Raw genomic sequence first — 55,870 nt, 5'->3', positions numbered from 1 at the left:
CGCGCCGTACAGGTACGGCATCAGGCGGTTCTTGAGGTGGGCGAAGTCGCGGGCCACGGCCCCGCCGACCGAGGCTCCGCCCGGGGCCGAGGCGGTGCGCAGGAGGCCGGCGACCGACTCCTGCCTCTTCCTGCTCGACCACACCGGCGCGCAGGTGCGCGTGACGGCCCCGGGCCGTGAACTGATCATCGGCCGGAACGTCGCGGATGAGGTGACCATCGAGCCGAGGTCCGTCGCGCCCTCCGCTGAGGCCGCGCCGGTGGCGCCGGACGACCTCGTCGTCTCACGTGCGGCCCGGGGCGGCCCACGCGACGTCGTCGACGGCGAGGAACGGCTCGATCGCGACGGCCGTCGGCGTCGTCCCGGCGAAGGCCATGACGTCTCGATGCAGGTGGGACTGGTCGGCGTAGCCGCTCATCACCGCCACCGCGGCGGCGGTGTGACCCGCGGCGAGGCGGTGGACCGCGTCGTCGAAGCGGATGAGCTGGGCGGCGCGCTTGGGGCTGAGGCCGATCTGGGACCGGAACCGGGACCACAGACGCTTGCGGCTCCACCCGACCTCGGTCGCCAGCCTCTCGATCCGTACCCGCCCCCGGCCGGCCACCATCTGGTCCCAGCAGAAGGCGACTTCCGGGTCGGCCTCACGGCCCGCCTCGTGACGCCGAGCCAACGCGGTCTCCACGATCGCGAACCGGTCGGCCCACGTTCCGGCGGCGCGCAGTCGCTCTTCGATCCGTACGGCGTCGCGTCCCCAGAGGTCGTCAAGGGTGATCACTGCCCCGCCCAGCTCCGAAGAGGCGCCCAGGATCGCGTGCGCGGCCACCGGCGACAACCGCACCTCGAGGCACTCGAAGCTCCCGGCCGGCCCCCGCCCTCGCGCGCCGCTGGGCGCCAGTCCGGCGACGACGCGCTCTCGATGCTGCTCACCACTGCCGTAGTCGACGACGAGTGGTACGTCGCCGAGGTTGAACATCACCATGACGGCCGGGCGGGGGACGATCCCGACCTCGACGAGGTCATCCTCTCGACCGCTGAAGCCCGCCATGGTGACCCCCGCCGGCCGGCCCGACCGCGACGGGACCGCGATGTCCCACGCAGGCACCTCGGCGGATCGCACACCGTGATTTTACGAGTCGCCTCAAGCTCCGGTCCGGCGACGACAGCGCTCTCAACCGGGCCGCTCGGCGGCCGCGGCGAATTCCAGCAGCAATCGGCCGGTCGTTCGGGGGTCTTCCATCATCGGGGTGTGTCCCACGCCCGGCAGCAGTTCGACGCGGGCGCCGGGCACGACGCGGTAGTCGGCGGCCGACGAGGAACGCCACCGCTGGTCCTCGGCGCCGAAGACGACCAGCACCGGTAGGCCCAATCCGGTGAGCCGATCGGGCAGGCTCCGCTGCCCGAGGTAGGCCAAGGGGGCACGCATCGCCCCCACGAAGTCCCGGTGTGTCATCCCCCGCACATGCTCGATCCAGGCGTCGGGGAGGTTCACGGGACGCGTGAACCCGGTGCGGGCTGCCTTCCGGATGGTCGCCTCGGTACGCAGGCGCCACAGCAGCCGCCCGGGAAACCGGGTCAGCAGCAGCCGGACGAGCAGTCGTTCAGGGACCTTGGCGTCGAGACCGGGGCCCATGTCGATGAGCGCCAGGGCGGCGACCGCGTCGGGCCGTTGCTCGGCCAGGGCCGCGGCGACCGTACAACCGGAGGAATGCCCGACCACCGTCACCCGGCCCACGCCGTGCCCGTCCAGCGCGGCGGCGACCCGACGTGCCTGAGCGGCGACGTCGTAGCCGCCGAGCGGGCTTGCTCCCCTCTCGTGACGTAGCAGGTCGACACGGATGACACGGTGCGCGTCCGCCAGCAGGGGAACCACCGGGTCCCAGCAGGCCGGCGGGGCCGCCGCGTTGGAGAGCAGAAGCAGGGCGGGCGCGCCCGGCCTGCCGTTCTCCACGACGTGCACCTCACCATCGTCAGGCTGAACGAACCGGTAACCGGCGCTCGCGGCGCCGGAAGGCTGCTCTGCCATGGGATCGTCTCCTGCCGCGCTGTCAGGTGGGGACTGCGAGCATCACAGGCGAACCGCCCTGGTGTCTTGGACGAATGTTCCGGCTCCGGATACCGAAAAAACAGGTTGGGCCGGATGGCGTTCGGTTGGTAGCGTGCGCGGCACCGTGACGTCACGCGAGGAGGTGAGACCCATGAACGCTGTATCGAAGTGGGTGCTCCCCTTCGCCGTCACGGTCGGGTGATCGACAGAGGGATCGCCGGGAGCGCCTCGATAGCAGGGCACTCCCGAAAGGCGACAACCTATGCACGAAATCGTGATCGCGCGGGTCGCGGAGCGACAATGGCACGCGGTGGAGGACGACCGGGTGGTCGGCCGCGGAGACACTTCACACCGGCCCGACGGGCGGATCTTCCTCAGTATCGACGCGTGGCACGACGCGGTCTTCGACCGGCTCGCCGATGCCATGCTGGCGGACCTGCCGAGGCCGCTGTACACGGTGGTCGACGAGCCTGACGTCGACCTGACGTCCTGCTGGCAGCGAGCCGGCTTCACGACCCGACGCCGCGAATGGGAGTACGTCCTCCCCACCGATCCGCGGGTCACGGGGCTCGGCTCGGTGCTCTCGCCGGAGGGCGTGACGACGGTGCCCGTCGGCGCGGCGCGGGAGGACCCGCTGCGCGAGGTGTACGACGCGATCCGCGCCGAAGTCGACGCCACCGTCGGCTGGGAGTCGATGCCGGTCGAAGTACCGGTCCGGCCGGACGGGACTCCGCTGCCGCTGGACCCGTCGAAGTACGCCGTCGCGGTCCAGGCCGATCGATACGTGGGACTGGTCCGGGTCACGGGACGGGTGGCCTTGCAGCCACGGATCGGGCTGCTCGCGGTCCGATCCGACCAGCGCCGCCGCGGTATCGCCCGATCGCTGCTGGCCCATGTGCTGGGCGCGCTGCACCACTCCGGGGTCGAGACGGCATCGGCCGAAGTCAATGAATCCAACGAGGCTGCCATGGCGCTGTTCGAGGGCATCGGCGCCCGGCGCGTCAACAGCAACCTGGAATTGGTGCTCCGCTGACGCCTCGCCTCCTACCTCACCGTCACCGAGAAGGGCGAGAACATGGCCAGAACGGCAAAAGGAATCGAAGTCGAGGGCACCGTCATCACGTGTCTACGCGATGCCACCTTCACGGTGGAGCTGGAGAACGGGCACGAAGTGCTCGCCCACATCAGCGGAAAGATACGGAGGAACCACATCAGGATCCTGCCGTACGACCGGGTGCTCGTGGAACTCAGCCCGTACGACCTGACCCGCGGCCGGATCCTCTTCCGGTACCGGACGTAGCCGTCGTCTGACGTGACAAGTATCGGCGGCCGGCTCTCGCACCGGCCGCCGGTACCACCGTCATGCCGCGCCTGAAGGCCGGCCGGCGGGAGTTCACCGGCGCCGCCAGAGCTCCTCGTCCACGCGTACCTCGTGGCGGCCGGCCCGGTCGGCCATACGACCCTCGATGCCGACGTTGAGGCTCATCGCGAAGTGCTGCGCGCCGCGATCAGCCATGCGCGAAGCGTACCTTTGATCACGATTCGGTAGATTTGCACCGTTTGACCCCCTACACTCCACAGGACTCGACGGTCCCAGATTCCCCATCAGAAACACGACCGTCGGCCGAATCCCTGCAGCTCAGGGAACCGGGGACCCAAGTAGTACGGGGTGAATCCGCAGCGCCCGGCGCTCGGTAGGGCATCTCCCGCCCGAACCCGACAGCTAACCCGGTAGGCGTCAGGAGAGGAGTTCGTACGTGCCATCTTCATATTCGCGGCTAACACGTTCCGGCCGCCTGGGAGGTATCACGGCGTTGATGGTGAGCGCCGCCCTCCTTCTTCCCGCGAGCGGCGCGAACGCGACCGGCGGGTCGTCAGCGGCCACCGCGAAGAAGAAACTGGACAAGCTCAACAGCCAGGTGGACGAACTCGCCAACCAGTACGACAAGGCCGAGACCCAGTTGGCCGCGGCCAAGAAGCATCTTGCCGTGATCAATAAGCAGCTGAAAACGGAAAAACCTCAGTATCAGAACCTGCGCGTACGGGTGGCGCAGATGGCCGTCGCCGCGTACAAGAACGGCACCCTCGACAGCACCACGTTCGCCGCCTCCAAGGACCCTGACGCGGCACTGCAGGACATGTCGACCTTCGCCGAGCTCTCGCGCAACCAGAACCAGGCGATGACCGCGCTCCTGGCATCCGCCCAACGCCTCCAGCGGGGCCAGGAAGAAGCCCGTTCGACGCTGCAGAGCATCACCACGACCGCGACCGCGTTGAAGAAGAAGAAAGCCGTTGTCGAGAAGGCGATCGCGAAGCAGAAAGCGCTGTTGGCCAAGACCAACAGCTCCAGCGGAAGCACGAGTGGCGGTTCGAGCGGCGGCGCCACCGCGTCCGCCTCCGGACAGGCCGGCAAAGCCGTGAATTATGCCAAAGCCCAACTCGGGAAGCCCTATGTCTTCGGCGGTACGGGCCCGAACGGCTACGACTGTTCCGGGCTGACGATGATGGCCTGGCGCGCTGCCGGCGTCAGTCTCCCCCGCGTCGTCCCCGACCAGTACAACGCCATCCGCCACGTCGCCAAGTCGAATCTGCAACCCGGTGACCTGGTCTTCTTCGACAGCCTTGGCCACGAAGGGATATACGTCGGCGGCGGTAGGTTCATCCACGCCCCGCACACCGGCACGGACGTCCAGTACGCCAGCATGTCGAACTCCTACTGGGTCTCACACTTCGTCGGCGCCGGCCGCCCGTAACGCCGCCGCGGAAGGCCGCCGGTACGGGAACCACGGGCGGCCCGTTCTCATCGGAACCAATCGTGGACGGGATTACGCCGGACGATGGGCACCAGCTGGTCAACGGGCGGTACCGCCTGGTCGAGGTGATCGGCCAGGGCGGCATGGGCACGGTCTGGCGCGGTCATGACGAGATGCTCGGCCGTGAGGTCGCCATCAAAGAGGTCACCCTGTCGCCCGACCTCGACGATGACGAACGGGCCGAGCTCAGCGCGCTCGCGCTGCAGGAGGCGCGTGCCACCGCCCGGCTGAACCATCCCGGGATCATCACGATCCACGACGTCATCGACGACGACGGCGTCCCGATCATCGTCATGGAACTCCTCCATGGTCGTCCACTCGCCGACATCCTCAAGGAGGAGGTACGGCTGCCGTACCGGCGCGTCGCCGAGATCGGGGCGGCGACGCTGGAGGCGCTGCGGGAGGCGCACGCCGCCGGTGTCGTCCACCGTGACCTCAAGCCCGCCAACATCCTGATCAGCGAACGACGGATCGTCATCACCGACTTCGGCGTCGCCCAACGGGTCGGTGAGCGCGCCGAAGAGGCCGGAGACGTCACCGGCACCCCGGCGTTCATGGCCCCCGAGCAGGCCGAGAACGCCGCCGCCAGCCCCACCGCCGACCTGTGGGCCCTCGGCGCCACGCTCTTCAACGCGACCGAGGGCAGACCACCGTACGAAGGCCCGGACTACGCCACCGTCCTGCTCACCCTGCTCACCCAGGACCCGCCGGCGCCCGTACGCGCGGGCCCCCTCGCACCACTGATCACGGCACTGCTGCGCCGGGACCCGGAACGGCGCCCGAGCGCGGAACAGGCCGCCGAACAGCTCGCGGAGATCCTGCGCGGGGAACCCGGCGGCGCGACGGACATGGCCGCCGCCGAAAGACCGGCCATCGTGCCCGCCGCCACCGAGAAGCCGGCTGCGCCGTCGCCGCCGAAGAGCAGCGTCCCGGCCCGCCCGAGCGCGGCCGACCCCGTACGGAGAGCCGCACGGCCGCTCCATCCGCCGAGCCCGGGTCCCCGGACCGCTCCGGCCCGTACCGGCCGTCCATCGCCGCCGACCGTCAAGCCCGGACGAGTCGCGGGCATCGCGGTGCTCGTGATCCTGGGCGTCACCGTGCTGTATCTCGGCACCCACGCCGGCTCGACCGGCTCGCCCGCGGCCGTTCCCTCCGCGGTGCCGTCCGACCCACTGGACGGTCTGCCATCCGACTTCCCGCAACCCACACCGAGCCAGCCGCCGGACGACGTGCCGCCCGACGAGGATTTCGCCGTGACGGCGCTCAGCCCGGACGGGGACCTCGTCGCGTTCAGCGGGGACTCCGGGGTCGTGCGGCTGTACGACACCGCCACCCACAAGCTGAGGCGCTCCTGGAAGACGCCTCGGTCCGGCGAGGGGGTCACCGCGCTGACCTTCAGCCCGGACGGCCGGACCGTCGCCGCGAGCAGTGACGAGGGCGTGGACCTCTGGACCGTCAGCACTCACAAGAAGCGCAAGTTCTCCCAGCTCAACGATGCGATCGGCGCGTTGGGGTTCAGTCCGGACGGCCGGACCCTCACCGCGCTGGGCTCGGGTGGCCGCATCGGCGTCTGGACCGTCGGTACGGGGAAGTACGCCTCCAGTGCCATCCCGCTCGGCGGCGACACCACCGTCTGTATCTCCATGGCGGTGAGTTCGAGCGGGCAAGACGTCGCCTGCGGCTACTACGACGGCAATATGGGCGGCATGCTCGTCTGGGACGTCAAGAAGCACAAGCGGCGCGCCTCATGGCCCGCCGAAACGGCTGACGAAGTGGCGTTCAGCCCCGACGGCAAGACTCTCGCGTTCCCCGACTCAGAAGACGACAGCCTGCAGTTGTGGAACATCGCCTCTCATCGGATGACCGCCGAGTTGGACGCCTCACACATGCCGTCCGGTATGGCCTTCAGCCCGGACGGCAAAAGTCTCGCCGTTCCGTCCTACGACCCGAGCACCGACGAGGACACCGTCGATATCTGGAAGCTCCCCGGCGGGAAGAAGGCCACGACGCTGCGGCGCATCGACACGCCGAAGACGCTGGCCTTCAGCCGCGACGGCGCCACACTGGTCACCGCGGACGGGGACGAGGGCGCACTGTGGAAAGTGCGATCGCACAAGCAACTCGCGTCCTGGACCAAGTGACCTCTTACCGCTGCTCGACACGACGGCTATCACTGATCCGACAATCCACCCCAGAGGGGCGAACCCACACCGCCACCAACACCGCGCATTAATTGATTGTGAACTAGATTATGTAGTTCACGTGTCGATGGACGGGTATACGCATTGCGCCGCGGTCGTGCGGCAAGGCAGGAAATCCCGATTTCGACTCATATGCAGGTGCGCAAATTGGCACGATATAAGAAACAACGGCCCGCGAACGCGCTCGCCAAGGTACTTTCGCTGGCTTTCGCGGCGACCACGGCGGTCGGCGGACTCGCAGTAGTGACGTCCTCCCTGGTGTCGACGCATGCAGAGCACAAGATGTCTGCGAACTCGCCCGCCGGGTACACGTTGAGCTCACTACCCACCTACTGCCACCGTGGGCTCTTTGGGAGTCTTCACTGCTTCGATGCCATCGATGACGATGACGACGGTGACGCAGAAGATGGAGATGACAATCTTCCCTCAGTAGCCGTAGAAGGCTTGCGAGGGCCGCAGGGCTCACAGGGCGATGAGGGCGCCACCGGGCCAACTGGCGCTACTGGCCCCACCGGCGCTACGGGACCTACCGGGCCGACAGGGCCGACAGGGCCCAGCGGCGTTACCGGTCCTACCGGCCCGACAGGGCAAACCGGTCCCACGGGCGCTGGACCCACCGGGCCGACAGGCCCAACGGGGTCCACCGGCGCTACTGGACCCACAGGCCCGACAGGCTCGACAGGTCCCACCGGAGCCACAGGCGTTGGCGCTGTCGGTCCCACGGGTCCAACTGGTCCCAATGGCGTTGACGGGGTAACCGGGGCTACCGGACCCACGGGCCCAACAGGTCCCACAGGGGTTACCGGTCCCACAGGAGTTGCCGGTCCCACAGGGGTTGCCGGTCCCACCGGCGCTACAGGATTTACCGGTCCGACAGGCCCGATCGGCCCCACCGGCGCCACAGGGGTCATCGGAGCTACCGGCCCGACCGGCCCGACCGGCGCCACCGGGGGGACGGGGCCGGTGGGACCGTCCAAGTGCGTCGGCACAGCGGCGGCCCAAGGCCAGACGAAGGCCGTCGTGGCCGTTCGTAATGGGAAGGTGTTCGGCCAAACGGTCAACGAGGCCACCACTCCGCCTACGCCCACCCCGCTCACCGACTTCACCCCAGCGTTCGGCGCCGTCACGGTGGATTGTGCGTCGGTGGCGATCCAGGGCAACGCGAACGTGTTCGTCACCGTGCGCACGAGCACCGATCAGCTCCTTGAGGTCGGGTGCACGCTGAACAACTTCCCGACCAGCTGCGGTGGAACAGTGGTCAACCTGGGGACCATCCCCATGTTGGTTCAGTCGCCTGCCCCCGTACACGCGTCCGTCGCACCGGCCAAGAGCCGGGACAGGCGGGACCCCGCGAGGGCCGGCTGAACGAGTGTTCGCTCGCGGGCATCCTCGAACACCGAGGATGCCCGCGAGCGAACGACGGCGCGGCTCTCCCCTCACTCTCACGAGCCATGAGCGGACGCCGAGTGAGATCAACCGAGAACGCTCCGCAGATTTCGCCGGCGCGGGGTACCGGCACGATCTGAGAAGAGAGCCTTCGCCAGTTGGCGGTAGCCGGGCATCGGGTCGTGGCCCGGGTCCACCAGTACCTGTACGCCGACGTGGTCGGCGCCGGCTTCCAGGTGGGCGGTGAGGCGGGCGGCGATGGTCTCCGGCGTGCCATGGATGACGAGGGCGTCGATGAGTCCGTCGCTACCGCCGTCGGCGATGTCGGCGGCGCTGAAGCCGTGGCGGAGCAGGTTGTTCACGTAATTGCGCAGGCCGAGGTACGGGTCGGCGACGAAGTCGCGGGCGATGGCGCGCGCGTGACCGGCGTCGGCGCTGACGACGACCTTGTGCTCGGGCGCGAGCAGGACGCCGGGGCCCAGGACGTCACGGGCGTGACGGGTGTGGCCGGGGACGACGAGATAGGGATGGGCGCCCGCTGCGCGGTCCCTGGCCAGGCGCAGGGACCGATCACCCAGCGCGGCGAGGATTCGCCTGTCGGCAGGGACGGCGGCGTCGAGTTCGTCCAGGTAGGACACCATCGTGTCGTACGGTGAGTGGAATCGCGTGATCGATTCCGGATGGCCGATGCCGACGCCGAGCAGGAACCGTCCGGGATGCTTGGCGTCGATGCGCTCATAGGACCTCGCGATCGACGCCGCGTCGTTGGTCCACATGTTCACGATCGCGGTCGCTACGACGATCTCGCTGGTGGCGTCGAGAGCGCGCTCGATGAGGGTGAGGCCGGGAACGGCCTTCCGCCCCAGGCCCAGCCACGCGGTACCGAATCCGAGCGACTCCGCCTCGGCCACGAAACGCACGCGGGTGTCATCGTCGTAGGACGGGTTGAACCACGCCCCGAAAGTGCCGAGCCGCAGGGACATGCCGCTACGCCTCGATGACCAGGCGGGCGATGCGCCCGTCGCGCAGAGTGAACCGGAAGTACAGGTCGACGACGCCGCCGGGGAAGTCGCCTTCGAGATGGTTGATGGCGGTGTAGTGCTCGTCATCGATCCGCTCGGAGCCGATGAGTTCGATGGTGTACGTGTACTCACCGGATGACCGCTTCAGCCAGCCGCGGATTTCGGCGGGTCCGCGGTAGGTCCTCCCGTCGTCGATCACCGCCGCGTCGTCGGTGAAGTGGGTGATGGCCGCGTCCGCGTCACGGGTGCGGTGTGCCGTGAGGTAATCCGTGATCGTTGGTGGAAGCTCGGTCAGGTCGATGGCCTGGGCGTTGTCCGTCATGAGGCCACCGTGCGGTCTCTCCTTGGGAGAGGGTCAAGTCCGGCCGGGCCGCGTTGACCCTCTCCCGGGGAGAGGGTGCAGAGTGTTGTCATGCGACCCGGTCTCACCATCGGCGAGTTCGCGCAGATCACTCGTCTGAGCGTCCGTACGCTGCGCCGATATCACGAGCGGGGCCTGCTCGAACCGGCCGTCGTCGATCCGGACAGCGGATACCGCTACTACACCAGCGAGCAGATTCCCGCCGCGCAGGTCATCCACCGGCTGCGCGAGCTGGACATGCCGTTGCGCGAGGTTCGCGAGGTGATGGACGCGACGGACCCGGATGCCCGCGCGTCCCTGGTCGCCGCGCATCTGAGCCGGCTGGAATCCGAGCTGGACCGGACCAGGATGGCCGTGACGTCGCTCCGGCGACTGCTGCGCCCGGAGCCGGGACGGCTGGACGTCGAACTGCGGTCGGCGCCGCCGATGACGGTGGCCGCCGTCGGAGAGACGGTCGACCGGGCGCGGGTGCTGGAGTGGTACGACACGGCCATGGACGAACTCGACGCCGCGCTGGCCGGACGGCGGGTGACCGGACCGCCGGGAGGCAGGTACGCGGGCGAGTTGTTCACCGACGGCCGCGGTGACGTCTTGATCTATCGTCCGATCACGGAGCCGCCGGCCGTCGGCCGTGTACGGCCGGTCATCCTGCCGGCCGTCGAACTCGCCGTCACCGTGCATCCCGGGCCGCATGACGACATCGACGTGACGTACGGACGGCTCGGCGCCTACGTCACCGACCACGCCCTCGTCGTCGACGGCCCGGTACACGAGACGTACCTCGTGGGGCCGCGCGACGACCCCGACCCGGACTCATGGCGCACCGAGGTCGGCTGGCCGATCTTCCGCGTCTCACCGGCCTAGCCGGCGCAGTCGCCGGTTGAGATAGCGCTGCTCCGGCAGGCTCGTCGTCACCTGCGCGGCCCGCCGGTAATTCTCCGCCGCGGCCTCCACTTCGCCGTTCAGCTCCAGCAGATGGGCACGCACGGCGTACAGCCGGTGATGCCGCCGCATCGCGGGCTCGGTCAGCAGGGGATCGAGCAGGGCCAGGCCGACCGTCGGGCCGTGGGCCATCGCGACGGCGACGGCATGGTTGAGCGTCACGGTCGGGGCGGGAGCGACTCGGCTCAGCATGTCGTAGAGGACGCTGATCTGCATCCAGTCGGTGGCCTGGTAGGTCGATGCCTCCGCGTGGACCGCGGCGATCGCCGCCTGGAGCTGGTAACGGCCGACGTGCCCCCGCGGCAGTGTCTCCTCCAACAGCGCGACGCCCTCGGCGATCAGACCGCGCCGCCAGCGGGAGCGGTCCTGCTCGGCCAGCGGCACCAGATCACCGGCAGAGTCGGTCCGCGCCGGCAGCCGCGCGTGCGTCAGCAGCATCAGCGCCAACGCGCCGGTCGCCTCGTCGTGGTCGGGCAGTGCGACGTGCACCTGACGGGTGAGCCGGATCGCCTCCTCGGCGAGCTCGACGTCGACCAGTGTCTCGCCGGAGGTGCGCGTGTAGCCCTCCGTGAACACCAGATGGCAGACGTCGAGCACGGCCGCGACCCGGGCCGGCAGTTCCTCATCCGACGGCATCGCGAACCGTGCGCCCGCGTCACGCAGCGTCGCACGGGCGCGGCTGAGGCGCTGGGTCATCGTGCGGACCGGCACCAGATACGCGGCCGCGATCTGCGCCACGCTCAACCCGGCCACCGCCCGCAGGCTGAGCGCCACCTGCGACGGCCTGCTCAGCGCGGGATGACAGCACAGGAAGAGCAGGCGGGTCGTGTCGTCGACCTCGGTGCCGGGGACCTCGTCCGCTCCAGGCGCCACGTCGGCGTCATCCGGCCGTCGTGCCAGGTCCAGCGCCTCGCGGCGGGCGCGGGCCGACTCGGCCCGCGTCCGGTCGATCAGGCGCCGCGACGCGACCCGGATCAGCCACGCCCTCGGATTGTCCGGAACCCCGTCGACGGGCCACTGAGAAGCAGCGGCCTCCGCGGCTTCCTGGGCCGCGTCCTCACAGTCGCCGAGGTCGCCGTACCTCCGCAGGAGCGCGCCGAGGACGTGTGGCGCCTCCCGACGCCACACGTCCGCGAGTGTCCGCTGCACCATACGATCTGCCTGAGATCGCTACTGGTCGTCGCCGCCCGGCCACATCGCCGGCCGCAGTTCCACCGTCTCTCCGGGGCCGGCGAACCTCGCGGCGACCTCTTCCGCGCGAGCCCGGCTCTCGACATCGACGAGGAAGAACCCGGCCAGGTGCTCCTTGGCCTCCGAGTACGGGCCGTCGCTCGCCAGCGGGGAGCCGTCCTGCCACCGGTACAGCCGTGCGGCCGCGGGGTCGCCGAGCGCCTCGCCGCCGATCAGTTCGCCGTTGGCCTGCAGTTCGGACATCACCTGCTCGAACTCGGCGTTCAGCCGCTTGCGCACGTCGTCGGGCAGTCCCTGGTGAGCGGCGAGGTAGTCGCTGGTGGGGTGCCCCCACGGCTGCGGATTGGAGTGGATGAGGATCACGTACTTCATGGCTGTCAGCTCTCGTCTCGTACGACGGCCGCTCCGTCGCTCGACTGGGACGTCGGTGCGGACTCGCCGATGTCGACACTATCCACCGCCCCAGCCGGCTTCGAGGAGGTCGAAGATGGCGTTCAGCGCGGCCAGGGGGTCGGGTTCCGCGCCCGCGAGTTCGGGGATCTCCAGGACGTAGCGGGCGAGCGCGCGGACGGTCATGTCGGAGGGGTCCCGGCCGCTCTCGGAGGCGATCGCCTCGGCCAGGGCTCCTTCGCCGGCTATCCAGAGCTTGCGTGAGTACTCCCGCAGGGCGGGTGTACGGACGATCAGGTCGCGCTTGTGCCGCAGTTCGGGCGACAAATCGTCGGTGAAGGGTCCCCGGGCTGCCATGCAGCGGCGCAGGGCTTCCAGTACTGACTGGCCAGAGGGCCGATCGCGGACCGCGGCGACCAGCCAGACGCGTCGTTCGGCGCCGTCGTCGAAGATCAGCGCTTCTTTGCCGTCCGGCACGTGCGCGAAGAGGGTGGCGATGGACACGTCCGCCTCGTCGGCGATCTGAGCGACGGTGACCCCGTCATACCCGTGCTCGCTGAACAGCCGCAACGCGGCCTCCGACAACGCCCGGCGGGTCTGTGCCTTCTTGCGCTCACGGCGCCCGGTCGTCGGCATCTCTCCATCGTAGCTGTACCCTAGAACGCATCTGAATCCATAGCGATTATAGTTTTGGACTCAGTTCAGGTTTCATCGGCCATCAACCCAAGGAGCCGGACGATGTCCTCCCTCCGCAGTCCAGCCCCCTGGGACGTACGGCGCCTGCCGCGCGCCGAGGGCAAGAACTTCCTCGTCACCGGCGGCAACGCGGGCATCGGATACTTCGTCGCCGAGCAGCTCGCCGCCACCGGCGCCACCGTCATCCTCGCCAGCCGGGACCCCGCCAAGGCCGAGGCCGCACAGGTGTCGATTCAGTCCCGCGTCCTCGGCGCACACGTTCGTCACGTCCGTCTGGACCTCGCCGATCTCTCCTCGCTCAAAGCCTCCGCGGACGCCCTGCGGCTGGAACGGCTGGACGCGGTCGTCTGCAACGCCGGCGTGCTGCTCGACCAGCCGCCACGTCGCGAGTCCAGGGACGGCAACGAACTGATGTTCGCCACCAACCATCTGGGCCACTTCGCGCTGATCGCGCGGCTCGCGCCCCTGCTGACGGCGACACCCGCGAGCCGCATCGTCACCACCGGCAGTTTCACGGCGAAGTCCGAGAGCCTGGACCTCGACGATCTGCAGAGCACCCACGATTACCGGCCGAAGCGCACCTACGCACGGTCCAAACTCGCGCAGATGCTGTTCGGCTTCGAACTCGATCGCCGCCTGCGCGCGGCCGGCAGCACGACGCTGAGTGTGGTCACCCACCCCGGCGGCGCACTCGACTCCCTCACCCCGTCACGCCCGCCGGTCCACGTCCGAACCACCGGCGAACGGCTGCGCGCCCTGCCCGCCGGCCTCCTCCTGCAGGGCAAGGAGGCTGCCGCCTGGCCCGCCGTCCGGGCCGCCCTCGACCCGTCTGTGCGCGGTGGCCAGCTTTGGGGACCCCGGATGTTCGGGATCCGCGGCCTGCCCGTTCTCGAACCCGTCCAAGGTCACCTGGCCGACGCCGCACTCGCGGCGCGCCTGTGGACCGCCACCGTCGACCTGACCGGCCTCGACCCGAGCGCGGACCTCACGTGAGCCGACGCCGGAATTGACATGATCATCCGCTAGGACCGGGAAGCTGCAGATCCTCTCCGGCCTCGGCGGTGACCTGGTGATCTCCTGGGCCGGCATCTGCGCAGCGGCGACGGACGCAATCTTCACAGAATCCCCACAGATCGTCCGCGTGGTCTCCGCGACGGGCTTCTAGTCTCGCGGTCATGCAACGGATCCTTGTGGTCGAGGACGAGCCCACGATCGCCCAGGCGGTCGCCGCCCGCCTGGGTGCCGAAGGCTTCGAGGTGCGGGTGGTGGCCGACGGCCCGGCCGCGGTCGAAGAGTTTCGGGCGTACGGCCCCGATCTGGTGCTCCTCGACCTCATGCTGCCCGGCCTGGACGGGCTGGAGGTCTGCCGTCGCATCCAGGCCGAACGGCCGGTCCCGGTCCTGATGCTGACCGCGCGGGACGATGAGACCGATCTGCTCGTCGGGCTGGCGGTGGGAGCCGACGACTATCTGACCAAGCCCTTCAGCATGCGCGAGTTGACGGCTCGGGTCCGGACGCTGCTGCGCCGGGTGGAACACGCCGCCGCGCTGGCGGCAGCGGCCCCCGTCCGGGACGTCGTACGGCTCGGTCCGCTGGAGATCGACCGGGCCGCCCGCAAGGTCGCGGTGGACGGGGTCCCCGTGCACCTCACGCCCACCGAGTACGCACTGCTCGACATCCTGGCCCGTACACCGGGGACCGTGCTGACCCGGGCGGTCCTGCTCGAACAGGTGTGGGACTGGGCCGACGGCTCCGGAACCCGGGTGGTCGACAGCCACATCAAGGCGCTGCGCCGAAAGCTCGGCGCGGACCTCATCCGTACCGTCCACAGCGTCGGCTACGCCTTGGAGACCACACCATGAATCTCCTCCGGCGGTTGTGGACGGCGTTGCCCCGGCCCCTGGACCCGATGCGGTCCATCAAGATCAAGCTCGGTCTCCTGGCCGTCTGCAACGCCTGCGTCGGTGGGCTGATGATGGTGTGGGGGTACGGCCTGGGGTTCCGGGGCCGGATCACGCTGCCCGTCGCGCTGCTGATCTCCGTCCTGGTGACCCAGATCCTGGCGCACGGTATGACCTCGCCGTTGCGCGAGATGACGGCCGCGGCCCGGGCGATGGCGCGTGGCGACTACCGCCGCCGGGTGCGGGCGACCTCTCGGGACGAGGTCGGCGAGCTGGGCCGGGCCTTCAACCGGATGGCCGCCGACCTCGCCGAGGTGGAACAACACCGCCGGGAATTCGTCGCGAACGTGTCCCATGAGCTTCGCACTCCCATCACCGCCCTGCGTGCGGTCCTGGAGAACGTCGCGGACGGCATCACCCCCGCCACCTCGGAGGTGATCGAAGGAGCCCTGGCGCAGACCGAACGCCTCGGCCGCCTGGTCACCCAGCTACTGGACCTGTCCCGTGTCGAGGCCGGCGCGGTCTCTCTGGACCTGGCGTGCTTCGAGATCGGCCCGTTCCTCGAGGCCGCCGTCGCGGACGCCAAGGCCGCCCATCCCGATCCGGTCTTCACGGTACGGGCCGACGCCGGTCTCACCGTCCGCGCGGACCGCGACCGTCTGCACCAGGTCGTCGCCAACCTGCTCGACAACGCGGCCCGGCACAGCCCGCCCGGCGGCGCGGTCACGGTGACCGCCAGGCCGCAGGCCGACGCGCTTCTCCTGCAGGTACGGGACGAGGGCCCCGGTATCCCGGCCGAAGAACGGGGACGGGTCTTCGAACGCTTCTCCCGAGGCTCCGCCTCGCAGGTCGGTTCCCCTGGGGGCGGAACCGGCCTCGGACTCGCCATCGCCCGCTGGGCGGTGGACCTGCACGGCGGACAGATCGCCGTGGCCGACTCCCCGACCGGCTGCTTCATCCGCGTCGTACTTCCGCAACCTCCCGGAGGATCGTCATGACCGATCTCCCGCCACCCCCTGGGCCACATTCCTCATCCGCGCCGCCCCCGTGGAAACAGCCCGACCAGGCCCATGCCGGCCCGGTTCCGCCCATGCCGTCCAGGGTGGCCTGGTCCGAGCCGGCCGTCCGGCCACCGATCCGGCCGCTGCTGGTGGAGTGGCCCAAGGCACCACGGCCGGTCTCTGCGGCGACGGCGGCCGGGGCGGCGGTGGCGGGAACGCTGGCCGCGATGTGTTTCCCCGGACGACCGGGCCTGAACGTGCTGATCGTGGGGGTGGCCATGCTGGCCACGCTGTTCCCGGTGGCTCGCCGTAGCCGTACGTCGCTGGCGTTCGGCGCGCTCGCGGTCGCGCTGCTGGCGCTGCCCGCTCTGGTGGACGTCGGCTGGGTGACCGCCCTGGCGATCACGCTGGCCGTCCCGCTCGGCTCGTACGCCCTTACCGGCGGTCGCTCCTGGATCGATCTGCTCGGCGGGGGGTTCGCGCTCCTGCTGGCCGCCCCGCACTCGGTGCCCTGGGCGGGTCGCGGCCTGGCCGGGCTCGCGGGAGCCGGGAGGCGGCCGACCCGGCGAATGGTCGGCTCCCTCCTCATCGCCGGCACGCTGCTCGGGGTGTTCGGCGCGCTGTTCGCCACTGCGGACGTCGCGTTCAGCCGGGCCATCAGCGGGCTGATTCCCGATCTTTCGGTGGGGCCGCTGCTCCTACGCGTCCTCATCTTCGGCTGTATCACCGCCACCGTCCTGACCGGAGCATTCCTCGCCGTCGCCCCGCCACGGTTCAACCGGCTGCCCGCGGCCTCCCACGTCGGCCGTGCTCCCTGGGTCGTCCCGATCGCAGCGCTCGACCTGCTGTTTCTCGGCTTCGTCGCGGTCCAGGCCGACGTGCTGCTGACCTCCGACAAGGACCGCCTGCTGCGGTCCACCGGCCTGTCGTACGCGGAGTACGCCAGGCAGGGCTTCTGGCAGCTTCTGATCGTCACCGGCCTGGTCCTGATGGTCGTGGCCGTCGCCGTCAGATACGCCCCGATGAAGAACCGGACGGACCGCACCACCGTCCGCACACTCCTCGGCCTGCTGTGCACGCTGACCCTGGTGATCGTCGCGGTGGCACTGCGCCGGCTGTACCTCTACGAGGAGGCGTACGGCTGGACCAGGCTGCGACTGTGGGTGCATGCCTTCGAGCTCTGGATGGGTCTGGTCATCGTGCTCATCGCCATCGCCGGCATCAACCTCAGGGCGACCTGGCTGCCCCGCGCGATCGCCACGAGCGGAGCGATCGGCCTGCTGGCTTTGGGCCTGCTCAACCCGGACGGTTTCATCGCCGCCCGTGACGTACACCATTTCCGACACACCGGCAAAGCCGACCTCGCCTACCTGTCCGGCCTGTCCGCCGACGCGGCCCCCGCCCTCGACCGCCTGCCCGAGCCACAGCGCTCCTGCGCCTTGCACCACCTCGCCGACGCCCTCCAGCACGGCGACTCATGGACCGGCCTCAACCTGTCCCGTGCACAGGCCCGCGCCCTGCTCCGGCGCCACCCGATCCAGCGGTCGCTCACGTGCTGAGCAGGCGCTGGGGGCCATCTCCCGTGAGTGCTTTGCTCCGGAAGCTTCCGGAATTGGCAAAATGATCCCGATTTAAGGGCTATTCGGGGCTGACAACGTTGTCATAACATCCGCGCATGTCGCACTCCGATCAGAGTCAAGGAACCTCCCGACGCGCGTTCCTGTCCGCGAACGGAACGATCGCAGCGGCCACCGTACTGCGCCCCCAGAGTCACGCCGCCGCGGCCGAATCACCCCCCACCGGCCGGGAACGCAGGGTGGAGTTCAGCATGCCCGCGCTGTCCTTCCGCGACGCCGGTCGGCAGAACTCGCTGGGCAGGCTCTACGATGCGGCGCTGACGGGGCTGATCGGCATCAACACCGTCTACGCGACCCCAGGCCGACCAGGTGGGCCGGTCCGGCGAGGCCCGTGGGTACCGGAACGACGCGCAGGCGCTGCGGCAGGCGATCAACCGTCACCTCTGGCGTGAGGATCCCGGCAGCTACGGTTATCTCATCCATGGCGGCGACACCCGCGCCGGCGAACTCGATCCGTCCCAGGAAGGCGCCGGCCTCGCCTTCGCGGTGCTGTACGGCGTCGCCGACGCGCGACGGACCAGGTGAGCATCTCCCCGACCCTGCCTTCAGCCTGGGGCGACGTCAGCCTGTACGGCGTGCCCTATCGCGACGCGACGCTCGACATCACCCTGACCGGCACCGGCAACCGGGTGCGCTCGTGCACCGTCGACGGCCGCTCGATCCGACCGGCGATCCCCGCAGCCGCAACCGGCCATCACACCGTGCACATCGTGCTGGAGACCTGAGAACCCGCGCAGGCACCGGTAAAAACGTGGATTTGGAGCCGTCCGCGATGACGAACACCTCCCAGTACACCGACTACCTCGAACACGAACGATCAGCTCACGGTGCCGCTCTCTTCTTCGGGAGCGGCGGTACCACCGCGCCATCGGCGTTCGCGACGTCGCGGTCCCTGAGCGGCGAACGCAGAGCGACGTCGGTGTATCGCGTGGTGAAGGGGCCGAACGCGCCGTAGGCGTCGTGCCTCTTCGCGCATTCGACGCCGGCCTCGTAGACGATGACCGTAACCCGCGAGGAGGACTCGTTCACCTGCATGTGGTCGAGTCGGCAGTTGAGACGCTCGGCCCATGATCGCCAAACTACGCGCAGCCCCTTGCCGTGGCGGGCATACATGTCAGGAGCGATCGCGACGAAAGGGGCGGCCCCGGGTGTGCGGTCACCTTCTCCGTGGAGTCGGTGCCGGGAAGGCGCGGCCGCGCCGTGGCGTGCGCACGCTGCAACCAGACGACCGTGCTGATACCGACGATCAACAGTCCCGTGACGGCGCGCAGCACCCCGGCGGCGTCCCACCCCCGCGTGTACTGGTCATCCGGGTGATCTCGCGCCCATGCGAGAGCCGGTCGGCTCCACAGCCTCTGCGGCTTTACCAACATGACGAGGGACATCGGCACGATGATGAGCCATATCAGGATCAACCACCACGGCGGCATCTCACGCCCTCCTAGGATCGGCGCGCGGCGGTACCTGAAACGGTGCCCCCAAACGTCGGCGCGGTGATTATAGAGGGCCATCCCACATACGCCCGGACCCACATTCATATCGTTTTGCGACCACTGCCAGCAGAAACGGGCCAGCGCGAGTGGACCTGACTGTCGCTTACTCGGACACAGGCCAGAAGGTCACGGCGCTACGAGCGACGCTCGACTCGCTCGTTGAAGACCCCCAGGCGGCAATGCCCTCTTCTGAGAGTAGGTTCTAGGAGTGGTAGAGGATCATCCGTCGGGGCCCGGCCGGATACAGCAGATCAGCTTTGCAAGTGCCATCGGTGGTCTGGCCGGTGCGGCGTTGGCCGGTCACCGGGGTGTGAAGGCGGCCCTCGTAGGCGCGACGGTCGGCGCCATCGGTCTGGGGGCCGCGGAGGCAGTGGCCCGGGCACGGCAACGTCCTGGCCAGATCCCAGCGCTTTGGGCGCGCATCGCCGCCAGCGGTGCACTGGCCGCTCCGCTCGGCTGGGCGGCCGGACGCCTCACCGGCGCTGGACCGGTCGCTGTGGGAACGGTGACCGGCACCGCCGTCGGCGCGATGGGACTGCGGCCGCAGAAGGTGGGGTTGGGGCCGCTGGTCGGCGCCGCGGTCGGCTTGGGGTTCTCGGCTCGGCAGCGGTCCGCGCCGGCGCCGGTGGTGGCGAGCACCACGGCGGTCGCCTTCCGGGTGTTGTCGTCGTTGCTGTTCCGGGACCCGCAGGTGAGCCTGCTGGCCGAGCGGGTCCGCCCAGAAGAGCTCCCCTTCGTCGTGCCGCTGGAAGCTCGGACCAGGTACGTCGGCACCGGCTATGTCCGCGAGTTGGCCAGGGTGCTGGGCGGCACATACGTCGAAGACGCAACCGACGTCGGTATCGTCGCCTCCCTCGATCAGCTGCGCGGCCCGGACTTTGATCCAGCGCGGGTTGATCCGCGTGTCCGGGAGTTCTACGAGCACACGACACGGTTCACGCTCGACATCGTCCCGCAGTGGCGGCTGTGGGTGCGTCCGGGGTACCTGGTGTACCGGACGCTGATCGCCCGCCCTCTCGGTCAGGCCAGCGTGCCGATGAACCAGCGAGAGGCACTACGCGGTGTCCGGGGCCGTATCGACACCATTACTCCCGAGCAGGACGACGACGTGGCGATCCGTGGCTGGATCCGGTCCTTCGCCGACAATGACGAGCCGATCTATGTGGGCATCTACACCACTTACCGCCACGAGGGTCGCGGGTATGTCAGTGTCGGCTTCCCGATCCCCCAGGCCAGTTTCACCGCGACCCTTCTGCCGCGCGCTCGCCCCGGTGGCGGCCTGGTTCTGACCAGCCGCAGCGACCTCGACCAGCCCGGTCACTACCTGACCTACGTCGACCCGGACACCAGAGACCTCACCGCCATGGCGGTCCACGGCTTCGCGGAGCAGCTCGACGTCTATGTGAGAGATGACGAATTGCGGGCCGAGCACTCCTTCTGGGTCTTCGGGATCCCGTTCCTCGTGCTCCACTACCGCATGCACCGAAAGCCCGCCCCCTCGGCACTCTGATCCGAGTAAGTCCTTCCCTCATTGCGTGGTCGTGGCCGGACGTGGCTCGATGAACGCCGAACCGAAGACCCATGACGTGGTCTGGGTGATGAAGTCGCTCGGGAATCCGAGCGTGAAGTCGGTGGCCTGCTCCAGGCGGGTGATGCTTTCGGGTGGGAGGGTGAGGTCGATGGCGGCGAGATTGTCGCGGAGTTGGTCGAGGTGGCGTGCGCCGATGATCGGGCGGATGGCGCGGGAGCGGCTCATCGTCCAGGCGATCGCCACCTGTGAAGCCGTGGCACCGAGGTCGTCGGCGACCTCCTGGACGACTCGGGCGACGGCATGGTCGTGAGCCGCGACGGACTCTGCGGCCAGCCGGCCACCGGCCGTGGGCCCGTCCGGGCGGGTGTACTTGCCGGACAGCACCCCGCCGGCCAGCGGGCTCCACGCGGTGACGCCCAGTCCGAGGGACTCGGCCATCGGCAGCAGTTCACGCTCGATGTCGCGCTTCAGCAGGCTGTAGGGAACCTGCAGGCCGATGAACGGGCTCCAGCCGTGCCACTGCGCCAGCGTGTTGGCGCGGGCCACGATCCACGCGGGGGCGTCGGAGATCCCCACATACAGCACCTTGCCCGCCTGCACCGCGTCATCCAGCGCGCGCATCGTCTCCTCGATCGGCGTGGCACGGTCCCACATGTGCACCCAGTACAGGTCCACGTAGTCCGTGCGCAGCCGCCGCAGGCTCGTCTCCAGCGACGCCCGCAGGTTCTTACGGTGATTTCCAGCGGCGTTGGGGTCGGCGCGGTCGCGGGACACGGTGTACTTCGTGCCGAGCACGAACGACTCTCGCCGACCTTTCAACAACTCGCCGAGGAACTCCTCGCTGGCCCCGGCACGGTAGTTGATCGCGGTGTCGATCACGTTACCGCCGACCTCGGCGTACAGGTCCAGCATTCGCCGGCACTCCGGAAGCGGCGCGCCGACCCCACCCTGTTCGCCGAAAGTCATCGCGCCCAGGATCAGGTCAGAGACTCGCAGCCCGCTCGTGCCCAAGGTGCGGTACCTCATGCCGTCGCCGATCCGCTGAACAGCTCTGCGGCCCGGGAGACGATCTCATCGTGCGAGACGTCTCGTACATGCTCGTCCAGCGCCCAGCGATGCCCGAACGGATCCAGTAGCTGACCGGTGCGGTCACCCCAGAAGGCATCGTGCACCGGCTCGAATACCGTGGCTCCCGCCTGCAGCGCCCGCGCCCAGGCCGCGTCCGCGTCCGGGACCCGCAGGTGCAGGGCGGCGGAGGTGCCACCGAGGCCGGCGGGCGCACGCATGCCCCGGGCGGGCATTTCACCGGCTACCGCCAGGACCGTGTCGCCGAGCCGGAGGTCCACGGTCAGCGTACGGCCGTCGGGAAGCGTGATGCGGTTCGTCTCTTGTGCACCCAAAGCCTCGGCGTACCAGGTGGCGGCTCGGTCCGGGTCGGTGACGATCAAATGGATCTCTATCTGCGTCATGATCGGACCATACACGTTGTATGGACAGACAGTCCATACAACATGTCCGTACAGACGGTCGTATCCTGGTTCGCATGCCTTCCAAGCGCACCGCGCGCTCCGCCCGTCGATCCGGCGCGGCACCGGGTTCCGCCGAACTACGGGAGCGGATCTTGTCCGCGACGCGCGAGTTGCTGCGGCAGCGCCGCTTCGACACCCTCAGCGTGGCCGACATTCTGACCGCCGCCGAGGTCTCCAGGGCCAGCTTCTACTTCTACTTCCCGAGCAAACAGGCCGTGTTGGGCGACCTTGTGCGCGAGGCCGTGTCGCAGGGCCAACAGGCGGCGCAACCCTGGATCGACGGGAAACAGGACCCGGTCACCGCGCTTCGGGCAGGCGTGCAGGACGGCGCCCGTCTGTGGCAGGCCAACGCAGGCGTTCTCATGGCGATCGTGGAGAACTGGGGCTCGGACGAGGACCTACGAGCCCTGTGGCTCGAACAGATGAACCTCTTCACCGACGCCGCCACGGCACGCATCCGATCGGACCCCCATGCCTGCCAACGACTCTGCGATGTGGACATACACGCCGTGGCCGCCTCGCTGACCTGGATGGGAGAACGGCTCTACTACCTCGCCGCAGCCAAAGTCCCTCCCTTCGACAACGAAGAGGTCCTCGTCGACATCCTCACCAATGCGTGGACTTCAACCCTCTACGGCCACCCCGTCACCCAGCCACCGACCCCGCCACGCCCAACGACCAAACCGCAGAAGACCGCGTAAGGCTTGGCGGCAACCGGTCGCCGCTGCACGACAAGGCCGCGCGGACCTCTACGCGACGTCGCGACGCACGTGTTCAGCCACGGTGAATATCGGCTATTCGGCATGAGCCTGCCAAGGAGGTCACGGTGACGGTGTCAGCAGAGCTCGCCGAGATCCACCAATGGTGGGCACGACGATCCGGCCTCACGACAGCCTTCCGGATCGCCGACAGCGCCTACGACCAGGTCACCCCCTTCGGTGTGGACAACCCGTACTGGGAAATCGTCCGGCAGCTACCGTCGGTGCACGTAGCCGGAGAGAGTATCTGTCCTGATGGTTTCGCCCGCGGACTCCCCGTCGGGCATCACCTGCTGACCAAGCGCTACTCATGGGCGATCCCCTCACCGGGCGACATCGTCTGGCTCACCCAGGTCCTGGCCGGTCGTGGCCTGGTCGAGATCGGTGCGGGCTCGGGCTACTGGGCGTGGCAAGCAGAACAAGCCGGTATCGACGCCATCGCCTACGAGCCCGTCAGCTCTTCCACCAACACATTCACCGACGGCACCGAATACTCCGTCATCCGGCGAGACGGTCCCACCGCCGCCCGGCACCATCCCGACCGGGCGCTGCTGCTGTGCTGGCCATCTCACGGCGACCCGTGGGCGAACAACGCCCTCCGCGCCTACACAGGCGACCTACTGATCTACATCGGGCAAGTCGCGGGCGGCCGCTGTGCCGATGACGGCTTCTTCCGGCTTCTCACCCGAGAATGGACGCCGATCGGTTCCAGCATCCACCACATCACCTGGCGGCACACGCACAGCACGATGACCGCCTACCGCCGCAGAACCGAAACGCCGCCACGATGATCGCGGCCCAGATACCGGGTACGCGTCAGATCGACGGCGGCTGCTCAAAGCCACGCTTTTGCCGACCCGATCTGCACGAACCTCAGGGTCAGTCGTGGTTGATCGAGAATCCCAGGATGACCGCGGCGGATACCACGACATGGCCAGGGGCCAGATCCTGAGGAGACGCCTCGCCGCTCGAGCCGTGCCCGCGATAGCGTTCGAACCCGACCTGCTCAGGGTCGACGTCGTCAATGTGCAAAACGGCCCCCAGCCGCACCCCGGCGGCCTCGGCGTACAGCTCGGCCTTGCGCCGCGCCGCGCCGACCGCCTGCCGGCGGGCCTCCGCTCGCAACTCCCCCTTGCCCGTCACGTCGAAGTCGACCGCCTCGATCTCGTTGGCGCCGGCGGCGACCAGATCGACGAGCAAAGGCTGGACATCATCGAGATCACCGGACTCGACGGCGAACGACGCCTGACACTGGTACCCGATGAACTTACGTTCCGACCCGCCGTAACTCCACGAACTCTTCAGGTCAAGCCGTGACCGCTCAACGGCCGCGTCCGATACCTCGTGCCGCCGCAGCGTCTGCCGCACCGCGTGCACCGCGTCGCTGGCCGCCGCGAACGCCTCAGACGGCGTCTGCTCCACCCGGATCACCTTGAACCTGGCCCGCACCAGGTCGGGCATCGCCTTCACGCTCGCCGCGCCGTAGGCGGCCACACCCCACGGCCGTTCCACCATCTGCATACCGATGATCCAATCAGTGCGCGCCCCCGCACGTCGGGCTACGGACGGAAAATCCGCCCATCAAAGGGCGACGGCGTCGTAGGCGGTCCACGCCCGGCGATCACGCGGCGCTCAGGGACGTCGCGGGTACCTCTGGCACGGTCGCCGGGTTCTCGCGCTACTTCCGTGGCACCTGCTTGCAGCTCCGCAGGAAGAAGTCCTCACCGTTCGGGTACGTGTTGCCCAGCACTTTGCCGCCCCTGAGGATATCTTCGCAGGTCAGCTTGGCGGGCATCGCGCCGATGATCGTGGGGAAGGTCTTCATCGTCACGTCGTTGCCCGCGAGCGCGTCGTGATAGACGACCTTCTCGTCGGCGGACGGACCGGTCGCGGCGCTCGTCCGGGGTGCGGTCGTGGTCGGAGGCGTGTTCTCAGCAGCCTTCTCCCCGCCGTCACCTCCACAGGCGGAGGCGCCCAACACGACGAAAAGGGCCAGGCCGAAGCCGAACATCGCTGTTCTCACCTGGATAAGACGGCTGGCCGATATAAGAGGTTGTCGACGCCGCATCACCCTCGCGACTACCAGCAGAAACAAAACGACGGCGCTGTTCCCCACCGCTCTCACGAACCGTGGACGAACAACGCCGTCGAACGAATGTGGCCCTCCTCCGACCGGGGGGCGGAGCCCCTCACATCGGGGGTTCCGGGGGTCGTCCCCCGGTCCGGCACGAGTGGACCTGACATCTACGGATCGCCATCGAGCCGGACGCCGGAGACCGCTCCGGGATCAGTCCGCCGACCCACCAGCGCAGCCGGCGGATCAGACGATCAGTCCGGCGGTTCCGTGGACGCCGATCTCGGTGGTGCCCCTGTTGAAGGCCAGATAGTAGGCGGGGAAGCTTGGGGGGTCGCGCCGCACGCCTGTCAGGTACGTGGGAGTGTCGCGACCTGGTACGGTCCCGGCGTCGACGAGTTCGGCGCCGAAGCTGTGCCAGCCCTGATCGCGCATCCGGGTAAGGTCACGCAGCCGCCTGTACTCGTTGACCCAGCTGGCGGGGTCGGTCCCGAGGTGGGCCCGGTTTCGTGGGAGTGCGGCCTGCAGATTGGCCAGCAGCTGGTTGCGGGCGGCCTCCTCGGTCCCGGCGGTGACCGGGGCGAGCGAGACCAAGGCGGCGTCAAGCACGAGGAGGGTCTGTTCGTAGGCGTAGATCAGGTCCTGGCAGTGTTCTACCTCAGCACGCCGGTTACGCTCCGCCATATCGGCGGACATGTAGAGATAGACCCGGTTGGTCCGGTCGCTTGCGAAGTCCGTGAGGTAGCTGCCGATAGAGGCGACGTCGCCCTCCGCGCGGTCGTCCGCCAACATCTTGGTCGAGAGAGCGTAGTTGGTCTCGAAGACCCCGGCTCGTAGGTAGATCGAGGTGTTGTCACCCTCGGCGGCACGTCGTTCCATCACTATCTTCGCCGTGTGCTGACCGCTCGCCTGGGTGGACTCCACACGGTAGGCCGGGGCGACGAAGTTGTCAGGATGGCCGGTGTCTCCAACGTCGAGCATGAAGCCGGTGGCTGGATCGAGTCCCTGCGAACTCAGCAACCTGGCATGGTCAACTGGATCCGAGTTGCGCTTTAACGGCATACTGGCCCCCTGTTACCCAGGATGGTGTGATGAGTGCGTTTAGTAGAGCACACGATCTTTCGGTGAAGTTAGCGTCAGCAGGCTGACTGAACCGCCAGGGAAAAGTGCCGCCGCTGCGATTGTGCGACCGGCACAAAGTGGGATGGATGGCGGTCAGGCAGTCGGAATCCGAGGCTTTGCCTGGCGATAACGCCACTATGCCGAAAATAACGGTTGTCGCTCAGACCAAAACACAAGATCCCCGAACGCCTCCGCAAGACCCGCGACGAACGCGCCCGGCTGGAACACAAGCTCGCGCAAGCGCATCGCAACCGCTACCTGCGACGACGCCAGATCAAGCACTCCATCCCCGAACCGAAGAACCAGCGGACCAACCGCCAACGAAGGGGCAGCAAAGGCGGTCGACCCGCCGGCTTCGACAAGACGATCTACAGGCGAAGGAACGAAGTGAGCGGACGATCAACGCGTTGAAGAACGCCCAAGCTCTGGCCACAAGGTTCGACAAGCGTGGCTACATCTTTCACGGCGCCGTCACCGTCGCCTCGATCCGACTCTGGCTCCGCCCGTGATCTCCGCCAGATCTAGTCACCGGTCGTGCCGTCGAGCATCTCGCGCAGGATGTCCAGATGGCCGTTGTGGCGGGCCGTCTCCTCGGTGAGGTGGAGGAGGATCCAGCGCAAGTCGACGTGGAGGCCGTTGCGGATGGCTCGCTGCGCCTGCTCGTCCAGGCCGTTCCCGGCGACCAGTTCGCGGTAGCGGGCGCTCTGATCGGCGTATTCGTCGAGCAACTGCGTGAGCGGGAAGTCGACGGCGATACGCATCTCGCGGTCGGGGTCCTCCTCGGTCCAGGGGCCCCGGTCTTCCTCGCCGAGGAAGACCACCTGGAACCAGTAGTACTCGACCCAGCGGAGGTGGTTGATCACTCCGCTCATGGTCATCAGCGGTGAGCCCGGCAGGAGCGCCTTGCGTGCGTTCTCCGCAGAGACGCCTTCACATTTGGCGCGGGCGGTGTCACGCGCGTAGTCGAGAAACGTGGTGAGCTGGGTGCGCTCGTCCCACGCAGACGGTGTGTCATCGATTCTTGTCATCCCGTGAAGCGTCCCCGATCACCGCGGCCCATGTCGAGGGATTTATCGACGGCCTCAACCTGCTTCACCCAGCTCCTTGCCCGGCGGGTCGATACAGCGATTCAGCCCGGTGGGCCGACCAGCATGATCCGCCGGACAGACCCTGGGACTCAGGTACGTCGCGGGTACCTCTGGCACGGCCGCCGGGTACCGGCGCTACTTCCGCGGCACCTGCTTGCAGCTCCGCAGGAAGAAGTCCTCACCGTCACGTCGTTGCCGACGACCGCGTCGTGATAGACGACCTTCTCGTCGGCGGACGGACCGGTCGCGGCGCTCGTCCGGGGTGCGATCGTGGTCGGAGGCGTGTTCTCAGCAGCCTTCTCCCCACCGTCACCTCCGCAGGCGGAGGCGCCCAACACGACGAAAAAGACCAGGCCGAAGCCGAACATCGATGTTCTCACCCGGAAAAGACGTCCGGCCGAAATAAGAGATTGTCGACATCTTGTGGAAGGGCTCAGCCGTCTCCCGACCCACGTCCATGAGGGCCTCCCGAATTCCGGTTGCCTACCCGAACACCTGCTCCCGCAGCCGGCGCAGGAACGGCTGCGGGATAATGGTTCTCGGCTGGCTGGTCGGTACCGCCCTGCTCGCTCAGTCGGTGACAGCCGGCCCAAACGGACGGCTGGGCCGAGCGCGCGGTCTTGGGAAGATGAGCGCGTTCGCGCGGGACGACGGTGTAGTCATGTGTCGAATGGCTCGGATGGCGTAGCGGCGGGAGGGCCACCATGCGGACCGTCCTTCAGGTCGCCGTGATGATCGCCTTGTGCTCCGGAGCCGCGTGTACGGGGAAGGTGAACCCCACGGTATCGCCCAGCGGGCGCGCAGCGGCCGCGTCGGGCAGCGGCGCCGCGCCACCGGGGCAGGTCAATCTCGACTGCTCTGGTCCGATCGACATGGTGTCGTCACCGACCGGACCGCAGCGTGGCATTCTCGACGTGGTAGGCCTGGACATCACGTCGACACTGCAGGTCGGCAGGACAGATGGCATTGGCCCCCATCGCCTCTTCGCCAAGACCGCACTTCTCATCCATGCGGGACGTGAGGGCGACCTGACCGTGCCGACGAGCTGGGCCACCCGCCTCTCCATCGCCTGGGGCAATCACGCCCCTGAGTGGAGCACCGATTTGCATATCCCGGCCTGCCCGGCACCGCCCGCGGCTTCCGGTCGGTGGCTGGTCTTTCCTGGCGGATTCTCCCTGGACGAGGCCGCCTGTGTGCCCTTGCAGATTCGCGCGGGGAAAGAGACGGCCACCGTCCACGTATCAGTGGGCGCTCGCTGCCAAGGTTGAAGCTCGCTCGACCGGCTTGAGCATCCGCTTCTCGGCAGTCCCACGCTTTCGCTATCTGCGGAACGACTCGACCGACGCCGCCGTGATATGCAGCGTGAGCAACAGCAGGACGGCAGCCGTGGGGATCAAGGCGAGCGGTAGTTTGGTGATCGCCTGTGAGGAAGGTGTCACGTTGAGGACGTGAGAACCGGTGAGGATCGCCAGGGGTCAGCGCCGCTGTCGACCCGCCTCAAAGAACTCGAGGGCGCCGGGCTGATCACTCGCGAGGACGCACCGCCGCCGGTCGCAACCGTCCTCTACAAGCTGAGCGAGACCGGTCTGGCGCTGGAGCCGGTATTGAAGGCGCTCGGGTTGTGGGGGCTGCGGTTCATGGCCGACGAACGGCCGGACGACGCGTTCCAAGCTCAATGGCTGGCCTACGCCCCGGCGTGGTTCACCACCGACGCCGATCCCGATGCTCCGCCTGCAGTCATACAACTCATCGCGTCCGACGAGTTGGCCGTCATCGAACTGCGAGGCGGTCGGATCCACACCCGGCTCGGCCGCGCCACCGACCCCGACCTCGTCCTGGAAGGACCGCCCCGTGCCGTCCTTGGGCTGCTCACCGGCGTGATCGATATCGAAATCGCCAGCCAACTCGGTCTGTCCACCAGCGGTCGACGCGACCTGCTCGCCCGTCTCCGCCCAGTCGCGCAGAGCCGGGCACGCGCCGATGCAGAGCAGGCCGCCGCGGACGGACGAGGGAGGGCCGACAACGCGGCCCGCTCATCGGAAGTCCCCTGACGCGCCGGGAAGGCTCACGTCCGAATGCCGCGCTGGTACTGCTCGTCGGTGATCGGCTCGCGCCACTGGGTATCCGAGGGGACCGGCATGCTCAACGTCCTGCGCAGCGAATGGGCGCCGCAGACGCGGACTGGCTGGCATCGATCCTCGGCAGCGACACCGCGAGCACGGTGGACGCCGCGGAAGAGCCTCGGAGGCGGCGTTGTGGAGCGCGCAACCGCCTCGCGGCGACCTGACCCCGAACGCATGAACGGCGCTGCTCCCCACCGCTCATAGAACCGTGGACGAACAACGCCGTTTGAAAGAATGGCCCTCCTCCGACAGCCACCTGTGGGGAGGCGGAGCCGCTCACATCCGGGGTTCCAGGGGGTCACCCCTGGGCCAACATGAAGCGACGACCCGGCCGAAAGGGCACAGGTCGCTGGAGTCGCGTGGACCTAACTACCGCTTACTCGAACAAAAACGGCCAGGTCACAGAGCTGCCAGCGAAGCTCGACGCTCCTCTACGACCACGGCGGCTGTGACGCGACCCGGTGGGCACAACGGCTTTGCTCAACACTCGGGTCGACCATCGGACAGGCAGGGGCGCTGTGCCCCCGCCTGCGCCGTTGGTGGGTATGCCGGGTCGTGGTCGCCAGGCGGAACTCCCTTGGCCTGACCGTGCGTTGGTCGGGTGTGAAGATCAATCCGGGAGCTGGTCAGCATACGAGGACGTGGGGTTATGCCTCGTGTGCCTGGTGTGCACTGTTCGCGGTGGTGCACATTTACTGGGCGGTCGGCGGAGACGTCGGATTGGCATCGTCGGCCGGACCCGACCTCGCAGCCCGCAGGCCAGATGCGTTCGTCCTGATCGGATTGTGGGGTGTGGCCCTGGTACTCCTGGCTGGAGTGGCGTTCAGCGTCGGGCTTGCTCGTTGGCGGCCCTCCGGCGGGCTGCGCCGCGGGATGGTGGTTCTCGGCTGGCTGGTCGGTACCGTCCTGCTCGCTCGCGCGCTGCTGCTCGAACTCGTCCTCCTCACCGGGGCCGGCGGAATCGCGTCCTCGGTCGGCCCACTGGAAACACACTGGAGCCTCATCCTGTGGAATCCCTGGTTCGCACTGGGAGGGCTCACCCTGATCGCGGCAACCCGCCAGTTTCAACGCGTTTGACCGTCTGCGAACGAGCACACGGGCGCGGCCACGGCCGTGCCCGGCAGAAATAAAACAACGGCGCTGCTCCCACCGCTCTCACAAGCCGTGGCCGAACAACGCCGTCGAACGAATGTGACCCTCCTCCGACAACAACCCGCGGGGGGCTGTGGGGGGCGGAGCCCCTCACATCGGGGGTTCCAGGGGGTCGCCCCCTGGGCAGAAATGACGAAGGACCGGATGGAAGGCGACAAAGTCGCCGACCACACCGATCCCAGGTCCGCGTGGACCTGACGACCGCTTACTCGAACACGAACGACCCGGCCAGGGGTCTTCGAGCACATATTGAGAGACTTCCTCCGCATTCCGCATGAGGTCTCACCTATAACCGCGAAGCGATCAAGATCGGCAATGCCCGCGCCCCGAAGGCCGCACCCATTCAGCAAATCAAGATCAACATGACGCGATAGCGACCGTCCAGCCGCCGAGCCGCCCGAATATCGGGTTTTGTGCCCGCAAGCCCAAAGCCTCTGGATCATGGAGGTATTTGGCGCCACAAACGGATGTTCCCGTCGAAGCTGCTGACGGCCAGAGTTCGCCCGTCCGGACTGAACGCCACCGCCCACACCCCCTTGGTGTGGCCCATGAGAGGGTTGCCGATCAGTTGACCGGTTGCCGGATTCCACAACCGGACGGTCCCGTCATGGCTGCCGGTGGCGAGGAGGCGCCCGTCCGGACTGAACGCCACCGCCCGCACGGGCTTAGCGTGCCCCGTGAGGGGATTGCCGATCGGTTCGCCGGTCGCCGGATTCCACAACCGGGCGGTCTCGTCGCGGCTGCCGGTGGCGAGGAGGCGCCCATCTTCGGGATCCCAGCGATTTCGGTGACGACGCCGCGGTCTCCGGCGATGCTGACGGGCCGTGGCTCACGCGGATGCGGCCGCAGTTCGCCTTGGCGTTAGCCGGCGTTTCCGGCGAGCGGTTGGCCGAGGATGAGCTTATGAACGGGCAGGTAGCCCTCTGGCGTGTCCAGGTACGGGACCTGGCAAGGGCGGCAAGGGCGAACGGTCGGGATATCTACTACTGCTCTTCGCTGTCGCCGACGAGCATCCAGAAGATCTGATCTCGGACGTCGGGTGGCAGCCGCCGATCGACCCAATTCCGAGACACCACGGCGTGCCCGTTGTTGTACGCGATCGCCCAGTCGGCCTGGAACCGCAGAGACCGTGCCGCCTTAGTCTTGACCTCGCCGTCCGGCCAATCCGCCATCGCGGCCAGCGCGCCCTTTACACGCTGATCAACGCGATCCAAGACGGCGTAGTCGGGTAGGCCGGGAAATCTCTGGGCATGCAGGTCGATGTGTCTGAACCCAACATCGATCAGGTCCGCGCCCGTGAAGTCGTTACCGGTAAAGGCGTTGCGGTCTCGGCCGAGCGCCGCAGTGTGTTTTGTGGGTCTACCCCAGAAGTTCGCGTCTTGGATCTTGCCGCGGAACCTGCACTCGACGAACTGCGCCGTATGTGTATGGATCAAGTCGCGCAGGCGGGCGCCGTCGAATACGCAACGCTCGAACCGGGCGTTGCCAAAAAAGGCCTGCGGAGGTATCCGTGTGCGAGCGAAGACGCACTCCCGGTACAACGTCGCCGGCCAGGTGCCTCGGTCCCACCGCCCATCAGCGGCAGTGGCGCCGAAACTGACGTTGTCGAACGCGGCCTGGGAAAAGTCACAGCGCTCGAACACGGAGTCGTGCGCCGCAAAGCGGAAAAGCCTCAGCCCGGAAAAGTCGACATCGACCATCCGGGCACGAGCAAAGCTGACATCGAGGTCACTGTCCGGCACCTCGAAACGCCCACCGTTCAACGCGCCCCGGGCCAGCCAGTACCGGCGCAGCCCCATCTGGGCCGCGTCCATTCGGAACGCTCCGCTCACGCCACGCCGCCCCCCCAAAACCGTCTGCCGGTCAGCACCGTACCGCGATCGCGGCGCGTGGCTTGTGGGCCAGCGCTTTCGCTAGCTCTTCCAGTGCGCAGGAGCCGAACCACACGACAACGGCGCTGCTCCCCACCGCCCTCACGAGCAGTGGACAACAACGCCGTCGAACGAATGTGACCCTCCTCCGACAACAACCCGCGGGGCGCTGTGGGGGGCGGAGCCCCTCACATCGGGGTTCCAGGGGGTCGCCCCCTGGGCAGAAATGACGAAGGACCGGAGGGAAGGCGACAAAGTCGCCGACCACACCGATCCCAGGTCCGCGTGGACCTAACCACCGCTTACTCGAACACAGACGACCAGCTCATAGCGCTGCTCTCAGGTCTCGATAGACGATTCACCCCGTAGAGCTGGTGGCGGCCAGCCCAAACCGGCGGCTGGACCGAGCGCACGGTCTGCGGCAGAAGAGGACGTTCACGGCTACGCCATAGCGAGCTGGCCAGTCGAGATCCTCAGCCGCGTAAAGAGCCCGGCCCTTAGCGGTGAGTGGCCGAGCCGACGTCGAATTGCGGCATGGGGGCGCACCCGATCAGGGGCGATTGGTGGGGTGGCTGCCTGCGCGGTCTGGTTCCAGTCCTTCGCTGGCTTCGAGCAGGTGACGTGGTCGGTCGCCGTCGGTGTCGGCTCACGGCTCAGCGCAAGACGACCTCGACATGGTGCGCCGCGAGCATGCCCAGCAGATATTCCAAGGTGATCGCCGGGGCCAGCCGGCGCCGGTCGTAGCCGGCGACGAGGTGCCTGCGGGCGATGGCCGAGTCGTGCCAGACCAGCCGAAACGGTGCCCGCGCACCGAACCTCCCGCGGAGACAGTCGTCGAGGGCGTCGAGGTTCCAGCCGAAATATCCGCCTGGACCGTTGATCGCCTCGCCGATTGCGCAGTAGAACCCTTCGATGTCGGTCACGAACCGGCCGTCGAGATCGTAGGTGGTGCCGGCCGGCCGGTCCGGCATATTGGATCGGTGGGCGAGCGCCACTCCGGCCCAGTGGTGGCGCAGCTCCCGGTCGTAGCCGGCCCACAGACTCTTCTCAGCGGGCCGTCCGGCATTCCAGTGCTCCAGGATGCCGAGGATCCCGCTCGGCAGCGGTTCCCGTGGGTCGCTGTCGACGGTCACGTCAATAAGCCCGGTACCGAGCCGGGACGGCTCGCCTGCCTCGACCGTTCCGGAAACCACGGCGTCGATCACGCGGCCGGCCGAACCATCGACGGCGACCCGGTACACCTCGGCGCGGATCCGACGGCGCCGCAGGCCGGCCTCGGTCGCCTGTCCGACCGCATCGAGCGCGGTCAGCATAGGGGTTTCTGGCCGGCAGCCGAGAAGCCGGACCTGCGGCACCGGCGATGCGGCCTGCTCGCGGAACACGCCGGTGACATCGCTGCAGGTGCCGTAGGGCATCTCGTCCCGGCTCAGAAGGACGAATTCGGTGACGTCGCCGGGACGTTTCACAGCGTCCGTGCGGTCGTAGATGTGGACGAACCCGTCGAGATCGATGTCCACGGTTTCCGGCATCGTGGGGTTTGGCCGTTGCGCGAGGACGATAACGTCGCTGAGATCCTCGCCCCACCAGGATGGCGGCGTTCCTGGCGGTGGTGGAGGCCCCGTTATACAGATGTCCCCCAGCCAGGCCCGCTCGGTGCCGAGGGCCTCGACCGGCAGTCGGTCGAGTAGGTCGGCCAGCGCACCGCCGGGGGTGCAGCCGACGAGCGTAAACCGCTCCCGTTGCCGGGGGGGCAGGTCAACGAACAGTCCTTCGATCTCCGTGCACAGTGCCAGCGGGATGTCGTCCTCGCAGGAGCCTTCGAAGCCGACATCGCCAAGGAGCAGCCAGTGCGGGCCGTCCGGATGCTCCCACGTCCATCGCCGTTGATCCTGCGGACGGTCAGTTCCGGGACCGGCACTCGTGGTCACCCCGCGACACTACCGGCTGGAGACGGCAGGAGGGGGCGCGTTCGTAGACAGCGGAGCATCGGCACCCGCAACCTCAACGCACCCGCTCATCGGCAGAAGAGGATGTTGCCGAGCCTCCGGCTCTGGTATCGCCGAACTCAACACATAACCGGACACAAGCAAAAGCTCGGCCATAACTCCAGTTACGGCCGAGCCTTAATTGTGCAGTGGAGGTGGCGGGAATCGAACCCGCGTCCTTCGGTACCAAGACAGGGCTTCTCCGGGCGCAGCCTGCTTGGCGTTTTCTCAGCCCCGGCGCTCACGCAGGCGTGTCGCCGACAGGCTCAGCCGCTGTTTGGTTTCCCTGTTGTTCCCGCGGCCGGGACTACAGGTTGAGTCTCCTTACGATGCCAGGTCCCGAGTCGGAGACGCTCTCGGGCTGACAAGTTCGCTACCTAGCCTCAGGCGGCGAGGGCGAACTGAGTGCGCTTAGAGTTGGCACTTGTTGTTTTGCGGTTACAGGATTTACGAGGTCACAACCGCAACCCTCGGCCCGCTTCCCCATGTCTCGACATACCGAAGTCGAAACCGATCACCCCCATGTTCAGTTGTCAACGGGCACCCGCAGGCACCCACCAGACCGACCGTACACGTACAACGCACCCCACGCCAACGTGATTCCCGGCCGTGGACACCGAACACAGAGAGAGAAGATGAGAACCCCCGTGGGCGTGGACTAGGCACACCCACGGGGGTGACCGGCAGGGTCGGGCCGGTCCGGACGGCAGAGCCTCCCCCGAGACGAGGCTCTGGTCTCATCACGGCGACTGAGTCCGCAACCCCCCAAGCGGTGTCTCAGTCATCTGTTAAGACGTCGGTGACCCCGGCGAAGGTTGTGCCCGTTGGGTCAAGAGATGACAAAGTCGCGAACGCCCTGCCCGTACGGCGGATCAGCCCGGTACGTTCCGCAGGAACCTCGCCGCGACCGCCGCCGCGTTGACCTTTCCCTCGACGGCCAGGGCGAAGGCCACGTTGCCGCGGAAGCCCACGAACCACGAGACCGTCTTGCCTGAGCCGTACGGCACCTGGGCGACCACGCCGCTGACCTTGTTGCCCGCCAGGTTGGCCGAGCGGGCCGCGCCGGAGGTGACCGATTCGCGCAGCAGCGGCTGCAGCGTCGAGATCGAGTCCGAGTCGAGCGACCGCGGCTGGATCGCCTGGGGCGGCGCCGGGTCCTTGATCAGGCTCGGCGGCTTCCAGGTGCCGCTCTCCACCGTCGCGGCGGCGAGCGCCATCGCCAGGGGGCTCACCTCGATGCGACCCTGACCGACCATCGACGCGGCACGCTCGGCGTCGTTCGACGGCGGCGGCACGGTGCCGGAGAACGACGGCAGCGGCAGGGTCCACGGCAGGCCGATCCCGAAGCGGGCCGCGCTCGTACGGATGTCCTGGTACGCCAGCGACCGGTACATCGACGCGAACGCCGTCGGGCACGAGCGGACGAAGTTGCTCTGGAACGTCTTGCCGCGCGAGGAGGAGCTGTGGAACACCTGGTCGCCGACCTTGTACGTCGGCGGGCACGACAGGGCGGCGTTCATCTTCTGGTCATAGCCCAGGAGCGCCTGGGTGGTGATCATGCCGAAGGTCATCCCCGGCGGGTAGCGGCCCTCGAACGCCTGGTTCTTGCCGTCGGTCTGGTGGTCGGCGGCGGCCAGGACCTCACCGGTCGCCTGGTGCACGGCGGCCAGCGACGCGGGCGCGTGCAGCCCCTTCAGGGCGTTCTCCGCCGCCTCCTGCACCCGCCGGTCCACCGTCGTCCGTACCGGCCGGCTCAGCGCGCCCGGCAGTTCGTACAGCACCTGGCTGGACGCGCCCGAGGGGTTCTGGGCGACCACCTTCACCGTCGGGGTGCCGGCGAGGCGGCGCTGGTCGAGCACCTGCAGGCCGGAGACGCCGATCGTGTCACCCGGCTGGTACGGCGCGCCGACCTGCTGGAGGAGCTCGGCCGTGGCCGGGCCCAGCTGGCCGACGACGTCGGCGGCGGTCGCGGGTGCGAGCGGCAGGTACCGCGTGCGGGCCTGCACGCCGGGCACCTGCAGGAGCTGGGCGGCCACCGTGGCCTGGGCCGGCAGCTGGAGCGTCACCAGCGGCAGGAACTCCTGCGGCGGCGCGGAGCGTACGCGCCCGAGGACGCGATCCTTGTCCAGATTGGTGATCTTGGAGAGCTTGTCGAGCGTGGCGTCCGGCTTGGTCAGCTGGCCCGGCAGGACGCCGAAGATCTCCACCTTGGTCTGCCTGGTCAGGGCGCGGCCCTTGGAGTCCTGGACGTACGCCCGCTGCGGCGTCTCGGTGACGACGGCGAGCCGCTCACCCTGGCCGAGCTTCGGGTGGATGATCGACGGGCTCCACACGACCTTCCACTGGCCTCCGGACCGGTGCAGACGCATCTGGCTGCCGTAGTCCCAGGGCGGGCCGTTGTCGCCGAGGTCGATCCTGACCTCGAACTGGGCCGTCGCGTCGTCGTCGTCCTTGCGCACGTGGCCGAGCGCGAGGTGGAGGGAGGCGAGGTCGAGCTGGCCCGGCAGCGCCTGGAGCGCGCCGGCGACCGCCTTGCGGTCGCCGTTGGTCTGCTTCGCGGCACCGGAGTAGTTGCCGTTCTGCCAGGCCACCAGGAAGTTTCGCACCGTGGGCAGCGGCGAGGGCTCCGCGAACATCCTGCAGCCGGAGACGGCCAGCAGCGCCCCCGTGATGGCCGCCACTCCGCGGACCCGTCGCATGACCACCCTCAGCGCCTTCTCAGCTGTGCCGCCCGAGCGCGCTGCATCTCGCGTTCGGCATCCCGTTTGGCGATGGCCTGCCGCTTGTCGTACGCGCGTTTGCCTCGCGCCACCGCGATCTCGACCTTGGCCTTTCCGTCCTTGAAGTACAAGGACAACGGGACGATGGTGCGCCCGGACTCGGTCGTCGCGCCGCTCAGCTTGCCGATCTCGCGCCGGTGCAGCAGCAGCTTACGGGGCCGCCGGGCGGCGTGGTTGGTCCACGTTCCCATCGTGTACTCGGGAATGTGGACGCCCTCGAGCCAGACCTCGCCGTCGCGGATGTGCGCGAATCCATCGGTCAGGTTGGCCCGGCCGGCCCGCAGTGACTTCACCTCGGTGCCGGTGAGTACGAGGCCCGCCTCGTAGGTGTCCTCTATGTGGTAGTCGTGGCGCGCGCGCTTGTTCTGCGCGATGAGCTTGCGCCCCTCTTCGCGTGGCACTGGAACTCAGCCTCGGTCCTTCTCCCCGTACGGACGGTCGCGGTCGGCCGCGACATCGGGACCGGCCACGATCACCGCCGATCCCGGCGGGCCCGGCACCGGTCCCCTACCGAAGGTACGCGATCCGACGATCACCGCGCGATCGTGCCTCAGATCTTCAGGTAGCGGCGGAGGGTGAGGAAGGACGCCAGCGCACAGAGCACCACGCCGAAGCACACCGCGAACACGATGACCTCCGCGACCGCGAACCAGTCGAGTGGGGTGGCGAACTGCAGGTTCTTCGTCAGGCGCCCCAGGAGGAACACCTTGGAGAAGCCCAGCAGGATGGCCGCGAACACACCGCCGATCAGGCCCGCGATGGCGCCTTCGAGGACGAACGGCAGCTGGATATAGAGGTTGGAGGCCCCCACCAGCCGCATGATGCCCGTCTCTCGGCGGCGGTTGAAGGCCGAGAGGCGGATGGTGTTGGCGACCAGCAGCACGGCCGCGATGACCTGGATCGCGGCGATGATCAGTGCCGCCCACTGGAGACCGCCGAGGATCTTGAAGAACTTCTCCAGGATCGCCCGTTCGTTGATCACCTGGTCGACGCCCGGACGGTTCGTCATCTGGGCGACGACCGCGGCGTACTGCTTGGGGTCCTTCAGCTTCACCCGGAAGGAGTCGGGGATGTCACCGAGCTGGATGGTGTCGGAGAACCCCGGAGTGTTGGCGAAGCGTTCCTTGGCCCGCTGGTACGCCTCCTGCTGAGTCTCCGGAGTGACCTTGGCCACCTGCGGCATCGACTGGAGCTGCGACTTGATCTGGTTCTTCTCGTCGGTCGTCGGCTCGGTCTTGTGGCAGGCGGGGTTGGCGCTCAGCTTGTTGCAGAGGTAGACCGAGACCTCGACCTTGTCCGACCAGTAGTTGTTCGACTTGTCGACCTGCATCTTGAGCAGCACGCCGGTGCCGAACAGCGCCATGGCGATCGCGACGGTGACGACGAGCGCGATGGTCATCGTGAGGTTCCTGCGGAGACCGATCCAGATCTCCTGAAGAACGAACTGTGCGCGCATGCCTCGCTGTCCTTGGTCGTCCGTTATGGGCCGATATGGGGAGCCTCGATCTCCCGCGGAGGCTAGAGGCTACACGCCTCCGTACGCCTGGCCGTACACTCCGCGGGACTGGTCACGGACCACTCGCCCGTCCTCAAGCTCCACCACTCGCTTGCGGAACGCGTCGACGATGGCCGCGTCGTGGGTGGCCATCACCACGGTGGTGCCGGTCCGGTTGATCCGGTCGAGCACCTTCATGATGCCGATGCTGGTCGCCGGGTCGATGTTGCCCGTGGGCTCGTCGGCGAGCAGGATCATCGGCCGGTTGACGAACGCCCGCGCGATCGCGACGCGCTGCTGCTCACCGCCCGAGAGCTCGTCCGGCATGCGGTGCGCCTTGCCTTCGAGGCCGACGAGGTCGATCACCTCGGGGACGACCTTGCGGATGAAGCGCCGGGGCTTGCCGATGACCTCCAGCGCGAAGGCGACGTTCTCATAGACATTCTTGTTCGGCAGCAGCCGGAAGTCCTGGAACACACAGCCGATGCGACGGCGCAGGTGGGGGACCTTCCAGTTGGTGAGCTTGCTCAGCTCCTTGCCGGCGACGTGAATGCCGCCCTGCGTCGGCCGCTCCTCCTTGAGGATCAGGCGCAGGAACGTCGACTTGCCGGACCCGGAGGGACCCACGAGAAAGACGAACTCACCCTTCTCGACGGCCACGTTGACACCCTGCAGGGCCGGCCGGCTCTGGTGCGAGTAGACCTTGGTGACGTTATCAAAGTGGATCACGGCTGCATCACGACGTGTCAGTCTAGGGGGTGGGGGACGGGGGCGGCTGAACTTTCGTGGGACAGGCGCCCCGCAACGGCTTCGCGGCTCAGGGGCCGATTGGCCAAGGAGCAGTCTAAGGGGGAGACTGGCATGAAACGTCCAACTTGGGTACACCCATAGGTGCAACCGAGCATCACAAGCCCCGATCAACATGGAGAGGAGCCAGATGAGCTGCGAACACCTGATCTGTGCTCGGTGTGCGGGACCGGTCGTCGAGGGCCGCTGCCCCACCTGCAGGGCCGCCCGGGCGGAGGTCCACTACCCGGGGACGTTCGGCATCTCTCCGGTGCTGATCGGCGCCCTGATCCTGGCGCTGACCCTTCTGATCGCGCTGAAGTTCGGCCTGAGCTAGTTGTTCTGCCCGTCGCCGGCCTCCTGGCGGCGCATCCAGCGGATCTCGGCCTCGATGAACTCGTCGATGTCGCCGTCGAGTACGGCCGTGGGGTTGCCCGCCTCCACACCGGTGCGCAGATCCTTGACGATCTGGTACGGGTGCAGCACGTAGTTGCGGATCTGGGTGCCCCACGAGCTGGTCGACTCTCCGCGCAGCTCGTTCATCCGCTCGGCCTCCTCCTGACGCTTGCGCTCGAGGAGCTTGGCCTGGAGCACCGTCATGGCGGTCGCGCGGTTCTGCAGCTGGCTGCGTTCGTTCTGGCAGGACACCACGATGCCGGTGGGCAGGTGGGTGATGCGCACCGCGCTGTCGGTGGTGTTGACGCCCTGGCCGCCCGGCCCGCTGGAGCGGTAGACGTCGACCCTGATGTCGTCTTCGGGGATGTCGACGTGGTCGGTCTGCTCCACCACCGGGACGACGTCCACGCCGGTGAACGAGGTCTGCCGGCGGCCCTGGTTGTCGTAGGGCGAGATGCGCACCATGCGGTGGGTGCCGTGCTCGCCGCGCAGCGTGCCGTACGCGTAGGGGGCCTTGACCGTGAACGTGGTCGACTTGATGCCGGCCTCTTCGGCGTAGGAGGTCTCATAGACCTCGGTCGGGTAGCCGTGCCGCTCGGCCCAGCGGAGGTACATCCGCTGCACCATCTGGGCGAAGTCGGCCGCGTCGACGCCGCCGGCCTGGGAGTTGATCGTGACGAGCGCCTCCCGCGCGTCGTACTCCCCCGACATCAGGGTGCGGACCTCGAGCTGCTCGATCTCCTTGCGGAGGGCTCCCAGCTCGCGCTCCGCCTCGCCGCGGGTGTCGTCGTCGCCCTCTTCGGCGGCCAGCTCCAGCAGCACGCCGGCGTCGTCCAGCCGGCCCCTCAGGCCCTCGACCTTGCCCAGCTCGGCCTCGAGGTAGGACAGCCGCCGGGTCACCTCCTGGGCCCGCTCCTGGTCGCTCCACAGGTCGGGGTCGGCAGCCTGCTCACGGAGCTCGCCGATATCACGGCGCATGCCGTCGAGGTCGAGCACGGCCTCGACGCCGCCGAGCATCGCGCCGAGCTCCTTCATCTCTTCTGACGGATCGATGGCTGCCACGATCGAAAGCCTACCTGGGGCACGGTCCGCGAGGTACGCGAGCCGCCACCTGATCGGCCTCGCGTTCGGGCACTCCGGCGCGCCTGGCATACTCTGCCCCACATCGATGACACATGATCGGCCGGGGAGCATGAGGACAGCGGTTGCGTCGGCTCTGGCGACGGCAGTGGCCCTCGCCGCGCTGACGGGATGCTCGGGAGGCTCTCACGAGCAGGCCCGCACCAAGCCCGTGGCGGCGGAGTCCAGCCCCGACACCTCTCCTCCTCCCGTGCCGCTGACGCTCGATGTGGCCCGCAAGGCGTTCCAGTCGTTCGTCACCAACGACGACGTGGCGAGGGCCAGCGGCGACGAGAGGCTGGCCCTGTGGTGGACCAGCGAAGGACAGTCGCAGCTGACCGCGGCGGCGTTCCGCCGGGCGATGACGGCCGGCGACCCGGTGCCCCGCTACCGGTACGGCACCCCGACGCTTTACGTCCCGAAGCTGAAACCCGAGGGACAGCAGTGGTTCGTGGCGAGCGTGCGGCGCAGCCTGGCCGACGGTAAGGACCCGCACACCGTGCTGATGGGGTTCGTCAAGAGCAAGCCGACCATGCGGTGGCGCCTCAGCCTGGCCTCGCTGCTGGACAAGAAGCAGAAGCCGCCCAAGATCCTCGTCGATGACCAGGGATACGCCAAGCCGCTCGCGACGTTCGACACCGGCCTGCTGATCCCCCCGCGGGACGTGCCCTCCATCCAGGCCACGCTCGCCGAGGAGGGCCCGGGGAACGTCGCCGCCAAGGTCATGGCGGCCGGCAAGCACACCACCGGCTACTACACCTCCGACCAGAAGGCGACCAAGCCGAAGAAGGGCTCCGGGCTGCGGGTCGACACGGTGTACGCCACGACGTCGTTCCCGATCTTCCCGCTGGCCACGACCGACGGCGGCGGCATCGTCCTGTACGCGCTGAGCCGCGACGCCGTGTCGACCAAGAGCAAGAAGAAGCCCGGTCACGTGCCGGTGCCCGAGGACGCGGCGCCGTTCGTCGAGTCGCACCTCGTGCGTAACGAGCTGGACGTGAACCAGACGCTGCAGTTCGCCACGGTGGTGCCGCCCGCGCCCAAGAAGGGCGCGACCAGCCAGGAGAAGGCCGTGATCATCGCCGCCGACGGCGGCACGATCAAGGCGAACGTCCCCGCCAAGTGAGCGCGGGGGCGACCCCCGGCCGTACGAGAGACCGCCCCCGCGGGGTGTCGTGGTCCGCATGGAGCCCGGCATCGGCTATGACGTCGTGGCCTGCACGGCCTTGCGGTAGGTGCCGATCACCTGGGTGTCGCCGTGATCGGGCACGACCGCGAGGTACTGGATGAGCGCGACGGAGCTGAGGTGGTGGCCCACCCTCCCCGTGACCAGCCCGGCGAGGTCGCCGTTGGTGTTGACCGTGCCGGGGTCGACCATGTCGTAGCGCTCGCTCTGCCGGACGACGTACCAGACCAGGGCGCCGCCGCCCGTGGTCCGCAGGGCGTACGTGCGCTGCTGGTCGGGCGCGAAGTCGGAGGTCAGGGTCACGCCGCGCTGCCGCAGCTCGGCCTGGACCTTGGTCAGCGCGTCGCGGGACTCGGAGGTGTACGGCCCGGGCGCCATGCCGCCGGCCCCGGTGGACAGCGTCGCCGCGTGCGTGCTCGCCACCTTGCGGGGCTGGAGCGCGGCGTTGGTGTCGGCCGGGTTCACGGCCGTGGCGAAGCCGTCCTTGTCGAGGGCGATGCCGCTGAGCGGCGATGAGGGGAACGGGTCGGCGGCCAGCAGCCAGGGGCCGCCCGCGCGCTCCTGCGTGAACAGCAGGGCGTGGCGGGTCTGCCCGGAGACCGCCTCGACCGCGAACCACTTGGGGTAGCGGTCCTGGCGCGGAATGTAGAACGCCGGGTGGGAGTAGGTGAACGGGGTGTACTTGTCCTTCTTGGCCTGCCGCAGGCGGTAGCCGGCCCGGTCCATCTCGAGCTGGTCACCGGTCTCCACGGTCGCCAGGAGGTCGCCGTCGAGGCCGGCGTTGGCCCGGTTGTTGACGGTCTGGTAGTTGGCCAGGACCTGCTGGGCCTGGCTCTTGGTGATGGCCGGATGCGCGGCCCCGAGGGAACCGCACGCGGAAACTGGGAGGATGGCGGCCGTCAGCGCGGCCAGTCGTCGTCGCATGCCGACAGATTCGCACAGTGACTGATCCACTACTGTGCGAATTCACAATCAGAAAGGACACCGTCGTGCCACTCCCCCAGGCGGCTCGCAGTGGACTGCTCGTGGCGGCTCTGGTCCGCAACGGCACGGACGTGCTGATGGTGCGCGAGCGGCTCGGCGACGATCCGGAGCCCGGCTGGGTCCTTCCCGGGGGCCAGGTGGAGCCCGGAGAGCTGGTGGACGAGGCCGCCGTGCGCGAGCTGTGGGAGGAGACCGGCCTGCGGGCCGCGCCGGGCCGGCTCGCCTTCCTCTGCCAGTACACGGTCACCGACGACCCCGGCTGGGCCGGGGTCTGGACGGTCTTCACGTTCGAGTTCGCCACGTCGGTGCGGGACCTGGCGCCCGCCGACCCGGACGGGTCGGTCCTGGAGGCGGCGTGGGTGCCGGCGGCGGAGGCGCGCCGACGGCTGGCCCGGCTGGCCTTCCGTCCCCGTCGCGAGGCGGTGCTGCACCACCTGCGGGAGGACGGCGATCCGGGCGAGGCGCACCTGTGGCTGTGGCCCGGCGGCACCGACGACGACCCGGTCGTCCTGCCGGGGCCGCGCCGGGCGGTCGAGCCTCGCTGACCGGCCGGCCCGTACGCGGGCCGGCCGGTCTCCGCCGGGTCAGGCGGGGAGGGTCGAGGCGGTCACCAGCGTGCGGATCGCGCGCAGGGCCACCGACAACGTGGCGACGCCCAGGTTGTCGCTCTCCCAGATCTCGCTCAGCGTCTGCGCCGCGCGGGCGACGGCGGCGCTGTTCTTCTCCGTCCAGATGGCCAGCCGCTGCTCCGGCGCGACCCCCGGCTCGCTGATGACGAGCACGTCGCGGGCCAGGGCGGCGTGCGCGGCGTACAGGTCGTCGCGGAGGGCCGACCGGGCCATGGAGTTCCAGCGGTCGTCGCGCGGGAGCTGGATGATGCGCTCGCGCAGGCGGGACAGTTGGAGGCGTTCGGCCAGGTCGAAGTAGACCTCGGCGACCTCCTCCGGCGGCCGTCCGGCACTGTGGGCGATCTCCACCAGGTCGAACGTGGAGAACGCCGGGACCATCATCGCGACCTGCTCGGCGAGCTGGTCGGGCACGCCGGCCTCGGCGAACCGGTCGCGGCGCTCCTCGAAGCCGTCCAGGTCGAGGCCGACCAGCAGCTTGGGCATGTGCGCCGCCAGTGCCGCCGCTCCGGCGGCGAAGAAGTCGACGGTGTCGCGGATGTCGAACGGCATGCGGCGGTTGTGCAGCAGCCAGCGGGCGCCGCGCTCGGTCAGCTTGCGGGCCTCCAGCCGCATCCGGATCTGCGTCGCGGTGTCGACCTGGTAGTCCAGCTCGTCCACCGATCGCCAGAAGGCCTCCATGCCGAACACCTCGCGTGCCACGAGGTAGGCACGGGTGATGTCGGAGGCGGACGCGCCGGTCTCCTCGCCCATGCGGAACGCGAAGGTGATGCCGCTGTCGTTGACCATGCTGTTCACCACGGAGGTGGCGATGATCTCGCGGCGCAGCGGGTGCCGGTCCATGTAGTCGCGGAACCGCTCGCGCAGCGGCGTCGGGAAGTACTCGACGAGGCGGCTGGCCAGGTCGGGGTCGTCCGGCAGGTCCGAGTCGCGGATCTCCTCCTCGAGCGTGAGCTTGGTGTAGGCGAGCAGCGTGGCGAACTCCGGGCCGGTGAGGCCGCTCCCGGACTGCCGGCGCTCGGCGAGCACCTTGTCGTTCGGCAGGAACTCCAGGCGCCGCTTCAGCTTGCCGTCGCGCTCCAGCTTGCGCAGGTAGCGGCCGTGGACGTGCAGCATGGACGACGCCTGGCTGCGCGAGGCGGCGAGCGCGACGTTCTGCGCGATGTTGTCGCGCAGGACCAGGCCGGCGACCTCGTCGGTCATCTCCATGAAGAGCGTGTCGCGCTGCTTGTCGGTCAGTTCGCCGTCGCGGACGACCTGGTCCAGCAGGATCTTGATGTTCACCTCGTGGTCGGAGGTGTCCACGCCCGCGGAGTTGTCGATGAAGTCGGTGTTGACCAGGCCCCCGCCGAGGGCGAACTCGATGCGGGCCCGCTGGGTCAGGCCGAGGTTGCCGCCCTCGCCGATGACCTTGCAGCGCAGCTCGGTCGCGTCGGCCCGCAGCACGTCGTTGGCCTTGTCGCCGACCTCGGCGTGCGTCTCGCCGGAGGCCTTGACGTACGTGCCGATGCCGCCGTTCCACATCAGGTCGACCGGCGCGGTGAGGATCGTGTGGATCAGCTCGTGCGGGGTCAGCGCGTTGACGCCGCCCGGGATGCCGAGCGCCTCGCGCACCTGCGGGGTCAGCGGGATCTTCTTGGCGGAGCGCGGGTGCACCCCGCCGCCCTTGGAGATCAGCGAGGTGTCGTAGTCGGCCCACGAGCTGCGCGGCAGATCGAACAGCCGCTTGCGCTCACGGAACGAGGAGGCCGGGTCCGGGTCGGGATCGAGGAAGATGTGCCGGTGGTCGAAGGCGGCGATGAGCCGGATGTGCTCCGACAGCAGCATGCCGTTGCCGAACACGTCGCCGGACATGTCGCCGACGCCGACGACGGTGAAGTCCTCCTTCTGCACGTCGACGCCGAGCGAGCGGAAGTGGTACTTCACCGACTCCCAGGCGCCGCGCGCGGTGATGCCCATGCCCTTGTGGTCATAGCCCACCGAGCCGCCGGAGGCGAAGGCGTCGCCGAGCCAGAAGCCGTACGAGGCGGCCACCTCGTTGGCGATGTCGGAGAAGGTCGCGGTGCCCTTGTCGGCGGCCACGACCAGGTAGGTGTCGTCGCCATCGTGCCGCACGACGTTCGGCGCGGGCACCACGCGCATTCCACCGACCCCCTTACGGGGGCCCGCCCCCTCCTCGCCGCCGACGAGGTTGTCGGTGATGTCGAGCAGGCCGCTGATGAACTGCTTGTACGACGCGACGCCCTCGGCGAGGAACGCCTCCCGGTCGCTCGGGTCGGGCAGCCGCTTGCACACGAAGCCGCCCTTGGCGCCGGCGGGCACGATCACGGTGTTCTTCACCGCTTGCGCCTTGACCAGGCCGAGGATCTCCGTACGGAAGTCCTCACGCCGGTCGGACCAGCGCAGGCCGCCGCGCGCGACCGGCCCGAACCGCAGGTGCACGCCCTCCATCCGCGGGGAGTACACGAAGATTTCGAACTGCGGGCGGGGCTGCGGCAGGTCCGGGATCGCCTCGGGGTCCAGCTTCAGCGCCAGGTACGGCTTGGGCGTGCCGCCCCCGGTCCGCTGGTAGTAGTTCGTGCGCAGCGTGGCGCGGATCATCGACAGGAAGCTGCGGAGGATGCGGTCCTCGTCCAGGCTGGTGACCGCGTCGAGCGCACCTTCGATCTCCTCGGCGATGGCCGAGCCGAGCTCCTCGTGCGCGTCGGGCGCCGCGTCCGAGCGCGCGCTCAGCGCCGGGTCGAACCGCGACTCGAACAGCCGCACCAGCAGCCGCGCGATGCGCGGGTTGTCGACCAGCACCTGCTCGATGTACCGCTCGCTGAAGGTCGTGCCGGTCTGCCGCAGGTAGCGGGCGTACGCCCGGAGCACCATGACCGGCCGCCAGGCGAGCCCGGCCCGCAGCACGAGGGTGTTGAACGGATCGCTCTCCACCTGTTCGCGCCACAGCGCGGTGAAGGCGTCCTGGAACAGGTCCTTGACGTCGGCCTCGTCCACGTCGGGCGACGGGACGTACCGCAGGCCCAGGTCGTAGATCCAGGAGCGGCGGCCGCCCTCGGGGTCGATGCCGTACGGCCGCTCGTCGACCACCTCGACGCCCATGTCGTGCAGCAGCGGCAGCACGTGGGACAGCGAGATCGGCGGCCCGAGCCGGTACACCTTGAGCCGGCGCTCGCCGGGCTCGCCGCCGTACGGCTCGTACAGGTTGATGGAGATCTGACCCGGCTCGGTCAGCGCCTCCAGGCGCTTGAGGTCGGCGCAGGCCGTACGGGCGGGGAAGTCGGCCTTGTAGCCCTCGGGGAAGGCGTTGGTGTAGCGGCGGGTCAGCGCCCCGGAGCGTTCTTCGCCGCACTGCTCGACGATCGCCTCGACCAGGTCGTCGGCCCACGAGCGGGTGGCGGCGACGAGCCGGGCCTCGACCTCGGCCAGGTCGACGTCGTCGGGCAGCGGGCGGCCGCGCTCGCCGCGGACGACGACGTGCAGGCGCGCGAGCGCGGAGTCGCCGACCATCGCGCTGTAGTCGACGCTCGTGCCGTCGAAGGCGCTGCGCAGGATCTCCTGGATGCGCAGCCGGATCTGCGTGGTGTACCGGTCGCGGGGCAGGAAGACCAGGCACGACATGTAGCGGCCGTAGGCGTCCTTGCGGACGAACAGCCGCAGCTGTTTGCGCTCGCGCAGCCGCAGCACGCTCGTCGCGATCGGGAACAGCTCGTCGGCCGAGATCTGGAACAGATCCTCGCGCGGGTAGGTCTCCAGGATCTCGATGAGGTCCTTGCCGTCGTAGCTGTCCGGGGCGAGCCCGGCGCGCTCCAGGACCGTCCGGAGCTTGCGGTCGAGCACCGGGATGTGCTCGATGCTCTCGCTGTACGCGGCGTGGGTGAACAGGCCGAGGAAGCGGCGCTCGCCGACCACCTTGCCGTCGTCGCCGAACCGCTTGACGCCGACGTAGTCGAGGTAGGCGGGGCGGTGCACGGTGGCGCGGGAGTTGGCCTTGGTCAGCACGAGCAGCCGCGGCTCGTGCGCCTTGGCGCGCACCTCCGGCGGCAGCGAGGCGAAGCTGGTGGACTCCGGCTGGTCGGAGCGCAGGATGCCCAGGCCGGTGCCCGGCACGGCCCGCAGCCGCTCGCCGTCCTCGCCGGACTCCAGGGTGTACTCCCGGTAGCCGAGGAAGGTGAAGTGGTCGTCGGCCAGCCAGTCGAGCAGCGCGACGCCGTCGCCGATCTCCTCCTCCGGCAGCGGCGGCCGCTTCTCCCGCAGCCCGGTCGCGATCGTACGGGACAGGGACCGCATCTTGTCCTCGTCCTCGACGGCGGCGCGCACGTCGTCGAGGATCCGGCGGATGTCCTTCTCCAGATCCTGCAGCAGCGTGCGGTCGGTCTGCCGGTCGATCTCCAGGTGGATCCAGGACTCCTCGAGCACCAGGCCGTCGCCGTCGTCGGTGCCCCGCAGGTGGCCGGCCACGTCCCGGCGGACGTTCAGCTGCGGGTGGACGATCAGGTGGGTGGACAGCTGGTGCCGGTTGAGCTCCATCGTCACCGAGTCGACCAGGAACGGCATGTCGTCGGTGACCACCTGCACGACGCTGTGCCCGGGGTCCCAGCCCTGGTCGTCAACGGTGGGCGTGAACGCGCGCACGTTGGCCCGGCCCTGCGGGCGGTCCTCTGCGAGCTGGCGGTGGGACATCGCCGGGCCCCAGATGTCGGCCGGGTCGCGGGAGTCGAGGTCCTCCACCGCGACATGCCGATAGTAGAGCCGGAGGAAGCCGAGAATGTCGTCGGTCTCCTGTCGGGCGCCGTACGTGTGGTGGGCACAGGCCTCCGCCGCATGGCGCAGGAGATCGTCCTTGGCCCGCTCCGCTTCGTCGTCCGGCCGGCCGGTCGGTTCGCCGCTCATCTACAAATCTCCCTCAGTGCCTTCTCAGAGCAGGGTTCGCAATTCCCACAGCAACGGGTAATACCGCAGGTCAAGCCTGCTTCGGAGGTAAGGCGCGCCGGTGGAGCCACCGGTGCCCGACTTGGTGCCGATCTGCCGCTCGACCATCTGGACGTGGCGCTGGCGCCAGAGCGCCGCCATCTCGTCATGGGTCAGCAGATCCTCGGACAGCTGCCAGAGATCGTCGTAACGCTCCCGGTCGTGGGCCACGGTGACCAGCGACTCCCGGATCTCGTCATCGTCGCCGGCCGCGAGCCCGCGGCCGCGCAGCAGCGTGACGAAGGCGTCCCAGAGCGTCGGCTCGGCGAGCCGGCGGTCGAGGCGCTCCCGCTCGTCGTCGGTGAGGCCGCGGAACCGTTTGACGAAGCCGGGGTCCTTGTGGCCGGAGAGGAACTCCATCTCGCGGAACTGCACGGACTGGAAGCCGCTGGCGGGCGCCAGCTTCTCCCGGAACGCCATGAAGTCCTGCGGGGTCATCGTCTCCAGCACCGGGATCTGGTCGACCAGCACCCGCTCGACGGCGTGTACGCGCCGGAACAGATGCCGGGCCAGCCAGACCTCGTCGTCGATCATGGCCCGGCGGATCTCGCCCAGTTCGTGCAGCAGCAGCTTGAACCAGAGCTCATAGACCTGGTGGATCGTGATGAAGAGCAGTTCGTCGCGGGCGGGGGGCTCGGACTCGGGGACCTGCTGGTCGAGCAGGGTCGGCAGCCTGAGGTAGGCGCCGTAGGTGAGGCGCCCCCCTTCTTCACCGAAGTTACGCCCCGGTGCGCCATATCCGTTTCCGGGCATACCGGACACGGAAGCGGCCGCACCACGCCGTTGTGGTGTTGCGCTCACGGGCGCCACATTAACTCGAAAACCGGGTTTCGCCGACTCGTGGACGGACGGCTCGCCGTGGCACTAGTGTCCTGACGTGGGCATGAAGTGCGTCAGCACCTCGGGATTCGCCATGGCGTCGGGGTTGGCGGCCTTCTCCACGGGGGTGCCGAGCAGGATCTTGCGCACCGGCACTTCCAGCTTCTTGCCCGACAGCGTGCGCGGGATGCCCGGCACCGCGCGGATCTCGTCCGGCACATGCCGCGGCGACAGCGTCGACCGCAGCGCCGCCCGGATCCGCCCGGTCACCTCCTCCGACAGCTCGACGCCGTCGGCGAGCTGCACGTACAGCAGCAGCCGCCCCTCCTGCCCCAGCTGCCCCGTGTCGACCACCAGCGAGTCGGCGATCTCGTCGAACGCCTCCACGACGCGGTAGAAGTCGGCGGTGCCCATGCGCACCCCGCCCCGGTTGAGCGTCGAGTCCGAACGGCCGTAGATCACGTTGCCCCCGTCGGGCAGGATCTTGATCCAGTCGCCGTGCCGCCACACGCCCGGGTACATGGCGAAGTAGGACTCCCGGTAGCGTTCGCCGCTCTCGTCGTTCCAGAAGTAGATCGGCATCGAGGGCATCGGCTCGGTCAGCACCAGCTCGCCCACCTCGTCGACGACCGGCTCACCCGCGTCGCCGTACGCCTCGACCTTGGCCCCGAGCTCCCGGCACTGGATCACGCCCGCGCGCAGCGGCAGCAGCGGGCACGGCCCGACGAACCCCGTGGCGACGTCGGTGCCGCCGGAGAACGAGCCGACCAGCGGGTCCCGGCCGACGTGCTCGTACAGCCAGGCGAAGCCCTCGGGCGGCAACGGTGAGCCGGTCGAGCCGATCCCGCGGATCCGCGACAGGTCGAAGGTCTTGCCCGGGTCGAGGCCGGCCTTCATCGACGCCAGGATGTACGGCGCGCCGACGCCGAAGTAGGTCACCCCGGTCTCGGCGGCCAGCCGCCAGAGCGTGTCGCCGTTCGGCGCGCCGTCGTACATGACGATGGTCGCGCCGGCGAGGAGGCCGCCGACCAGGTAGTTCCACATCATCCAGCCGGTCGTGGTGAACCAGAAGAAGACGTCGCCGGGGCCGAGGTCCTGGTGGAAGCCGAGGGACTTGAGGTGCTCCAGGACGATGCCCCCGTGGCCGTGCACGATCGGCTTGGGCAGCCCGGTGGTGCCGGAGGAGTACAGGATCCACAGGGGGTGCTCGAACGGCACGTCGTCGAAACCGGGCTCGGCGCCGGGCCGGCGCAGGTCGTCGTAGCCGATCGTGCCCTCGTGGCCGTCGGTGCCCAGGTACGGGATCAGCACGGTGGCGCTCAGCGTGGGCAGCGCCGCCTGGATGTCGCGTACGACGTCGCGCCGGTCGTAGCGCTTGCCGTTGTAGGGGTAGCCGTCCACCGCGACGAGCACCTTCGGCTCGATCTGGGTGAACCGGTCGATCACGCTCGGCGCCCCGAAGTCGGGCGAGCAGGAGGACCAGATCGCCCCCAGCGAGGCCGTCGCGAGGAAGAGCACCAGCGCCTCGGGGATGTTCGGCACGTACGCGGCCACCCGGTCGCCCCTGGTCACGCCGAGCTCGCGGAGCCCCTGGCGCACCTCGGCGACCTGCGTGGCCAGCTCGCCGTACGTCAGGGTGCGCTGGTCACCGGTCTCCGACCGGAAGATCACCGCCGTGGCGTCCTGGTCGCGGTCGGCCCGCAGGGCGTTGCGCGCGTAGTTGATCGTGGCACCGGGGAACCAGCGCACGCCGGGCATCCCGGCGCCCTCGCGCACCGGACCGTCGCCCCGCTCGCCGAGCACGCCGAAGTACGACCACACCGTGTCCCAGAAGGCGTCGACCTCGGTGACCGACCAGCGCCACAGCTCGTCGTAGGAACCGAGGCCTCGCTCGTCCATGAGCCTGCCGACGCGGGCCCGCCGCCGCGCGTCCTCGGACGGCTCCCACAGCAGGTCACCCTCGGTCACCGACACGTCATGGCCTCCAAGCACTAGTGATGGCCATCCCAGCTTCAGCACGGCGGCCACGCTGTGCAACATAGAACACCACCACGAAACGCCTGGGAACCATGTGACCGGGCGATACCGTGGGGACTCGTCAGGGCCGAGTGTCTCTCCGGATCTCGCGGATGACGTGGCGGGCGTTGGCGGAGATGACCGGGTTGGTGTTCCGGTAGTACGGCAGCTGGCCGAGCGCCATGGACAGGGCCCAGCCGCGGCCCCGCGCCCAGGTCGCCTCGTCGACGTCCACGGCGTCCCGGAACGTCTCTCTGGCCGCGGCCGGCAGCAGGTTCCAGGCGACGATCAGGTCGCAGGCGGGGTCGCCGACCCCGGCGGTCGCGAAGTCGATGACGCCGGTGAGCCGCCCGCCGCTGGTGAGCAGGTTGCTCGGCATGAGGTCGGAGTGCACCCAGCACGGCGCGCCGGTCCACGGCGGTGCGGCGAGCGATCGCTCCCAGGCGTCCGTGGCCGCCGCGGCGTCGAAGGGCTCGTCGGTGTGGCGGAGCTCCTCGATCGCGGCACGCGTGGACGCGTCGACGCTCGCCAGCGGAACCCCACGGTACGCGGCGGGCCCGCCGTCGGCGTCGAACTTCCGCAACGCGGTGACGAACGCCGCCAGGTTACGCGCCAGGAGGTCGGGCTCGGCCACCCGGCCCTCGACCGGGCACTCGCCGTCGATCCAGCGGTGCACCGACCAGGCCCACGGGTATCCCTCGGCGGGCTCGCCACGCCCGACGACGGCCGGGATGGTCACGGGCAGCGCCGGCGCGAGCCTGGGCAGCCACCGTTCCTCCCACTCCAGGTCCGCGACGCCGCCCGCGGTGAGGGGAAGCCGGACGGTCAGCGCCTCGCCGAGCCGGTAGACGGCGTTGACGGTGCCCCCGGAGGCGAGCCGCTCGACCGGCAGGTCCGCCCACTGCGGGAACCGCCCCCGGACCAGGCGCCGGACGAGATCCGGGTCGGTGTCGGCCTCGTCGGCGTGCATCTTGACCATCCGCCCAAGGTAATCGGCGCTCAGGGTGACCAGGGCAGGACCTGACCATGGCGGACGAGCCGGCCGTAGTGGTCGGGGTCGACGGGGTCGAGGGCGAGATCCAGGAGGGCGAGGGCCGCCTCGGCCGGGCTGGGGGCGCCGCTGACGTCCCACCACATGCCGGAGGTCGGCGTGTTCATCATCCCGGGGCAGACGGCGGCGAGGAGGATGCCGCGGGCGAGATCCGGCTCGCGGCGCTGGTGCGCGAGCGCGCGGACGGCGGCGACCTGGCCGATCTTGGAGGGGATGTTGACGAAGCCGGGCCAGGCTCCGCCGCGGGCGCTGCCGTCCTTGACCGCGTCACGCCAGGCCGCGACCTGCTCGTCCACCTCGTCCAGGGACGTCGGTCCGTCGAAGCGGTCGTGGAGTACGGGCGCCAGGTGGTGCAGGGTGCCCAGCGAGCTGGCCACGACGATCAGCCGCCCGTCGTCCCGCAGCAGCGGGGCGAAGGCGCGCAGCACCCGGGTGGTGCCGAAGTTGTTGACCTCGGTGTAGGCGTCGACGATCTCGCGTGGGTCGTCGTCGGGGCCCACCCGCATGACGGCGTTGTCGAACACGATGTCGACGCCCTGGTGCCGCTCTTTCAGGCGCGCGGCGAGCCGGCCGGCGGCCTCGGGGTCGGCCACGTCGAGGAGTTCGCCGCGAACCCGGGCTCCGCCACCGGGCATGGCGTCGACGGCCTGGGTGACGCGGTCGACGTCGCGGCCGGTGAGGTAGACGGTGTCCTGCGGGGCCATGCGACCGGCGAGTCCCTCGACCAGGGCCAGGCCCAGGCCCTGGGTGGCGCCGGTGACCAGGGCGACCTTCGGTGTGGTGTTCATGCCGCTCCTTCGGTGGCGGCGAGGGACAGGTCCCACAGGCGCTCGGCGCCCGCCGGGTCGAGGGCGTAGCGGGCGACGCCGTGCAGGCGCGGCGCCTCACCGCGGCGGTCGACGGTCTCGGTCTCCTGGCAGTCGACGAAGTAGCGGCCGCCCACGCCCGCCAGCAGGGGCGAGGTGGCGAGCAGGACCGAGGTGGCGGCGCCCTGCGCGGGCGTCTTGATCAGCTCGGGCGGGACCGTGCCGCTGCCGCGGCCGCCGGTGTGGCGCTGCAGGTTGGTGTGGATCGCGCCGGGCATGAGCGCGTTCGCGGTGATCCCGTCACCGGCCCAGCGCCGGGTCGCCTCGACCGCGAAGAGCACGTTCGCGGTCTTGGACTGGCCGTAGGCGAGCCAGGGGTCGTACGGGCGGAAGGCGAAGTTCACGTCATCGAAGACCACCGGCGAGAGCTGGTGCCCGCTGGAGCTGACCACCACGATCCGCGCCGTACCGTCGGCGGCCAGCGCCGCGTGGAGCCCGGCGGCCAGGGCGAAGTGGCCGAGGTGGTTGGTGGCGAACTGCCACTCCCAGCCCTGCGGGGTGTACCGCTCGGGGCAGGCCATCACGCCCGCGTTGTTCACCAGGATGTGCAGCGGCCCGCGCCAGGAGGCGGTGAACGCGGTGATCGAGGCCGGGTCGGTCAGGTCCAGCGGTGCGACGTGCGGCGCCGTACGGCCCGTGCTGTCCGCGATGTCCTTGGCGGCGCGCTCCCCCGCGGCGATGTCGCGGACCGCCAGGGTGACCTCGGCGCCCGTGGCGGCGAGGGCACGGGCCGTCTCCACGCCGAGGCCGGAGGAGGCGCCGGTCACGACGGCGCGCCGGCCGGTCAGGTCGATACCCGCCGCGACCTCGGCCGCGGTGTCGGCGAAACCGAACGGTGTCCGGATGAGGTTCATGCCGACCACGCTAGGAATCGGCAACCCATTCCACCAGCGAAAGTTCCTCAGGTGGGATATGCGTAAGTGTCATGGCCTTCACCGATGCCTCGCTCACCGCGCTGCGGGTATTCCGCGAAGTGGCCGAGCGCGGCACGCTCACCGCCGCGGCCACCGCGCTCGGCTACACCCAGTCCGCCGTCTCCCGCCAGATCGCCTCGCTGGAACGCGCGGCGGGCACGCCGCTGCTGGAACGGCGCCACGACGGCGTGCGGCTGACACCCGCCGGCCACGTCGTCGTGCGCCGCGCCGCCACAGTGGTCGACCAGGTCGACGCCACCGCGCGGGAGCTGGCCGGTCTGCCCGACGAGCGCGGCACCGTCCGGCTGGGCTGGTTCGCCAGCGCGGGGGCCGGGCTGCTCCCACGGGCGCTGGCCGCGCTGCGCCGCACGCATCCGTGCATCACCGTGATCAGCCGCGAGGGCGGCACCCCGGCCCTGGTGCGCGCGCTGCGCGCCGGCACTCTCGACCTCGCGCTGGTCGCGTCGGCGCCGCCGTTCCGCCCGCTCGACACCGAGACGCCGAGCCTGGAGCTGCGCACGCTCACCGAACGAAGCCTGCGCCTGGCGGTGCCCGCCGCCCATCCGCTCGCGCGGGGCGACTTCGTGGACGTCGCCGACCTGCACGGCCAGCGCTGGATCGCCGGGTCGGGCGGGGACCGGGTGATGGGCGTCTGGCCCGGCCTGGACGAGCGGCCCGAGATCGTCCACACCGCCCGCGACTGGCTGGCCAAGCTGCATCTCGTCGCCGCCGGCTGCGGCATCACCACCGTCCCGGCCGCGCTCGCGGCCACCGTTCCCACCGGGGTCCGGGTGCTGCCGGTCCGCGGCGGGCCGAGCGAACAGCGGCGCATCCTGCTGGCCCACCTCCCCCGGCCGCTGCCCGAACCCGCCGCCCGCCTCGCCGCCGCGCTCCGCGCCGCCGTGATCGACACGGACACGCCGCTGTAGGCCGGTGCGGGCTCAGCGGCTGGTGAAGTAGGCGCCCGGGGGCACGCCGGTGGCCTTGCGGAACACGGCGACGAAGGCGCTCGGGGTCGTGTAGCCGACGCGTCGGGCCGCGGTGGCGACCGGCAGCCCCTCAGCGAGCAGCGGCAGCGCCGCTCGCAGGCGTACCTGGGTGCGCCAGCGGCCGAAGGGCATGCCCGTCTCGGCCGTGAACAGGCGGGCGAGAGTGCGGGTGCTCGTGCCGGTGCGCCGGGCCCAGATGTCCAGCGTCGCGTCGTCGGCAGGGTTCTCGATCACGGCGCGGGCCACGTCGAGGGCGCGCGGGTCGCGGGGCATCGGCACCGCGATGGTGGTAACCGGCACCGGCGCGAGCTGGTCGAACAGGACACTCTCGGCCCGGCGGCGGGCGGCCGTGGGCGGCTCGGTGGCGGCCAGGTGGAGGATCAGCTCCCGCGCCAGGGGGCTGATCGCGACCACCGTCGGGGCGGTCCAGCCCGGCCCCCGCTCGGCGGCGAAGTAGGGGCAGCAGACGGTCGTGTGACGGTCGGCGTCCATGGCGTGCTCGACGCCCGCCGGGATCCACAGGGCACGGGCCGGCGGCAGCACCCACGTGCCGCCGGTCGA

General features: G+C 69.2%; 54 protein-coding genes, 1 other RNA gene, 2 pseudogenes and 1 riboswitch (2 of these 58 only partly in view). Of the genes and pseudogenes, 23 read left to right on the top strand and 34 right to left on the bottom strand.

Going from position 1 to position 55,870, the window contains the following annotated elements; all coding sequences use genetic code 11:
- The 3 genes from QSK37_RS26630 to QSK37_RS26620 all read right to left on the bottom strand — a co-directional run.
- Positions 1-189: the 5' portion of a TIM-barrel domain-containing protein gene (locus QSK37_RS26630; protein WP_285626148.1), read on the bottom strand. The gene continues 219 nt to the left of window position 1, outside the view; 189 of the gene's 408 nt are visible here — the first part of the coding sequence; its start codon is at positions 187-189; its stop codon lies beyond the left edge, outside the window.
- Between the two features lie 94 nt (positions 190-283).
- Entirely contained in the window at positions 284-1,117 is an 834-nt protein-coding gene (locus tag QSK37_RS26625) for an AraC family transcriptional regulator (RefSeq protein ID WP_285626143.1), read from the bottom strand.
- A 51-nt stretch (positions 1,118-1,168) separates the two neighbouring features.
- A complete protein-coding gene (locus QSK37_RS26620) occupies positions 1,169-2,023 on the bottom strand; it encodes an alpha/beta fold hydrolase (protein WP_285626141.1) in 855 nt (284 codons plus the stop codon).
- Positions 2,024-2,306: 283 nt separating this feature from the next.
- Here QSK37_RS26620 and QSK37_RS26615 point away from each other — a divergent pair, with 283 nt between their 5' ends.
- Both QSK37_RS26615 and infA read left to right on the top strand, forming a co-directional pair.
- A complete protein-coding gene (locus tag QSK37_RS26615; protein WP_285626138.1) occupies positions 2,307-3,077 on the top strand; it encodes a GNAT family N-acetyltransferase in 771 nt (256 codons plus the stop codon).
- A gap of 42 nt (positions 3,078-3,119) precedes the next feature.
- On the top strand, positions 3,120-3,344 hold the full coding sequence (gene infA, locus QSK37_RS26610) for a translation initiation factor IF-1 (protein WP_285578925.1): 225 nt from the start codon (positions 3,120-3,122) through the stop codon (positions 3,342-3,344).
- A gap of 93 nt (positions 3,345-3,437) precedes the next feature.
- Here the strand turns inward: infA and QSK37_RS26605 are convergent, their stop codons facing one another.
- Positions 3,438-3,560 carry a hypothetical protein gene (locus QSK37_RS26605; RefSeq protein ID WP_285626136.1) on the bottom strand — a complete coding sequence of 41 codons (123 nt, stop codon included), beginning with the start codon at positions 3,558-3,560 and terminating at the stop codon, positions 3,438-3,440.
- 96 nt (positions 3,561-3,656) lie between these two features.
- A riboswitch (cyclic di-AMP (ydaO/yuaA leader) is annotated at positions 3,657-3,796 on the top strand.
- A 68-nt stretch (positions 3,797-3,864) separates the two neighbouring features.
- On the opposite strand from QSK37_RS26605, the gene QSK37_RS26600 reads away from it, so the two are divergent.
- From QSK37_RS26600 to QSK37_RS26590, 3 genes are all read left to right on the top strand, one after another.
- Positions 3,865-4,797, top strand: a complete 933-nt coding sequence (locus QSK37_RS26600; RefSeq protein WP_285626133.1) for a C40 family peptidase — start codon at positions 3,865-3,867, stop codon at positions 4,795-4,797.
- A gap of 62 nt (positions 4,798-4,859) precedes the next feature.
- The gene (locus QSK37_RS26595; protein ID WP_285626128.1) at positions 4,860-6,998 is read left to right on the top strand and encodes a WD40 repeat domain-containing serine/threonine protein kinase; all 2,139 of its coding nucleotides are present in this window, start codon (positions 4,860-4,862) and stop codon (positions 6,996-6,998) included.
- A gap of 1,023 nt (positions 6,999-8,021) precedes the next feature.
- Complete coding sequence (locus tag QSK37_RS26590) at positions 8,022-8,423, top strand: hypothetical protein (RefSeq protein ID WP_285626125.1); 402 nt, start codon at positions 8,022-8,024, stop codon at positions 8,421-8,423.
- Between the two features lie 107 nt (positions 8,424-8,530).
- Here the strand turns inward: QSK37_RS26590 and QSK37_RS26585 are convergent, their stop codons facing one another.
- Both QSK37_RS26585 and QSK37_RS26580 read right to left on the bottom strand, forming a co-directional pair.
- On the bottom strand, positions 8,531-9,427 hold the full coding sequence (locus QSK37_RS26585; protein WP_285626123.1) for an LLM class F420-dependent oxidoreductase: 897 nt from the start codon (positions 9,425-9,427) through the stop codon (positions 8,531-8,533).
- 4 nt (positions 9,428-9,431) lie between these two features.
- Positions 9,432-9,788: a nuclear transport factor 2 family protein gene (locus QSK37_RS26580; RefSeq protein WP_285626121.1), complete on the bottom strand. Its 357-nt coding sequence runs from the start codon at positions 9,786-9,788 to the stop codon at positions 9,432-9,434.
- A gap of 90 nt (positions 9,789-9,878) precedes the next feature.
- Between QSK37_RS26580 and QSK37_RS26575 the strand changes: the two genes are divergently transcribed.
- Entirely contained in the window at positions 9,879-10,691 is an 813-nt protein-coding gene (locus QSK37_RS26575) for a MerR family transcriptional regulator (RefSeq protein ID WP_285626119.1), read from the top strand.
- Here QSK37_RS26575 and QSK37_RS26570 read toward each other — a convergent pair.
- The 3 genes from QSK37_RS26570 to QSK37_RS26560 all read right to left on the bottom strand — a co-directional run bounded on the left by QSK37_RS26570 (position 10,680) and on the right by QSK37_RS26560 (position 12,986).
- Positions 10,680-11,921 carry an RNA polymerase sigma factor gene (locus QSK37_RS26570; protein WP_285626116.1) on the bottom strand — a complete coding sequence of 414 codons (1,242 nt, stop codon included), beginning with the start codon at positions 11,919-11,921 and terminating at the stop codon, positions 10,680-10,682. The two genes, QSK37_RS26575 and QSK37_RS26570, sit on opposite strands and share 12 nt — an antisense overlap.
- An 18-nt stretch (positions 11,922-11,939) precedes the next feature.
- The gene (locus tag QSK37_RS26565) at positions 11,940-12,332 is read right to left on the bottom strand and encodes a YciI family protein (protein ID WP_285626111.1); all 393 of its coding nucleotides are present in this window, start codon (positions 12,330-12,332) and stop codon (positions 11,940-11,942) included.
- A gap of 78 nt (positions 12,333-12,410) precedes the next feature.
- On the bottom strand, positions 12,411-12,986 hold the full coding sequence (locus QSK37_RS26560) for a TetR/AcrR family transcriptional regulator (protein WP_285626109.1): 576 nt from the start codon (positions 12,984-12,986) through the stop codon (positions 12,411-12,413).
- Between the two features lie 102 nt (positions 12,987-13,088).
- Between QSK37_RS26560 and QSK37_RS26555 the strand changes: the two genes are divergently transcribed.
- The 6 genes from QSK37_RS26555 to QSK37_RS26530 all read left to right on the top strand — a co-directional run bounded on the left by QSK37_RS26555 (position 13,089) and on the right by QSK37_RS26530 (position 18,310).
- Positions 13,089-14,039 carry an SDR family NAD(P)-dependent oxidoreductase gene (locus tag QSK37_RS26555; RefSeq protein WP_285626107.1) on the top strand — a complete coding sequence of 317 codons (951 nt, stop codon included), beginning with the start codon at positions 13,089-13,091 and terminating at the stop codon, positions 14,037-14,039.
- A gap of 182 nt (positions 14,040-14,221) precedes the next feature.
- A complete protein-coding gene (locus tag QSK37_RS26550; RefSeq protein WP_285626105.1) occupies positions 14,222-14,908 on the top strand; it encodes a response regulator transcription factor in 687 nt (228 codons plus the stop codon).
- On the top strand, positions 14,905-15,945 hold the full coding sequence (locus tag QSK37_RS26545; RefSeq protein ID WP_285626103.1) for a sensor histidine kinase: 1,041 nt from the start codon (positions 14,905-14,907) through the stop codon (positions 15,943-15,945). Before QSK37_RS26550 ends, QSK37_RS26545 begins: the two co-directional genes overlap by 4 nt.
- A gap of 92 nt (positions 15,946-16,037) precedes the next feature.
- Positions 16,038-17,507, top strand: a complete 1,470-nt coding sequence (locus QSK37_RS26540) for a DUF4153 domain-containing protein (protein ID WP_285626100.1) — start codon at positions 16,038-16,040, stop codon at positions 17,505-17,507.
- Between the two features lie 387 nt (positions 17,508-17,894).
- Positions 17,895-18,110, top strand: a complete 216-nt coding sequence (locus QSK37_RS26535) for a hypothetical protein (protein WP_285626097.1) — start codon at positions 17,895-17,897, stop codon at positions 18,108-18,110.
- Complete coding sequence (locus QSK37_RS26530; RefSeq protein ID WP_285626095.1) at positions 18,107-18,310, top strand: glycosyl hydrolase family 65 domain-containing protein; 204 nt, start codon at positions 18,107-18,109, stop codon at positions 18,308-18,310. The genes QSK37_RS26535 and QSK37_RS26530 overlap by 4 nt, the downstream gene beginning before the upstream one ends.
- Before the next feature lie 97 nt (positions 18,311-18,407).
- Here the strand turns inward: QSK37_RS26530 and QSK37_RS26525 are convergent, their stop codons facing one another.
- Positions 18,408-18,620 (bottom strand): hypothetical protein, encoded by a 213-nt coding sequence (locus QSK37_RS26525; protein ID WP_285626093.1) that lies wholly within the window; start codon positions 18,618-18,620, stop codon positions 18,408-18,410.
- Positions 18,621-19,388: 768 nt separating this feature from the next.
- Between QSK37_RS26525 and QSK37_RS26520 the strand changes: the two genes are divergently transcribed.
- Positions 19,389-20,588, top strand: coding sequence for a hypothetical protein (locus tag QSK37_RS26520; protein WP_285626091.1), 1,200 nt, complete (start codon positions 19,389-19,391; stop codon positions 20,586-20,588).
- Between the two features lie 18 nt (positions 20,589-20,606).
- Here the strand turns inward: QSK37_RS26520 and QSK37_RS26515 are convergent, their stop codons facing one another.
- A complete protein-coding gene (locus tag QSK37_RS26515) occupies positions 20,607-21,635 on the bottom strand; it encodes an aldo/keto reductase (RefSeq protein WP_285626088.1) in 1,029 nt (342 codons plus the stop codon).
- The gene (locus QSK37_RS26510; protein ID WP_285626086.1) at positions 21,632-22,078 is read right to left on the bottom strand and encodes a VOC family protein; all 447 of its coding nucleotides are present in this window, start codon (positions 22,076-22,078) and stop codon (positions 21,632-21,634) included. The genes QSK37_RS26515 and QSK37_RS26510 overlap by 4 nt, the downstream gene beginning before the upstream one ends.
- 74 nt (positions 22,079-22,152) lie before the next feature.
- Between QSK37_RS26510 and QSK37_RS26505 the strand changes: the two genes are divergently transcribed.
- Positions 22,153-22,839, top strand: a complete 687-nt coding sequence (locus QSK37_RS26505) for a TetR/AcrR family transcriptional regulator (protein WP_285626084.1) — start codon at positions 22,153-22,155, stop codon at positions 22,837-22,839.
- A 125-nt stretch (positions 22,840-22,964) separates the two neighbouring features.
- Positions 22,965-23,687 carry a hypothetical protein gene (locus tag QSK37_RS26500; RefSeq protein ID WP_285626081.1) on the top strand — a complete coding sequence of 241 codons (723 nt, stop codon included), beginning with the start codon at positions 22,965-22,967 and terminating at the stop codon, positions 23,685-23,687.
- 88 nt (positions 23,688-23,775) lie between these two features.
- Here the strand turns inward: QSK37_RS26500 and QSK37_RS26495 are convergent, their stop codons facing one another.
- The 3 genes from QSK37_RS26495 to QSK37_RS26485 form a co-directional block, all read right to left on the bottom strand.
- On the bottom strand, positions 23,776-24,417 hold the full coding sequence (locus QSK37_RS26495; RefSeq protein ID WP_285626079.1) for an SIMPL domain-containing protein: 642 nt from the start codon (positions 24,415-24,417) through the stop codon (positions 23,776-23,778).
- A gap of 157 nt (positions 24,418-24,574) precedes the next feature.
- Positions 24,575-24,919, bottom strand: coding sequence for a hypothetical protein (locus QSK37_RS26490; protein ID WP_285626076.1), 345 nt, complete (start codon positions 24,917-24,919; stop codon positions 24,575-24,577).
- 297 nt (positions 24,920-25,216) lie between these two features.
- Positions 25,217-25,990: a hypothetical protein gene (locus QSK37_RS26485; protein ID WP_285626073.1), complete on the bottom strand. Its 774-nt coding sequence runs from the start codon at positions 25,988-25,990 to the stop codon at positions 25,217-25,219.
- 351 nt (positions 25,991-26,341) lie between these two features.
- Here QSK37_RS26485 and QSK37_RS26480 point away from each other — a divergent pair.
- Positions 26,342-26,601 (top strand): annotated as a pseudogene (locus QSK37_RS26480) (IS5/IS1182 family transposase); the annotation flags it as partial.
- A 12-nt stretch (positions 26,602-26,613) separates the two neighbouring features.
- Here the strand turns inward: QSK37_RS26480 and QSK37_RS26475 are convergent.
- Positions 26,614-27,120, bottom strand: a complete 507-nt coding sequence (locus tag QSK37_RS26475; protein ID WP_285626070.1) for a DinB family protein — start codon at positions 27,118-27,120, stop codon at positions 26,614-26,616.
- A gap of 764 nt (positions 27,121-27,884) precedes the next feature.
- On the opposite strand from QSK37_RS26475, the gene QSK37_RS26470 reads away from it, so the two are divergent.
- The 3 genes from QSK37_RS26470 to QSK37_RS26460 all read left to right on the top strand — a co-directional run bounded on the left by QSK37_RS26470 (position 27,885) and on the right by QSK37_RS26460 (position 30,380).
- On the top strand, positions 27,885-28,448 hold the full coding sequence (locus QSK37_RS26470; protein ID WP_285626068.1) for a hypothetical protein: 564 nt from the start codon (positions 27,885-27,887) through the stop codon (positions 28,446-28,448).
- Between the two features lie 180 nt (positions 28,449-28,628).
- Positions 28,629-29,231 (top strand): winged helix-turn-helix transcriptional regulator, encoded by a 603-nt coding sequence (locus tag QSK37_RS26465; protein ID WP_285626066.1) that lies wholly within the window; start codon positions 28,629-28,631, stop codon positions 29,229-29,231.
- Between the two features lie 753 nt (positions 29,232-29,984).
- A complete protein-coding gene (locus QSK37_RS26460) occupies positions 29,985-30,380 on the top strand; it encodes a DUF3995 domain-containing protein (RefSeq protein ID WP_285626064.1) in 396 nt (131 codons plus the stop codon).
- A 514-nt stretch (positions 30,381-30,894) separates the two neighbouring features.
- Here QSK37_RS26460 and QSK37_RS51815 read toward each other — a convergent pair.
- From QSK37_RS51815 to ftsE, 9 genes and pseudogenes are all read right to left on the bottom strand, one after another.
- Positions 30,895-31,176: a WD40 repeat domain-containing protein gene (locus QSK37_RS51815; RefSeq protein ID WP_432705606.1), complete on the bottom strand. Its 282-nt coding sequence runs from the start codon at positions 31,174-31,176 to the stop codon at positions 30,895-30,897.
- Positions 31,168-31,224: pseudogene (locus QSK37_RS51810) on the bottom strand (WD40 repeat domain-containing protein); the annotation flags it as partial. The gene QSK37_RS51815 and the pseudogene QSK37_RS51810, both read right to left, overlap by 9 nt.
- Before the next feature lie 214 nt (positions 31,225-31,438).
- Positions 31,439-32,269, bottom strand: coding sequence for a pentapeptide repeat-containing protein (locus QSK37_RS26455; RefSeq protein ID WP_285626061.1), 831 nt, complete (start codon positions 32,267-32,269; stop codon positions 31,439-31,441).
- A 710-nt stretch (positions 32,270-32,979) separates the two neighbouring features.
- Complete coding sequence (locus QSK37_RS26450) at positions 32,980-34,254, bottom strand: barstar family protein (RefSeq protein ID WP_285626058.1); 1,275 nt, start codon at positions 34,252-34,254, stop codon at positions 32,980-32,982.
- A 204-nt stretch (positions 34,255-34,458) separates the two neighbouring features.
- Positions 34,459-34,833: a transfer-messenger RNA gene (ssrA, locus tag QSK37_RS26445) on the bottom strand.
- A gap of 350 nt (positions 34,834-35,183) precedes the next feature.
- A complete protein-coding gene (locus QSK37_RS26440) occupies positions 35,184-37,010 on the bottom strand; it encodes a penicillin-binding transpeptidase domain-containing protein (RefSeq protein WP_285626054.1) in 1,827 nt (608 codons plus the stop codon).
- An 8-nt stretch (positions 37,011-37,018) separates the two neighbouring features.
- The gene (gene smpB, locus QSK37_RS26435) at positions 37,019-37,492 is read right to left on the bottom strand and encodes an SsrA-binding protein SmpB (protein WP_285626051.1); all 474 of its coding nucleotides are present in this window, start codon (positions 37,490-37,492) and stop codon (positions 37,019-37,021) included.
- Positions 37,493-37,641: 149 nt separating this feature from the next.
- Positions 37,642-38,547, bottom strand: a complete 906-nt coding sequence (ftsX, locus tag QSK37_RS26430; protein WP_285626049.1) for a permease-like cell division protein FtsX — start codon at positions 38,545-38,547, stop codon at positions 37,642-37,644.
- A gap of 69 nt (positions 38,548-38,616) precedes the next feature.
- Positions 38,617-39,315, bottom strand: coding sequence for a cell division ATP-binding protein FtsE (ftsE, locus tag QSK37_RS26425; RefSeq protein WP_285578975.1), 699 nt, complete (start codon positions 39,313-39,315; stop codon positions 38,617-38,619).
- A gap of 208 nt (positions 39,316-39,523) precedes the next feature.
- Here ftsE and QSK37_RS26420 point away from each other — a divergent pair, with 208 nt between their 5' ends.
- Entirely contained in the window at positions 39,524-39,709 is a 186-nt protein-coding gene (locus tag QSK37_RS26420) for a hypothetical protein (RefSeq protein ID WP_285578978.1), read from the top strand.
- Here QSK37_RS26420 and prfB read toward each other — a convergent pair.
- Positions 39,706-40,830, bottom strand: coding sequence for a peptide chain release factor 2 (gene prfB / locus QSK37_RS26415; RefSeq protein ID WP_285626042.1), 1,125 nt, complete (start codon positions 40,828-40,830; stop codon positions 39,706-39,708). The two genes, QSK37_RS26420 and prfB, sit on opposite strands and share 4 nt — an antisense overlap.
- 130 nt (positions 40,831-40,960) lie before the next feature.
- Between prfB and QSK37_RS26410 the strand changes: the two genes are divergently transcribed.
- Positions 40,961-42,013: a DUF8094 domain-containing protein gene (locus QSK37_RS26410; protein ID WP_285626040.1), complete on the top strand. Its 1,053-nt coding sequence runs from the start codon at positions 40,961-40,963 to the stop codon at positions 42,011-42,013.
- 75 nt (positions 42,014-42,088) lie between these two features.
- Here the strand turns inward: QSK37_RS26410 and QSK37_RS26405 are convergent, their stop codons facing one another.
- Positions 42,089-42,997, bottom strand: a complete 909-nt coding sequence (locus QSK37_RS26405; protein ID WP_285626037.1) for a DUF8094 domain-containing protein — start codon at positions 42,995-42,997, stop codon at positions 42,089-42,091.
- A 65-nt stretch (positions 42,998-43,062) separates the two neighbouring features.
- Between QSK37_RS26405 and QSK37_RS26400 the strand changes: the two genes are divergently transcribed.
- A complete protein-coding gene (locus tag QSK37_RS26400) occupies positions 43,063-43,602 on the top strand; it encodes an NUDIX hydrolase (RefSeq protein ID WP_285626034.1) in 540 nt (179 codons plus the stop codon).
- A gap of 39 nt (positions 43,603-43,641) precedes the next feature.
- Here the strand turns inward: QSK37_RS26400 and QSK37_RS26395 are convergent, their stop codons facing one another.
- The 6 genes from QSK37_RS26395 to QSK37_RS26370 form a co-directional block, all read right to left on the bottom strand.
- Positions 43,642-48,576, bottom strand: coding sequence for an NAD-glutamate dehydrogenase (locus QSK37_RS26395; protein ID WP_285626032.1), 4,935 nt, complete (start codon positions 48,574-48,576; stop codon positions 43,642-43,644).
- 24 nt (positions 48,577-48,600) lie between these two features.
- Complete coding sequence (locus tag QSK37_RS26390; RefSeq protein ID WP_285626030.1) at positions 48,601-49,407, bottom strand: tryptophan 2,3-dioxygenase; 807 nt, start codon at positions 49,405-49,407, stop codon at positions 48,601-48,603.
- Positions 49,408-49,518: 111 nt separating this feature from the next.
- Positions 49,519-51,447, bottom strand: a complete 1,929-nt coding sequence (locus QSK37_RS26385) for an acetoacetate--CoA ligase (RefSeq protein WP_432705599.1) — start codon at positions 51,445-51,447, stop codon at positions 49,519-49,521.
- Between the two features lie 124 nt (positions 51,448-51,571).
- On the bottom strand, positions 51,572-52,468 hold the full coding sequence (locus QSK37_RS26380) for an aminoglycoside phosphotransferase family protein (RefSeq protein ID WP_285626027.1): 897 nt from the start codon (positions 52,466-52,468) through the stop codon (positions 51,572-51,574).
- Between the two features lie 20 nt (positions 52,469-52,488).
- The gene (locus QSK37_RS26375) at positions 52,489-53,328 is read right to left on the bottom strand and encodes an SDR family NAD(P)-dependent oxidoreductase (RefSeq protein WP_285626026.1); all 840 of its coding nucleotides are present in this window, start codon (positions 53,326-53,328) and stop codon (positions 52,489-52,491) included.
- Entirely contained in the window at positions 53,325-54,260 is a 936-nt protein-coding gene (locus QSK37_RS26370) for an SDR family NAD(P)-dependent oxidoreductase (RefSeq protein ID WP_285626024.1), read from the bottom strand. Before QSK37_RS26370 ends, QSK37_RS26375 begins: the two co-directional genes overlap by 4 nt.
- A 71-nt stretch (positions 54,261-54,331) precedes the next feature.
- Between QSK37_RS26370 and QSK37_RS26365 the strand changes: the two genes are divergently transcribed.
- Positions 54,332-55,249: a LysR family transcriptional regulator gene (locus QSK37_RS26365; RefSeq protein ID WP_285626022.1), complete on the top strand. Its 918-nt coding sequence runs from the start codon at positions 54,332-54,334 to the stop codon at positions 55,247-55,249.
- A 12-nt stretch (positions 55,250-55,261) separates the two neighbouring features.
- Here QSK37_RS26365 and QSK37_RS26360 read toward each other — a convergent pair whose 3' ends face one another.
- A protein-coding gene (locus tag QSK37_RS26360; RefSeq protein WP_285626020.1) for a helix-turn-helix domain-containing protein crosses the window boundary here: on the bottom strand, positions 55,262-55,870 show its 3' portion. The gene runs 120 nt beyond the window's last position; only the last 609 of its 729 coding nucleotides appear in the window; its start codon lies beyond the right edge, outside the window; the stop codon is at positions 55,262-55,264.

Origin of the sequence: Actinoallomurus iriomotensis (assembly GCF_030269445.1) — a bacterium.
Taxonomy (GTDB): Bacteria; Actinomycetota; Actinomycetes; order Streptosporangiales; family Streptosporangiaceae; genus Actinoallomurus; species Actinoallomurus iriomotensis.
This window is presented reverse-complemented; position numbering and strand designations above follow the sequence as displayed.

Bases quoted from the DNA above. Each gene is read 5' to 3' on its own strand.
- QSK37_RS26620 (WP_285626141.1), bottom strand. From the start codon at position 2,023: ATGGCAGAGCAGCCTTCCGGCGCCGCGAGCGCCGGTTACCGGTTCGTT.
- QSK37_RS26615 (WP_285626138.1), top strand. From the start codon at position 2,307: ATGCACGAAATCGTGATCGCGCGGGTCGCGGAGCGACAATGGCACGCG.
- infA (WP_285578925.1), top strand. From the start codon at position 3,120: ATGGCCAGAACGGCAAAAGGAATCGAAGTCGAGGGCACCGTCATCACG.
- QSK37_RS26605 (WP_285626136.1), bottom strand. From the start codon at position 3,560: ATGGCTGATCGCGGCGCGCAGCACTTCGCGATGAGCCTCAACGTCGGC.
- QSK37_RS26585 (WP_285626123.1), bottom strand. From the start codon at position 9,427: ATGTCCCTGCGGCTCGGCACTTTCGGGGCGTGGTTCAACCCGTCCTAC.
- QSK37_RS26580 (WP_285626121.1), bottom strand. From the start codon at position 9,788: ATGACGGACAACGCCCAGGCCATCGACCTGACCGAGCTTCCACCAACG.
- QSK37_RS26575 (WP_285626119.1), top strand. From the start codon at position 9,879: ATGCGACCCGGTCTCACCATCGGCGAGTTCGCGCAGATCACTCGTCTG.
- QSK37_RS26570 (WP_285626116.1), bottom strand. From the start codon at position 11,921: ATGGTGCAGCGGACACTCGCGGACGTGTGGCGTCGGGAGGCGCCACAC.
- QSK37_RS26565 (WP_285626111.1), bottom strand. From the start codon at position 12,332: ATGAAGTACGTGATCCTCATCCACTCCAATCCGCAGCCGTGGGGGCAC.
- QSK37_RS26560 (WP_285626109.1), bottom strand. From the start codon at position 12,986: ATGCCGACGACCGGGCGCCGTGAGCGCAAGAAGGCACAGACCCGCCGG.
- QSK37_RS26555 (WP_285626107.1), top strand. From the start codon at position 13,089: ATGTCCTCCCTCCGCAGTCCAGCCCCCTGGGACGTACGGCGCCTGCCG.
- QSK37_RS26550 (WP_285626105.1), top strand. From the start codon at position 14,222: ATGCAACGGATCCTTGTGGTCGAGGACGAGCCCACGATCGCCCAGGCG.
- QSK37_RS26545 (WP_285626103.1), top strand. From the start codon at position 14,905: ATGAATCTCCTCCGGCGGTTGTGGACGGCGTTGCCCCGGCCCCTGGAC.
- QSK37_RS26540 (WP_285626100.1), top strand. From the start codon at position 16,038: ATGCCGTCCAGGGTGGCCTGGTCCGAGCCGGCCGTCCGGCCACCGATC.
- QSK37_RS26525 (WP_285626093.1), bottom strand. From the start codon at position 18,620: ATGCAGGTGAACGAGTCCTCCTCGCGGGTTACGGTCATCGTCTACGAG.
- QSK37_RS26515 (WP_285626088.1), bottom strand. From the start codon at position 21,635: ATGAGGTACCGCACCTTGGGCACGAGCGGGCTGCGAGTCTCTGACCTG.
- QSK37_RS26510 (WP_285626086.1), bottom strand. From the start codon at position 22,078: ATGACGCAGATAGAGATCCATTTGATCGTCACCGACCCGGACCGAGCC.
- QSK37_RS26505 (WP_285626084.1), top strand. From the start codon at position 22,153: ATGCCTTCCAAGCGCACCGCGCGCTCCGCCCGTCGATCCGGCGCGGCA.
- QSK37_RS26495 (WP_285626079.1), bottom strand. From the start codon at position 24,417: ATGCAGATGGTGGAACGGCCGTGGGGTGTGGCCGCCTACGGCGCGGCG.
- QSK37_RS26475 (WP_285626070.1), bottom strand. From the start codon at position 27,120: ATGACAAGAATCGATGACACACCGTCTGCGTGGGACGAGCGCACCCAG.
- QSK37_RS26470 (WP_285626068.1), top strand. From the start codon at position 27,885: ATGCGGACCGTCCTTCAGGTCGCCGTGATGATCGCCTTGTGCTCCGGA.
- QSK37_RS26455 (WP_285626061.1), bottom strand. From the start codon at position 32,269: ATGGACGCGGCCCAGATGGGGCTGCGCCGGTACTGGCTGGCCCGGGGC.
- QSK37_RS26440 (WP_285626054.1), bottom strand. From the start codon at position 37,010: ATGCGACGGGTCCGCGGAGTGGCGGCCATCACGGGGGCGCTGCTGGCC.
- ftsX (WP_285626049.1), bottom strand. From the start codon at position 38,547: ATGCGCGCACAGTTCGTTCTTCAGGAGATCTGGATCGGTCTCCGCAGG.
- QSK37_RS26420 (WP_285578978.1), top strand. From the start codon at position 39,524: ATGAGCTGCGAACACCTGATCTGTGCTCGGTGTGCGGGACCGGTCGTC.
- QSK37_RS26410 (WP_285626040.1), top strand. From the start codon at position 40,961: ATGAGGACAGCGGTTGCGTCGGCTCTGGCGACGGCAGTGGCCCTCGCC.
- QSK37_RS26405 (WP_285626037.1), bottom strand. From the start codon at position 42,997: ATGCGACGACGACTGGCCGCGCTGACGGCCGCCATCCTCCCAGTTTCC.
- QSK37_RS26395 (WP_285626032.1), bottom strand. From the start codon at position 48,576: ATGAGCGGCGAACCGACCGGCCGGCCGGACGACGAAGCGGAGCGGGCC.
- QSK37_RS26390 (WP_285626030.1), bottom strand. From the start codon at position 49,407: ATGCCCGGAAACGGATATGGCGCACCGGGGCGTAACTTCGGTGAAGAA.
- QSK37_RS26380 (WP_285626027.1), bottom strand. From the start codon at position 52,468: ATGGTCAAGATGCACGCCGACGAGGCCGACACCGACCCGGATCTCGTC.
- QSK37_RS26375 (WP_285626026.1), bottom strand. From the start codon at position 53,328: ATGAACACCACACCGAAGGTCGCCCTGGTCACCGGCGCCACCCAGGGC.
- QSK37_RS26370 (WP_285626024.1), bottom strand. From the start codon at position 54,260: ATGAACCTCATCCGGACACCGTTCGGTTTCGCCGACACCGCGGCCGAG.
- QSK37_RS26365 (WP_285626022.1), top strand. From the start codon at position 54,332: ATGGCCTTCACCGATGCCTCGCTCACCGCGCTGCGGGTATTCCGCGAA.